This is a genomic window from Clostridium sp. DSM 17811 (assembly GCF_018861905.1).
Classification (GTDB): domain Bacteria; phylum Bacillota; class Clostridia; order Clostridiales; family Clostridiaceae; genus Clostridium_AD; species Clostridium_AD frigoriphilum.
The window spans coordinates 1-49,073 of sequence record NZ_JAHLDU010000025.1; the positions used below are offsets into that span (position 1 = coordinate 1).

General features: G+C 31.7%; 33 protein-coding genes and 1 rRNA gene. 25 read left to right on the forward strand and 9 right to left on the reverse strand.

What is annotated here, in order from left to right; translation table 11 throughout:
* Nucleotides 1-108, forward strand: a 5S ribosomal RNA gene (gene rrf / locus KPL44_RS20365); the annotation flags it as partial.
* 59 nt (nucleotides 109-167) lie between these two features.
* On the opposite strand, the gene KPL44_RS20370 is transcribed toward rrf, so the two are convergent.
* The gene (locus tag KPL44_RS20370) at nucleotides 168-3,575 is read right to left on the reverse strand and encodes an isopeptide-forming domain-containing fimbrial protein (protein ID WP_216253990.1); all 3,408 of its coding nucleotides are present in this window, start codon (nucleotides 3,573-3,575) and stop codon (nucleotides 168-170) included.
* 197 nt (nucleotides 3,576-3,772) lie between these two features.
* Here KPL44_RS20370 and KPL44_RS20375 point away from each other — a divergent pair, with 197 nt between their 5' ends.
* From KPL44_RS20375 to KPL44_RS20385, 3 genes are all read left to right on the forward strand, one after another.
* Entirely contained in the window at nucleotides 3,773-11,851 is an 8,079-nt protein-coding gene (locus KPL44_RS20375) for a DUF7507 domain-containing protein (protein WP_216253991.1), read from the forward strand.
* 142 nt (nucleotides 11,852-11,993) lie between these two features.
* A complete protein-coding gene (locus KPL44_RS20380; protein WP_216253993.1) occupies nucleotides 11,994-12,482 on the forward strand; it encodes an SPOCS domain-containing protein in 489 nt (162 codons plus the stop codon).
* A 16-nt stretch (nucleotides 12,483-12,498) separates the two neighbouring features.
* On the forward strand, nucleotides 12,499-13,404 hold the full coding sequence (locus KPL44_RS20385; RefSeq protein ID WP_216253996.1) for a DUF11 domain-containing protein: 906 nt from the start codon (nucleotides 12,499-12,501) through the stop codon (nucleotides 13,402-13,404).
* Between the two features lie 177 nt (nucleotides 13,405-13,581).
* Here the strand turns inward: KPL44_RS20385 and KPL44_RS20390 are convergent, their stop codons facing one another.
* The gene (locus tag KPL44_RS20390; protein WP_216253997.1) at nucleotides 13,582-13,749 is read right to left on the reverse strand and encodes a hypothetical protein; all 168 of its coding nucleotides are present in this window, start codon (nucleotides 13,747-13,749) and stop codon (nucleotides 13,582-13,584) included.
* A gap of 926 nt (nucleotides 13,750-14,675) precedes the next feature.
* Between KPL44_RS20390 and KPL44_RS25895 the strand changes: the two genes are divergently transcribed.
* From KPL44_RS25895 to KPL44_RS20410, 4 genes are all read left to right on the forward strand, one after another.
* A complete protein-coding gene (locus KPL44_RS25895) occupies nucleotides 14,676-15,953 on the forward strand; it encodes a hypothetical protein (RefSeq protein WP_216254001.1) in 1,278 nt (425 codons plus the stop codon).
* Nucleotides 15,954-16,127: 174 nt separating this feature from the next.
* Nucleotides 16,128-19,151, forward strand: a complete 3,024-nt coding sequence (locus KPL44_RS25900) for a collagen-like protein (RefSeq protein ID WP_216254004.1) — start codon at nucleotides 16,128-16,130, stop codon at nucleotides 19,149-19,151.
* Between the two features lie 255 nt (nucleotides 19,152-19,406).
* Nucleotides 19,407-21,881: a collagen-like triple helix repeat-containing protein gene (locus tag KPL44_RS25905; RefSeq protein WP_216254007.1), complete on the forward strand. Its 2,475-nt coding sequence runs from the start codon at nucleotides 19,407-19,409 to the stop codon at nucleotides 21,879-21,881.
* Nucleotides 21,882-21,954: 73 nt separating this feature from the next.
* Complete coding sequence (locus KPL44_RS20410; RefSeq protein ID WP_216254010.1) at nucleotides 21,955-23,163, forward strand: hypothetical protein; 1,209 nt, start codon at nucleotides 21,955-21,957, stop codon at nucleotides 23,161-23,163.
* A gap of 87 nt (nucleotides 23,164-23,250) precedes the next feature.
* Here KPL44_RS20410 and rfbA read toward each other — a convergent pair whose 3' ends face one another.
* A complete protein-coding gene (rfbA, locus tag KPL44_RS20415) occupies nucleotides 23,251-24,150 on the reverse strand; it encodes a glucose-1-phosphate thymidylyltransferase RfbA (RefSeq protein WP_216254013.1) in 900 nt (299 codons plus the stop codon).
* Between the two features lie 237 nt (nucleotides 24,151-24,387).
* On the opposite strand from rfbA, the gene rfbF reads away from it, so the two are divergent.
* The 5 genes from rfbF to rfbH are packed head-to-tail and all read left to right on the forward strand — an operon-like array spanning nucleotide 24,388 to nucleotide 30,296.
* Nucleotides 24,388-25,158, forward strand: a complete 771-nt coding sequence (gene rfbF, locus KPL44_RS20420) for a glucose-1-phosphate cytidylyltransferase (RefSeq protein ID WP_216254016.1) — start codon at nucleotides 24,388-24,390, stop codon at nucleotides 25,156-25,158.
* Entirely contained in the window at nucleotides 25,140-26,243 is a 1,104-nt protein-coding gene (rfbG, locus tag KPL44_RS20425; RefSeq protein ID WP_216254017.1) for a CDP-glucose 4,6-dehydratase, read from the forward strand. The genes rfbF and rfbG overlap by 19 nt, the downstream gene beginning before the upstream one ends.
* A gap of 1 nt (nucleotide 26,244) precedes the next feature.
* Nucleotides 26,245-27,183, forward strand: a complete 939-nt coding sequence (locus KPL44_RS20430; protein WP_216254020.1) for an NAD-dependent epimerase/dehydratase family protein — start codon at nucleotides 26,245-26,247, stop codon at nucleotides 27,181-27,183.
* An 11-nt stretch (nucleotides 27,184-27,194) separates the two neighbouring features.
* Nucleotides 27,195-28,955, forward strand: coding sequence for a thiamine pyrophosphate-binding protein (locus KPL44_RS20435; RefSeq protein WP_216254022.1), 1,761 nt, complete (start codon nucleotides 27,195-27,197; stop codon nucleotides 28,953-28,955).
* A gap of 6 nt (nucleotides 28,956-28,961) precedes the next feature.
* Nucleotides 28,962-30,296: a lipopolysaccharide biosynthesis protein RfbH gene (gene rfbH, locus KPL44_RS20440; RefSeq protein WP_216254025.1), complete on the forward strand. Its 1,335-nt coding sequence runs from the start codon at nucleotides 28,962-28,964 to the stop codon at nucleotides 30,294-30,296.
* 66 nt (nucleotides 30,297-30,362) lie between these two features.
* Here rfbH and KPL44_RS20445 read toward each other — a convergent pair whose 3' ends face one another.
* Both KPL44_RS20445 and KPL44_RS20450 read right to left on the reverse strand, forming a co-directional pair.
* A complete protein-coding gene (locus tag KPL44_RS20445) occupies nucleotides 30,363-30,971 on the reverse strand; it encodes an acyltransferase (protein ID WP_216254029.1) in 609 nt (202 codons plus the stop codon).
* A gap of 45 nt (nucleotides 30,972-31,016) precedes the next feature.
* Nucleotides 31,017-32,090 (reverse strand): tetratricopeptide repeat-containing glycosyltransferase family 2 protein, encoded by a 1,074-nt coding sequence (locus tag KPL44_RS20450; RefSeq protein ID WP_216254031.1) that lies wholly within the window; start codon nucleotides 32,088-32,090, stop codon nucleotides 31,017-31,019.
* A 214-nt stretch (nucleotides 32,091-32,304) separates the two neighbouring features.
* Between KPL44_RS20450 and KPL44_RS20455 the strand changes: the two genes are divergently transcribed.
* The 9 genes from KPL44_RS20455 to KPL44_RS20495 all read left to right on the forward strand — a co-directional run bounded on the left by KPL44_RS20455 (nucleotide 32,305) and on the right by KPL44_RS20495 (nucleotide 41,410).
* Nucleotides 32,305-33,699, forward strand: a complete 1,395-nt coding sequence (locus tag KPL44_RS20455) for a glycosyltransferase (protein WP_216254033.1) — start codon at nucleotides 32,305-32,307, stop codon at nucleotides 33,697-33,699.
* 104 nt (nucleotides 33,700-33,803) lie between these two features.
* Nucleotides 33,804-34,811 carry a UDP-glucose 4-epimerase GalE gene (gene galE / locus KPL44_RS20460; protein ID WP_216254035.1) on the forward strand — a complete coding sequence of 336 codons (1,008 nt, stop codon included), beginning with the start codon at nucleotides 33,804-33,806 and terminating at the stop codon, nucleotides 34,809-34,811.
* 16 nt (nucleotides 34,812-34,827) lie between these two features.
* Complete coding sequence (locus tag KPL44_RS20465) at nucleotides 34,828-35,910, forward strand: glycosyltransferase family 4 protein (protein WP_253201872.1); 1,083 nt, start codon at nucleotides 34,828-34,830, stop codon at nucleotides 35,908-35,910.
* A gap of 16 nt (nucleotides 35,911-35,926) precedes the next feature.
* Nucleotides 35,927-36,712 (forward strand): glycosyltransferase, encoded by a 786-nt coding sequence (locus KPL44_RS20470; RefSeq protein WP_216254041.1) that lies wholly within the window; start codon nucleotides 35,927-35,929, stop codon nucleotides 36,710-36,712.
* A gap of 46 nt (nucleotides 36,713-36,758) precedes the next feature.
* Nucleotides 36,759-37,892, forward strand: a complete 1,134-nt coding sequence (locus KPL44_RS20475) for a glycosyltransferase family 61 protein (RefSeq protein ID WP_216254044.1) — start codon at nucleotides 36,759-36,761, stop codon at nucleotides 37,890-37,892.
* The gene (locus tag KPL44_RS20480) at nucleotides 37,893-38,690 is read left to right on the forward strand and encodes an N-acetyltransferase (protein WP_216254048.1); all 798 of its coding nucleotides are present in this window, start codon (nucleotides 37,893-37,895) and stop codon (nucleotides 38,688-38,690) included.
* 57 nt (nucleotides 38,691-38,747) lie between these two features.
* Nucleotides 38,748-39,878 carry a glycosyltransferase family 61 protein gene (locus KPL44_RS20485; protein ID WP_216254051.1) on the forward strand — a complete coding sequence of 377 codons (1,131 nt, stop codon included), beginning with the start codon at nucleotides 38,748-38,750 and terminating at the stop codon, nucleotides 39,876-39,878.
* 17 nt (nucleotides 39,879-39,895) lie between these two features.
* Nucleotides 39,896-40,303: a sugar 3,4-ketoisomerase gene (locus KPL44_RS20490; RefSeq protein ID WP_216254054.1), complete on the forward strand. Its 408-nt coding sequence runs from the start codon at nucleotides 39,896-39,898 to the stop codon at nucleotides 40,301-40,303.
* Between the two features lie 12 nt (nucleotides 40,304-40,315).
* Nucleotides 40,316-41,410 (forward strand): DegT/DnrJ/EryC1/StrS family aminotransferase, encoded by a 1,095-nt coding sequence (locus KPL44_RS20495; protein WP_216254057.1) that lies wholly within the window; start codon nucleotides 40,316-40,318, stop codon nucleotides 41,408-41,410.
* A 61-nt stretch (nucleotides 41,411-41,471) separates the two neighbouring features.
* On the opposite strand, the gene KPL44_RS20500 is transcribed toward KPL44_RS20495, so the two are convergent.
* A complete protein-coding gene (locus KPL44_RS20500; protein WP_253201873.1) occupies nucleotides 41,472-42,482 on the reverse strand; it encodes a glycosyltransferase family 1 protein in 1,011 nt (336 codons plus the stop codon).
* A gap of 221 nt (nucleotides 42,483-42,703) precedes the next feature.
* Between KPL44_RS20500 and KPL44_RS20505 the strand changes: the two genes are divergently transcribed.
* Nucleotides 42,704-42,985 carry a hypothetical protein gene (locus KPL44_RS20505; RefSeq protein ID WP_216254059.1) on the forward strand — a complete coding sequence of 94 codons (282 nt, stop codon included), beginning with the start codon at nucleotides 42,704-42,706 and terminating at the stop codon, nucleotides 42,983-42,985.
* A gap of 137 nt (nucleotides 42,986-43,122) precedes the next feature.
* On the opposite strand, the gene KPL44_RS20510 is transcribed toward KPL44_RS20505, so the two are convergent.
* Together KPL44_RS20510 and KPL44_RS20515 are read right to left on the reverse strand one after the other, a co-directional pair.
* Nucleotides 43,123-44,907: a tetratricopeptide repeat-containing glycosyltransferase family 2 protein gene (locus KPL44_RS20510; RefSeq protein WP_216254062.1), complete on the reverse strand. Its 1,785-nt coding sequence runs from the start codon at nucleotides 44,905-44,907 to the stop codon at nucleotides 43,123-43,125.
* Nucleotides 44,908-45,069: 162 nt separating this feature from the next.
* The gene (locus KPL44_RS20515; RefSeq protein WP_216254080.1) at nucleotides 45,070-45,927 is read right to left on the reverse strand and encodes a DNRLRE domain-containing protein; all 858 of its coding nucleotides are present in this window, start codon (nucleotides 45,925-45,927) and stop codon (nucleotides 45,070-45,072) included.
* Nucleotides 45,928-46,182: 255 nt separating this feature from the next.
* Here KPL44_RS20515 and KPL44_RS20520 point away from each other — a divergent pair, with 255 nt between their 5' ends.
* Both KPL44_RS20520 and KPL44_RS20525 read left to right on the forward strand, forming a co-directional pair.
* On the forward strand, nucleotides 46,183-47,049 hold the full coding sequence (locus KPL44_RS20520; RefSeq protein WP_216254083.1) for an NAD-dependent epimerase/dehydratase family protein: 867 nt from the start codon (nucleotides 46,183-46,185) through the stop codon (nucleotides 47,047-47,049).
* A 1-nt stretch (nucleotide 47,050) separates the two neighbouring features.
* Nucleotides 47,051-47,575 (forward strand): acyltransferase, encoded by a 525-nt coding sequence (locus KPL44_RS20525; RefSeq protein WP_216254088.1) that lies wholly within the window; start codon nucleotides 47,051-47,053, stop codon nucleotides 47,573-47,575.
* A 98-nt stretch (nucleotides 47,576-47,673) separates the two neighbouring features.
* On the opposite strand, the gene KPL44_RS20530 is transcribed toward KPL44_RS20525, so the two are convergent.
* Nucleotides 47,674-48,636, reverse strand: a complete 963-nt coding sequence (locus tag KPL44_RS20530) for an NAD-dependent epimerase/dehydratase family protein (protein WP_216254091.1) — start codon at nucleotides 48,634-48,636, stop codon at nucleotides 47,674-47,676.
* Between the last annotated feature and the right edge of the window lie 437 nt (nucleotides 48,637-49,073).

Below are 49,073 nucleotides of genomic sequence, written 5' to 3' on the forward strand. Positions count from 1 at the left end.
TATGGCCTGAAGGTAACACCCGTTCCCATACCGAACACGAAGGTTAAGCTTCAATGCGCCGATGGTACTGCAGGGGTGACCTTGTGGAAGAGTAGGTTGTCGCCAGGTTATTAAAAAACACTAAGTTTATCTTAGTGTTTTTATTTTGCCCAAATTTAAATGAAAAATTAATTAGGGTCTATATTTAATACCGTTTTTTCTGGAAATGGAGAAGTTTTAGATCGAGCAGTTATTACAAAATCATATCTTGCCCCAAGTGGTGATGTTATGGGAATAACTGAAGTAATAGTTATGCTTCTCAAAGCAGCTGGTGGAAGGTTCTTCATTATATCTAAATCAGCAGAATAGGGAGTATTTGCGAGGATATCTGCTATTTTGATATTATCTATAGTAAGAGTATATGGAATTGATACCGCGTTAATTTTTAAAGTATAATCATCATATCCCCCACCCGTATTTTCAAATAAATTTGTTATAGTGGCTGTATATCCTGGCTGAGTTACTTGGAAGGATGTTGAATCATTTATCTTATTAGATGTTGGTAAAAGTGATGTTCCAGGAGTGAAACTAAAGGTAAGTGCATTGCTTTTCTCACCACTGTAAACTTTTGTGGAGATGTCATTATAGTATTGTACTGCCACAGCTTGCGTTGTAATTGTACTACCTGATTTAAGATTTGGTAAGGGAGATACGGTAAATGAAATCAGACCTGAAATTCCTGGGTCTAAGCGTGGTATTGATACAACTATTTTTTTATTAACGCTGTCATAAGTTGCACTACATAGCAGCGTAGTATTAATAGAATTAAAGAAAAAATTATTATTTAATGGAATGTCAACTTTACCATTTACAAGAGAAATAGCACTATTATTTAAAAATGTTAAAGTAAACTCCATTATAGAATTAGTATTTATATTTCCATTTTGAGTATATATTATTGAAGTAGTGAGATCTTTTGCACTTAAATTTAAAACTATATTAGGGTGATTTATTGTCACAGAAAGATTCTTACTTATGGTAATAAAAGCACCGCTTAAATTTTGTTTATATAGAACTTGGTAATTATTTGTCTGAACCGAGGTAGTAGCTCCAATGGTTTTATTAGAATTTGTGATTTTGCAAGTTAAAGTATAGGTTATTGTCTTTGCCTCTTTAAGTGCATCTATAAATCCTTCACTTTGAAAAGTCACAGAATTTCCTGACACAGTTGGAGTTATTACAATACCATTTCTGTAGGCTGGGCCTGTATAACTCTGCCCACCACCTGGCAAGACATCTTTCACAAAAGCATCATAAACCAAAGTTCCTTGTGGAATGGTCATAGTAATAGTATAGGTAATGCTTGAATTAACTTTGAATAAATAAGAATTATTTAATTTTGTTAGTGTGATAGTGGGTGAAAGTATAGTGACTGAAGCACTTTTATTTTGATTTGTATATTGATAACTGGTTGGGTCATCTTGCTGTGAGTATGGATTTGTATTTGTTGCTGTTGTTATAATAGTAATGCCCGGTGCAAGATTATTATTTATAGTTACATTATAATTTAATGTTAAACTTTGTCCTGGGGCTAATTTATTTATATATAGTTGAACTCCAAGTGCATCTATATAAGGAGTTTTATAGTTACCTGTCCCAGTAACATTAATAGAATTCTGGTTAATTGTAAACCACTCGGACAAACTATCTGTAAGTTGAAAGTTGAAAGCATCTGTTTCTGTTCCTAAAGTATTAGTATTTGTTATCTTAACAGTGTAGGAATAGATTTCTCCTGCTTTTATAGATGATGGGTTTGTACCAGTGACTGATTTTGTTAATTGTATATTGGGAGTTCCTATATTTATCAGTACTTGTGATCTACTACTATAAGCTGACCCCTCAGTATTACTTCCACTAAGTTTAAATAAATTATTGTTTTGGCTAGGCGATCCTAGTATCTTTATTGGAACTTTAAATGTAATTGTAATTAAAGATTTTCCTGGAATATCTCCATAATTAAAACTTACTCCATGAGGATCAGTTAACAGTGGAGTAAGTCCAAAGGGTTTATATCCAGTAAAAGAATATACAATATTATCTATAGGGTCAGCTGACAGTGGGAAAAAATCATCTAAGAATACTTGCTTTTGTATAGCTATCAAGGTGCTAGCATCGTAGGTTAATCTATATTCTGCTAAATCGCCTGGTGCTAAAGTATTAAAAGTTTTTGCAACACCGTTTTGGTAGTAGCCCTTTAAAAATATTTTTGTTATTTTACCAATACTTATACTACAACTTGCAGATGCATTATCTGTAACTACAATTAAAAGTTGAATTAGAGTTCCAGAAATGTTTGCGATGCTCCTAAAGCTATCAAATGCAACCACGGGTAATGGTATAGTGCCACTTAATTTATATCTATAATAACTATCTACTTTAGCATTTATTATTACAGTAGCTTGAGAGTTGTTTACAGCTAAGGGGAAATTATAAATCAATTCAAAACCCTTAAGAGTAGGGTTCTCTAATGCAGATGTAGGTGGCGTAGAACTAGATACATAGCTAATTCCATCTGGTAGTAGATAATTGACTACAATATTTTTAATATCATAATATTGACATACAGAATATACATAGGTATATTGTAAACTTTGTTGTACATCCGTTGTAACTTTATTTACGGAAGTTGTAATAATTAGGTCCATAGCATTAAAACTAACATCATTACTTACACTATCTTCTATAGAAAGCATGGTAATAAGAAGTTTAAATGTGGTTCCATGATATATTAAATTTCCTGTATTATCATTATATTTATTCCATACCGCATAATTAAAATTTACTATAGTATTACTACTTAATGATAATACTATTCCACCAAAGTAAACTTGAGTATATAATTTATTATTAATAAGCACAGTACTAATAGTAGGATTTCTAAAAAGACTAGCATCAGTACCAGATGTAGATATATTACCAATATACCTTATTCCATCTGGAAGAAGTATAGTTACATTTACTAGTGATGTGCTAATAGTATTATTAGTTAAATTGCAGCTAGCAGTATATACCTTAGTGTAGTCATTTAATAATATAGAAGTTCCTGCCCCTTTTAGTACTTTTGAAGGAGTTGTAATTGTGCTATAAAATCTTACTGATTTAAAGCTCATTACAACACCACTTGTAATCTTTTGATTTCCAATATCATAAATTCCCCTTGGCATAGTATCTACCTTACAATTTATAATAAATCCATTAAAAATATAGCCAAAAGGAATAGTTGTGCCATTTATAAATTTTGTTCCTGATTTTACCGTTACATTAAAAGTATAATTAACTTCTAATGGTGCTAAATCTTTTAAATTTACCCAAGAATAAGAAAATCCACCATCGGGATTTTTTACTGAGGATGTGATGCTTTGAGATGCAGTACTAACTGTTAATCCATCTGGTGTAGTTATAAATATAGTTAAATTATATAGTTTCATGCTTGTACTAAGATTTTTAATACTTATTGTAAAAGTAGTTGTCCCACCTAAAATTAGTGGAATGTTTACTGATTTATCTACAGTAACATTTAATATATCAGAGGCCATAATATCTCTCCTTAATTTTTGAATAAGTTTTGATTACAATTAATATATTCTCATTCTTAATTACTGTTCACATTTAGCTTAAATTGTAACCATATATCATAGATCTCATAACCTAATATGGAGTAAGTACGAATTACTCAATATTAGGTTATCATCACGTATAAACTCCGATGATGATATCAAGGAGGTCAATAAAATTGTCACTAATTAATCGTTTTTCAGCCATTGATAAGGCCATTATAAACGCTACTGGCAATAGTCTAGTGATTTGTGGTGATTCAACAACTATAGATGATAACACATCTGATATGATAACAGTCGCTGGCAGTACTACAAGAAATTGGGCAGCAGCTGGTAGTAATGGGACTATAAATATTCTGGGAGATAGCACAATACTTTATGCAGAATTAATATGGTATTCCACTGTTAGATCTGATGTTCCAGGGTCATTAGATGTTAGAAGTATTCAAGATAACCCTATAACATTAACTACGCCTCTGGGAATAAATCAGATTTCTCCACAAAATACTGAGAGTTATACAGATGCATCCGGTAATATTGATAGATTTAGAAGTACAGATGTAACAAATATAATTAAGGCATCTTTAGGGGGAACCTATACTGTCTCAGCTGTTCCTACTAGTTTGCCGCAAGCGGGGTTATCATCTACTAGAGCTGGGTGGACATTAACCGTAATTTATCGAAATGACGTTTTTGTTCCAAAAAAAATAATCTTTTTATCTGGAATAGGGCCTGCTACTAACACCACCCCATTTCAAACAACAATTACAGGATTTGCTACTTCTAGCGATGAAACTGATTTAAAGGGTAACATTATTTTTGCTTGTGCAAATGGACAGCCTCTTAATGGAGTAGAAACTTTAAAAACTGGTCCGTCTTTTGCAAATTTGACAGTAGAGGGAAATCCTGTAGGTGAACCGAATCCCAATCCAGGAACTTCCCCAAACAATCCTTATAATAGCTTTTTTCCTGGGCAAATTAATATCTGTAATCCAATAGATGCTAATGTAGGCCTTATTAATATTAGTGGTACAAATGGTAATAAGAATCATGATGGTTTTGTTCCTACTCAAGTTACAGGAGGAAGAAATAAGTGGGATCTAACAAATATAAACTTTAGTAATTCTTTGGTTACAAATCAGAATCAGTTAGCGGTGCAGTTAACTGAAAGTGGAACTATTGATGGTGTTATGATTGTAGAGACTGGTACTTCTGTAAATGCAATAGCTCCAGATATAATAGTAGATTTTAATATTTATGACCCAGATGGAAAAAGCACAAGTAAAGTCCAAGTTGGAGAGCAATTAATATATTCAGTGAAAATAAGTAATAGTGGTAAAAGTTCTGCGAATAACTTTATTTTATCTACTATATTAGATCCTTCTTGTTCTTATATTCCAAATTCTTTTACGGTAAATGGTGTAGTAAGTCCAGGAGCGGATATAACAAGTGGTGTTAACATTGGTACCATTGATCCAACTGGAGTTGCAAATGTTTTTTTTGCAGTAAGAGTTAACTCTCTTCCTGTGAGTAAAACTGTAAAGGGATATGTAGATTATAATTATTCATTTATATCTGGCTCAGGATCACCGACTACAACAAATTATGGAACAACAAAAGTTATAACTATAGATGTAATTTCAGCAACAATCTCCGTAGTAAAAACCTCTTCTACTCAAACTGCTTTAGTTGGAGATAGGATAAATTATACTATTGATGTAAAAAATACTGGCACGGTCCCAGTAACAAGTGTTTTATTTCAAGATATTATAAGTAAGTATAGCTCTTTTGTTACAGGGACTGTATCTATAGATGGAATATCAGAACCAACCTTAGATCCTAACAGCGGATTTTCACTTTCTGATATACCTGTTAGTGGTTCTATAAGAATAATATTTTCTGTAGATATTTTATCATTACCACCATCAACAATAGTGGATAATTCAACTAGAGTTACATTTACTACTATTAATCCTGCTTTTCCGTTCCCTATAACGAGAACTATATTCAGTAATATACTACCAATACAAATACAATTTACAGATATTGTTGCTACAAGATGTACTAGTAATGATTACCCTAAGGTAGGTGAAACTGTTACCTACAATTTAAATTTAACCAATATAGGTAATATAACGGCTACAAATGTAAATGTAATTGAACCACCTGTTTATGGTCAAATGTTTGTAACTGGAACAGTTACGATAGATGGTGTACCAAAACCTACTTTAAATCCTTTTACTGGCTTTGTTATAAATTCAATTCCGCCACAACAATCAACTGATATCCAGTATCAAATGTTAGTGAACGCTATAAATCCCAACAAAGTTATAGAAAATACTGCTAACGTGCCATTTAGATATCAAGTTCAACCAGGCTCACCAGAGATTGATTCAGAAATAAATTCTAATACAGTAACTACAATAGCAAACTTTGTAAAAGTAGACCTTATTGAAACAGTTGATAAACCTTATGCTACCATAGGGGACATTTTATATTACTCAGTGGCGATAACTAATTCAGGAAATATAGATGCTTTTAATACTATATTTTTATCTGGAATACAAAATGGAACCTCTTTTATCCCAAATAGTGTTGCTATTAATGGAGTTATACAACCTGGGTTTAACCCAAATGTTGGGTTTAGCGTGGGAACAATATGTTTTGGCAACACAAGTGTAGTAACTTATAAAGCTCTGGTTAATAGTGTTCCGATTCCTAATGTTGTTCTTAACTTTGCACAGCTTGTTTATTCCTTTAGGCCAGATCCAAATGGCGTTAGTATTACTACAACAGCAACAGGTAATACAGTACAAACTATAATTAATGCTCTGAGCTATACTTTTACAAAAACTGTAGATAAAGATTATGCAGTAGTTGGGGATTTCATGTCTTACTCTACATTTATTGTAAATACAGGCACTGTAACGTTAAGAAATGTTAAATTTGGAGATGATTTGTCTTCCTTTTTAACCTTCTATCCACAAACAGTTTTTATAAATGGAATTAATTACCCAGGTTATGACGTTAGAACCGGTTTTATTATTGGTGATCTAAATCCGGGAGATACTGCTAGAATATCATTTGGGGTAAGCGTAAATGCAGTACCGCCTTCAGGATTTATAGCAAATACAGCAGATATGGTTTACACCTATCAGTTAAGTCCGAGTGGAGAAGTTATAACAGAAAGTGCAAAATCAAATGAAGTTAGAACCAATATTGTCAACGGAAATTTAAGGATTACAAAATCGGTAAATAGAAATTTTGCTACCATTGGTGATACTTTAACTTATTCTTTTAATGTATCCAATATTGGTAATGTAACAGCTACAAATACAAACTTTTTTGATGTTATTCCTATAGGGTCTAGTTTTATACCAGGTACGGTTATAATAAATGGTTTGCCAAAACCAACCTATAATCCAGAGCTTGGATTTACTTTAGGATCACTTACAGCAGGGCAGGTAGTTTCTTTAAGCTTTAATACACTAGTAAATTTTGTACCATCACCTAATACTCTTATAAATAACGGTTCTGTAATATTTGATTATCTATTTAACCCTCTAGCACCACCAATAAGCAAAACAATAACTAGTAATAATGTTACTACAGTGGTAAATGTTGCTACAGTAACTTTCACAAAAGCAGTAGATAAATTATATGCAACGATCGGTGACGTATTAACCTACACTTTTCAAGCTACTAATACAGGTACTGTGGATTTAAATAATGTTATATTTAAAGATATAATTCCAGTTGCTGCTACATTTAATACAAACTCTGTTGTGATTGATAATGTTTCAAAACCTGGACTTGATCCCAATACTGGTTTTAGCGTAGATAGTATCCCCCCTAGTGGAGAAAGAGTTATAACCTTTAAGGTTACTGTAGTTAGTCTCCCAATTCCTAACACTATAATTAATAGTGGTACACTATCCTACAGTTATAAGATTAACCCAAGTGGAACAGAGTTTATAGGGAATATAACAAGTAATACTGTAACAACCACAATAAATAATGTTACTGTTACAAATACCAAAACTGTAGATAAACTATATGCAACGGTTGGTGATACTTTAACCTATACTTCAGTTATAAAAAACACGGGTAATATTTTTTTGATAAATACACTTTTTACAGATTTAACCAGGCTTAATACTACTTTCATATTAGGGTCTGTAAAGATTAATGGTCAAGCTCAAGCAAATTTCAATCCAAATACAGGGTTCACACTTGGAACTATAATTCCAAATCAATCAGTTTCTGTAGAATTTAATGTAACAGTTAGTAGTGTCCCACCTGCTGGTTTTGTAACAAATAATTCACTCCTAAATTACGAGTATAATATAGACCCATCAGGAGTCATAATTTTTGGTAATATAACAAGTAATACTGTAACCACCTTTATTAATTTAGGAAATTTAACTATAACTAAAGCTGCTAACAGAACATTTGCAAGAATAACAGATGTTATAAAATACAATTTCATAATAACTAATACAGGAAATACAGTGCTACAAAATATGTCTTTTATAGATATTATTCAAGCCGAATCATCATTTAATACAGGTACTGTGTTTGTAAATGGAGTTAATCAGACATTATTTAACCCCAATACTGGTTTTTTATTAAGTGATATAGGAATTGGTCAATTTACAACTATAGAATTTACAGTTACGGTAAACTCAATACCAACTAGTGGAACCCTTTTAAATACTGGTTCTGCAACATTCTCATACTACGTTGATCCTTTAGGTACCCCGACAACAAAAACAATAACTTCTAATCAAACCACAGTTAATGTTAATGATACTATTGTTTCTGCTACTAAGGCAGTAGATAAAGCTACAGCAAAAATTGGAGATATATTAAATTACTCTTTTATTCTTAGAAACGAAGGTAATACGCCTGCTCTAAGTGTATTTTTTACAGATTTACTAAATAGTAATATTTTATTTAATACAGGCTCAGTAATCATTAACGGAACTCCTAGCCCACTTGCTAATCCGAACCTAGGATTTTCATTACCCGATTTAGTGGCACTTGGAACTACTACGGTTTCTTTTAACGCAACTGTTCTAACAAGGCCAACTAATAACGTTGTACCCAATTTTGCAACTATAGATTATCAATATAGAATCGATCCACAACAACCATTAATTCCAGTAACTATAACTACTAATACCGTTTTAACCTATATTGCTACTGGTGAAATCACTGTAACAAAATCTGCAAATAAAGCATATTCAACTGTTAACGACACCATAGAATATACAGTTAGCATAAAAAATACAGGTTCTGTTAATGCAACAAATATGTCGTTCAAAGATTTAGTCCCAGGTAGTACTTCATTTATTACTGGATCGGTTATAGTAAATGGTGTAATACAAAACACTTACGATCCAAATGTAGGTTTTCCATTACCTGATTTAATTCCAAATGCAATAAACCTAGTTAGTTTTGCTATAAGGGTGGATTCATTACCAATAAGTGGAACTATCATTAACACTGCTGCAGTAACTTTTAGTTATCAGCTTACCCCAACAGATCCAACAGTAACTATAACTACTAACTCTAACAGTGTAACTACCTTTATTAATTTAGGAAAGCTTGTTATTACTAAATCTGTTGATAAAGCTTATGCTACCCTTGAAGATATATTGGCCTATACGATAACACTTCAGAATGTAGGTAGTGTAACAACTTCAAATATTTTCTTTCAAGATATTATACAGGCAAATGCATTATTTAACAGCGGATCTGTGGTTATAAATGGTGTAAGTAGTCCAACTTTAAATCCTAACACGGGATTTAGTCTTGAAGATATAGCAAAAGCTATAGTAACTACTGTTTCATTTACTGTAACAGTAAAATCTGTTCCGTTAAATTCGATTATTTATAACACTGCAAATGCGACTTATAGTTACTATGTTAATCCTAGCGACCCATTAATAAACGTATCAGCCCAAAGCAACACTGTTGCAACCCAAATAAACTTAGGCAAACTCACAGTTACTAAAGCCGTAAGTTTAGCCTATGCAACGCCAGGTGATACTTTAGATTATTCTGTTAATGTAGTAAATTCAGGAAATGTCCCGGTAGCATCAGTAAACTTCAGAGATGTTATTCCTACGGGAGCAACCTTTGTACCAGATTCTGTTACAATAAACGGTGTTATTCAACCAGGCTTAGATCCATTTAATTCTTTTACTTTAGGGACAATAAATGCTGGTGACTCTGTTATAGTTGGCTTTAAAGCTATTGTAACATCTGTTCCAGTTCCATCATTAATATCAAATATCGCAAATATAACTTTCACTTACAGAATAAATCCAGCAGGACCAGACATTATTAATCAAACGAATAGTAATGTTGCAACTACTCAGATAAATTTGGGACAATTGACACTTACTAAATCAGTAGATAAAACCTATGCCACATTAAATGATATATTAACCTATACTGTGGTCGTAGCTAATACCGGAAATGTTGATGCACTTAATGCAGTATTTTTAGATAATCTACAATCAGACGTAACATTTAATACCGGTTCAGTAACTATAAATGGGCAAAGTTATGTGGACTATGACCCTAATGTAGGTTTCAATTTAGGAACAATTCCTACTTTGGGAAGTCTAATAATAGTATTTAATGTAACGGTAACAACAGTGCCTACTCAGATTACGGTACTAAATTACTCTTTAGTAACCTTCAACTACAAGATTGATCCAAATGGTCAAGATTATACTAAATCAACACGATCAAATACAGTTTTAACCTATATAAGATTTGCAAGTTTAAAATTAGCAAAAACGGTTGATTTAACCTATGCAACAATAGGAAACACCCTAAACTATACAGTCGTTGTTACAAGTACTGGTAATACAGCTGTAAATCAACTATTTTTTATTGATATATTATCAAATGGAGCAACATTTAACACTGGTACAGTAATTGTTGATGACATTCCAGAGCCAACTTTTGATCCTATAGCTGGGTTCAATCTTCCAGATTTAGTTTCAGGAAATACTTCAACAATTAAATTTACAGCCACAGTAACATCATTACCGGTACCGCCTGTGGTTACAAACTATGCTACAGCTAATGGCGTTTATAAAATTGACCCAGCAGGGCCTAATTATCAAATAAGTGCTACTTCAAACACTGTTTCCACTCCAGTAAATGTGGGTAATATATCTGTAGTTAAATCTGTAAATAAATTATATGCGAATGTATTAGACACTTTGACTTATACGAATACAATAACTAATACTGGAAACGTCACTGCATCTAATGTAATATTTACTGATAACCTACAGCAGCAAGTATCATTTGTTGGAGGTACTGTAAGGATCAATGGTGTAGTGAATCCTCTACTTGATCCTACAGTTGGAATTCCTCTAAATAATTTAGGACCAGCTCAGGTAGTTATAGTAGAATTTGATGTAAGAATAGATTCGCTACCATTGCCACCACTAGTTTCAAATACTTCACAAGTACAGTTTAACTACAAAATTGATCCGAATGGCTCTATTATAACGAAAACTAATTTCTCTAATACTGTAACTACAAATGTTGTATTAGGTCAGCTTACAGTTACTAAACTTGTAGATAAATCTATTGCTACATTAGGAGATGTACTAACGTTTACAATTAATACAATTAATACAGGTAATGCTATTGCTAGTAATGTTATGTTTTACGATACACCTTCTGTAGGTGCAATCTTTAATACTGGATCAATATTGGTAAATGGCGTACCTCAAATTAATTTTGATCCAACTGTTGGCTTTAGCCTTGGAGATATTGGTGTAGGTAATGCTGTAAATGTTGTATTTACTGCAACTGTAACTTCTGTTCCGGTAAGCAGTAAAGTCACTAATCAAGCTACTTTAACTTTTAAGTATCTTGTTGATCCTAAACAACCTCCTTTTAGCAAAACCACATTCTCAAATATTACAACTACGAATATCGCGCTTGGTAAGTTAAGTGTAACAAAAGCAGTTGATAAGGCGTTCGCAACTATTGGTGAAAACCTCACTTATACTATTGTAATTACAAATATAGGTAATGTAGATGCAACTAATGTAATTTTCTTAGACCCTACACCTGCAAATGCCGTGTTTGTAATTGGATCAGTAACTGTAAATGGAACACCTCAACCAAACTACAATCCAGCAGCAGGATTTCCTCTTAATACAATTAAACCAGGTGAGATAGTAACAGTGGTTTATAGAGTACAAGTAATAATTTAATATAAAATCAAAATGGCTAACATCAATATACTCTGGTGTTAGTCATTTTATTAAATTACATTTACGAACAAATATATTTTTATTGAATAAAATAATATAAAATATCATTTTTAAATTACTTAAAAGAGGATGTTTGATTGGGATGATAAACAAAGATAATATTTATTTTGAGGTTATAAAACAATTAGATTATAAAGAAGAAAAAGAAAATGAAGAAGTAAAATTTTTTACAGACTTTAATGTAAAACGAAGTATTTATACTCCTACTATGAGTGGTAAACCGATTATTATCAATAAGTCTACTGCTTGTCTTGACATAAATAGCTGCAAGGTAATAGATACAATAAAAGGAACCTCCCTTGAGGGGCAACATTTATCAAGCAAAAAACTTCTGGTTTTGGGGAAGGTAATATTTACTTTATACTTTTTTATACCCTATATATGTGACCATTTATTTCACATTGATGAAATTGTTCCATTTTCAGTCTTCATAATAGTACCAGGTTGTACTAAAAAAGATGGTATATTTAAATTTAAATATATGATTGAAGATGTTACCTCCACTCTTATTAGTAATCACAAGTTATTTTTTAATGCTTCTATATTTATACAATATTTGAATGATTGTTAGATAAGGCCCAAATATTATGGAAGTAACAAATCAATGTAGAGTGGATTTTAATTATAAACTATCACCGCAAGGACCAATAATATGTAATACAATTTTTAGTAATGTTGTTAAAACAGTAATCATAGAAAAGTTAGTTGTGTCAGTAAAGAAAGTAGATAAGCCTACTGCCTGCATATTTGACATTCTTACGTACACTATCTGTTTAAAAAACAAAAGCATGTATTATGTTTCTAATATTTTTTTTCAAGATATTGTTCCAAGAGGTGCCAAATTTATATGTGGTTCTGTTAAAATAAACTGGATTAAAAATAAGAAGCTAGATCCCAATATAGGATTTTATTTAGGAACATTAAAGCCATTTTCAAAATGTTTTATTTCATTTAAAGTGGTAGTTTTACCACTAACCTTAGATTTAATTTTAAAAAATCGTGCTTTTATAACTTATGATTATTTTTATAATTTAGAAAAATCTCCAATAAGGGTTACCATAAAAACAAATATGACATGTACCACTGTTAGAAATATATTGTTTAAACAAATTAATATTTCGAATAAATTTGGAATTCAGAATCCATGTATTTGTAATAAAGATTTAATAAAAATTTCAACTAAAGTAAATATAGTTAAATCAAAGATTGTAGATACACCTACAGGTATTTCAGAAGAAGGTAGCTATTTAACGGGTTCCAAGATTTTAATTATAGGATCTATTAAATATGGTATAAGTTATCTTGATAAAGAATTTTCTAGGATTTGTTGTGAAAAATTTATTAAAGGTTTTTCAACTTCAATAATTGTGCCAAAGGTGATTTGTTGCACAATAAAACCTGAATTTAATATTATCAAAGAAAGTAAATTAACTACGCCTTTAAAAAACAAATGTTTTGAAGTAGATACTAGTATTTTAATATTCCTAATTTAGATAGAAAATATGAGCTTGCATCAGTATTATCTTCATTAATTCTAATGCAAGTATTTTATATTCCAACTACTGTTTTATTAAGTCTTTTTCTTATATTTTCTGCTGAAATAAGAGAATTTTGCTGCTTCTATGATGACATTTCTGATGATTCTTTTTTCAGTAGATTTAAAACGGATTTTAAGGTGATATTGCTGATCTGCTTAATGCTATTATTCCACAAACCATCAATGTTTGTGATGAAATTAATAAATCTCTTCCAGAGGATTCACCTTCTAAAAACCGTAATTCTGAGCTTATATATGATACTTCTGGTTTAAAACCAAGAGTTAAAGAGAATAATCCCAATACTCTTGTTTCAGAAGTAAACAGGATGAAATCTTATGCTAAAGATGCGAAAAACAAGCAACTTAACCCTTATGCTGCAGCATATAAGAACATGCCCGAATTCGATCAGGCAAACAACAGTATTAAGCTAGATTTCGTAAATTGACATTTTGGTTATTTTTATAAATTTGGTCTCATTACTAATGGCTGGGGCATCCCATTATGCCCATTAGATGAAACAACTTTTAAAGCAGAATGTCCTCGTAAAGGCAAACATAGAAGTTTAAAATTTAAGTTCACTTGTCATGAATCCCATAGGGATAAAAAAAGTGGTCGCATGACTTATGTTTATCCAGACAAAGATTTTAGGCTTTATCCAGGTGTTCAACGTAACTCTAAAGAATGGGACAATGAATATCGCAATCGTGCATGTATTGAACGAACTCTTTCATCTTTAAAATAACCCATGCATTGAATCACCAAGAACAATAAACACGGCAACTATGCGTGCTGATTTATGCCTAGCGGCTATTGCTAAAGTGATTAAATGTTATATTAGCTTATTCTATAAATAAACCATAATACATTAGAAGCATAATACATTAGAAGCATAAATAAACTGCTTAAAATCGTTGCTTAATTAAATTATCAACATAGCCACATTTAAATACCTCTTCACATGCTACGTATACCTTTTTAACAAAAGTTTTTTTGTGAGTCTTTTTTTGCACATTTTCAAGTCGAATTTTAAAAGTTATCCACAGTTTTTATTTTTGAATTCTACAAGCCCCTATTATATTCATAATAATTTGAGTTAAAATATAAAAATTATTACAATATAATATATGTGTCATAATAAAAATCGATATGATATGTAACATACTATTTTTATATGAATAACCTATAGTAGCAGTTTATATAAAATTTTACTGCTAGGAGGTTAAATTATGTATAAAGACGAAAACTATGATAGAAATTATATTGAGGGAAGAAAAAATTATTATTGGCATGCTAATGATGAGAGTGATTCTGATGAACATTACAGTAGAGAGTGCAATTCAAAGAAGTGTGACAAACATCACTGTAATTCTAAATGTGACGAGTGTGATTGGTGGAATGAGTGTGACGAATGTGACAGACATTCCTGTAAAGTGTGTGCAACAGGACCAACAGGACCAACAGGACCAACAGGACCAACAGGTGATCCTGGATCAACCGGAGCTACTGGAGCAACCGGAGCTACTGGAGCAACCGGAGCTACTGGAGCAACCGGAGCTACTGGAGCAACCGGAGCTACTGGAGCAACAGGAGTTACTGGAGCAACAGGAGTTACTGGGGTAACAGGATCAACAGGAGCGCAGGGAATTCCAGGGGGATTAACAGGAAATACCGGATCAACAGGAATTACTGGAGCAACAGGAATTACAGGAATTACTGGAGTAACCGGAGCAACAGGAGCAACCGGAGAAACAGGAACAACTGGACTAACAGGAGCAACAGGAATTACAGGAGCACCAGGAGATCCAGGAGGAGCAACTGGAAATACTGGAGCAACTGGAATAACAGGAGCAACTGGAATAGCTGGAGTCACTGGTGCAATAGGAGATACAGGGACTACGGGAGCAACAGGAGTTGCAGGAGTAGCAGGAGTGACAGGAGTGACAGGATCAACAGGAGTTGCAGGAGCCGCGGGAGCAACAGGAGTAGGAATAGCAGGAACAACCGGAGCAAACGGAGCAACTGGAACTGCTGGATCAACAGGAGCCACAGGAGGAACAGGAGCAGCCGGTTTTACAACTCAGCTAAGAGGATTGCAAGTTCAGTTACAAAATCCACAAACGGTATCTATTGCTCCTGGAGCAAATCTAATATTTGATACAATAATAAATGATTTATCATCATTTATGTCGTATAGTACTGTGACAGGTGAAGTAACAATTACGCAGAATGGAATATTTTATATTAATTGGTGGGTATCATCAGATGGTATAGTGGGTGGAACAGATGTATTTATTAGATTTGCCGTTACTACTTCAGCGGGTGACAATATACAGGCAGATAGTCCTATCTTAACGGGACAACTCAGTGGAAATGCTTTAATTCCAATTACTGCAAGTCCAGGACTTCCAGTGACTTTACAACTTATAAATGCAACGAATGGTACAATAGGATTTGGTATAACACCAGTTATAGCAGATTTAACAATTATTAATGTAACTCTCTAATTTTTAGTCCCATGGAAGAATATGTATATATCCTTCCGTGGGATTTTTCAATATTCTTGTGTAATTACCATAAGAATTTTAATTTTAAAATTTTAGATAACACATTATGCTTAAACAGCATAATATAAATCAGCAATAACGTCTAAAGTTATTGTAAGTAAGGAGGTTCAAAGTTTGGATACAATAGGTCTTCAAATTCAAAGAAAATTAGCTGGAAATGTAAATACAAATTCTAATGTAATATTTGAAACGACAGTAAATAGTTATGGAGATATAGTTTACAACTCAGTAACTGGTGAAATATCAATAAACAAAGTAGGAAGGTATTTTATTAACTGGTGGGTAGCAACTCAGTCAGCAATAGCGGTACCTGATGTAAACTTTTCAATAAAAACATCTCAAGGAGATAATTTAATTGGAAATTCACCTATTAAACAGGGTCAGGTTGTTGGTTTCGCTATTATACAAGTTGATTCTGCTCCTATAGTATTGAGGTTAGTAAATACAACTGCTACTAGCGTGGTTTACTCTAATTTGGTATCGACTAGAGCCAATTTAGTATTGGGTGAGATACAAGAAGAAATAGGAAGTATAACTGGAGCTACAGGAGAAACAGGAGCTACAGGTGAAACAGGAGCTCCTGGAATACCAGGAGGATCAACGGGAAACACTGGAGCAAATGGAACAACTGGAGTTACAGGAGCTACTGGAGCAGGAACTACAGGAACTACAGGAGCTAGAGGGATCACTGGTCCTAAGGGTGATAAAGGAACTACTGGTCCACAAGGTGTTCAAGGTATTCAAGGCCCACGAGGTTTTCAAGGTATTCAAGGGGCTACGGGTCCACAGGGGATTCAAGGAATTCAAGGTAACCAAGGTCTTCAAGGTCCTCAAGGTGTTACAGGCTCACAGGGAATTCAAGGTATTCAAGGAATTCAGGGCATTCAAGGTAATATTGGTGTAACTGGAGCTAATGGATCTACTGGAGCTGGAGATACAGGACCTACAGGGATTACAGGCGCAACAGGTAACACAGGTGCTACGGGTATAGGTTCAGGTACAACAGGTGCAACTGGAATAGGTGTAACTGGAGCTACTGGAGTAACCGGAACTACTGGTGAAACAGGAACAACTGGTGTAACTGGTGCAATTGGAATAGGAGTAACTGGAGCTACTGGTGAAACGGGAACAACTGGTGTAACCGGAGCTACTGGTGAAACGGGAACAACTGGTTTAATTGGAGTAACTGGAGTAACTGGAGTAACTGGAGTAACAGGAGTAACAGGAGTAACTGGAGTAACTGGAGCTACTGGGGAAACAGGAACAACTGGAGTAACTGGAGTAACTGGTGTAAATGGAGCCACTGGAGTAACAGGAATAACTGGAGTAACCGGAGCTACTGGTGAAACCGGAACAACTGGTTTAATTGGAGCCACTGGTGTAACCGGAGCTATTGGTGAAACGGGAACAACTGGTTTAATTGGAGTTACAGGAGCAACTGGAGTAACTGGAGCTACTGGGGAAACAGGAACAACTGGAGTAACTGGAATAACTGGTTTAATTGGAGCCACTGGAGTAACAGGAATAACTGGTGTAACCGGAGCTACTGGTGAGACAGGATCTACAGGAGTTACCGGAACAACTGGAACATCGTTCTTGACAGGAAATGGAGTGCCAACCTGTGGAATAGGTGAAGTAGGAGATAAATATATTGATTTGTCTACTGAACAGGTATATGAAAAATTTTTAATGCCTCCTGAACCGACAATAAGAACAATTCCACCACCAACTGGTGCTACTTTATTGGTTGGTACAGGACAACCATTTACAGACATTCAAACGGCTATTAATGCCTCAAGTAATGGGGATTTGTTATTGTTAAGTGCTGAAACGTTTAATATTACAGCAACTATTAATGTTAATAAATCGGTAACTATTGAAGGTGCTGGTATTGCACTAACTACAGTCATTACAACGACAACGTCTGTAGTCAATATGTTTAATGTAACTGTGCCTAATGTAGTTATTGAAAATATGAAAATTGTTCAAAACTATCCTTCCTCATTAACTATAGAAACTGTAATATCAATCAATAATTTATCAGCTACAGGCATTTATATAGATAATTGTGAGATTTCAGTATGTGAATTTGGAATAGGTTTTAAAGCTACAGAGTATCAAGTATCAAACTGTAGTTTCACCTATGCGCCACTTGGAGCTATTAATAACACTTACCGCTATATTCTTATACAATCTACAGCAGGCGAAAGTATTATTAACAACAATACCTTTGTATCTGCCTCAGGAGCAAACCGATGCATATTTATTGATATTACAAATGTTTCTGTTGCTTCAGGTACACTTCAGGGTAAGTTATTGATCAGCAACAATACGCAAATTGCTTTATTTACTTTAAGACAATTACTAGTGATTGAAGAATTTATTGGTTCGAATTTTCAATTATATATTAATAACAACACAACTACGAGTGAAGCAAACGTACCGATCCTACTATTTAACGCTATACTAGGTATATTTAAGTTTATAGAGGTGGTTGGAAACAATGTTCAAAACACGGCAGGAAAAGGTTTAATCGGAATTGATGGTAGTTCTACAGGAACCACAGATATATTTAGTTCCAACAATACTCTTGCTAACCTGTTTTTTACATCAGGATGGGCAAGTGCTACAATTCCGGTTAGTTTCATTGTAGGATATAATACAGCAGCAGTATCACCAGCACCGGTGCTTCCTTTAGCATCTTGTTATTGGCTCAATATTGGGACAATTGGACCTACAATTGCTTTCACACAAACAAATCTTACTTCACTTAACCTTCCAACAGGAGTTGCTACTACTATTCTTTCTAGAACAATAACGACTATAACTGATCAGATATTAAAATTGGATTCTATGGGAGATATTGAAATAACTACATCAGCTAGTGCTAATTCTCAATATACAATTTTATATGATCTATTATTGGATGGAGTTTCTATTGCTTTAGTTACTATTAAAAGAGATAAAAATTATGCTACTGCGGCTACCCGTGTTTTTAGTGAAATTCCTAATATGACATGGGTGAATTCACCTTCAGCAGGGGCACACATTTATAGAATTGACGTCACAGTTACTGGAACAAATATTGTGAGCCCATCTATAGCAATTACTAGAGCATTAAATATAATTAGTTTCTAAAGGATTTATTTTATAAGACAGTTTATTTTAGATATATTTTAATATCAAAAGAATACAGACTAAGAGAAGTGTTTTAGAGATAATTAACATGGTCTAATGATCTTTGTTAATTATCTTTAAAGTATTAATATTTCAAGAGAAAAGATATATTTTTATTTAATATACTGAATTTAACCAAGTGCATTTTATAAGATAACATCATAATATGCATAAGTAATAATATTTAAAGTTATTGCAATTAAGGAGGGTAAAAGTTTGGATACTATAGGTCTTCAAATTCAAAGACAATTAGCTGGAACAGTAAATACAAATTCTAATGTAATATTTGAAACGACAGTAAATAGTTATGGAGATGTAGTTTATAACTCTGTAACAGGTGAAATAGTAATAAATAAACCAGGAAGGTATTTTATTAATTGGTGGGTAGCAACTCAGTCAGTTATAGGAGCAAGTAATATAACTTTTTCAATTCAAACATCTCAAGGAGATAACTTGATAGGAAATTCACCTATTAAACAGGGTGAGGTTGTTGGTTTTGCTATAATACAAGTTGATGCTGCTCCAGTAGGAATAAGGTTAATTAATACAACTGCTAGCAATGTTGTTTATTCTACTTTGGTACCGATAAAAGCAAATTTAGTATTAGGTGAAATACAAGAAGAAACAGGAGGTATAACAGGAGCTAAAGGTGTAACTGGAGCTACAGGTGTAACTGGAGCTATAGGAAACACTGGTTCACAGGGTATTCAAGGTATTCAAGGGGCTACTGGTTCACAGGGTGTTCAAGGAATTCAAGGTATTCAAGGAATTCAAGGAATTCAAGGTATTCAAGGTGATACTGGGGCACAAGGTATTCAAGGTATTCAAGGACTTCAAGGTATTCAAGGTATTCAAGGTGAAACTGGGGAACAGGGTGTTCAAGGTATTCAAGGTATTCAAGGTGATATTGGACCTACTGGAGATACAGGCCAAATTGGAGATACGGGTGCAACTGGTGAAACAGGAACAACCGGAGTAGCAGGAGCCATAGGATTAACGGGTGTTACTGGTGCTACAGGAACTACGGGTACAACCGGAGAAACTGGAATTACAGGATTTACTGGAAACACTGGTGTAACTGGAACAATAGGAATTACTGGGGAAACAGGATCTACTGGAGCCACAGGATTAACGGGTGTCACTGGTGCTACGGGAACTACAGGTATAACAGGAACTACCGGATCTACTGGAGTAACTGGAACTATTGGAGAAACTGGAATTACAGGATTGACTGGGGCTACAGGAACAACAGGCTTAACAGGAATTACTGGAGCAACAGGATTAACCGGAACCACTGGTGCTACAGGAACTACTGGTGTAACCGGAGAAACTGGAATTACAGGATTGACTGGGGCTACAGGAACAACAGGCTTAACAGGAATTACTGGAGCAACAGGATTAACCGGAACCACCGGTGCTACAGGAACTACTGGAGCTACTGGATTAACGGGTGTAACAGGAACTACTGGGGCCACAGGTACGTTCGGTTCAACTGCAACGATAGCAAATGTAGGACCTGAAGTTAGCTCACAATTTAATGAATTAAGGACTTCTGAAAAGACTCCAATTATTGAATTAATTTCAGTTTATGGATTATCTAATCTAAGAGATGTTACTACCACAACAGGCGCAGGCTCAGTAGGAAGTAATAATACTGAGTTTCAACTAAGCACCACAGCAAATGGTGCAGATAGTGCAATATTAGATAGTTCGGAAAGAGGAAGATATGAGGCCGGATATGCTGGAGAGGCAGGAATTGGTGTACGTCTACCAGTTGCTCCAACTGGCGCTCAAGTGGCAAGATGGGGACTCTTTGATGGTCAAAACGGTGCTTTCTTTGGTCAAGATGTAGCAAATGGTATTTTTGTAGACATTAGAAGAGCAGGAATTGACACTATTATTCCGCAAACTTCATGGAATGTGGATAAATTAGATGGAACAGGACCAAGTGGAGCGACATTGACTTTATCTAAAGGAAATATATTTCAAATCTTGTTTACTTGGTATGGTTATGGTGTTATCGAATTCAGGGTAGTAGTACCTGATCCAATTACTCTAGCTCAAGAAGTTATTATAGTTAATAGATTTTCGCCTACGGGACAAACAAGTTTTGCTGATCCCAATTTACCTCTACGTGCGCAAATCTCTAATAATACAACGGCAACAGCACTCAATTTATTTGTAGGAGGAAGACAATACTCTATTATTGGTAATTATGACCCTACTTTCCGTATAACATCTGAGAGAAGACAGATTACGGCTTTAGCGACATTGACCCCTATAATTTCTTTCAGGAGAAAAACAGTTTTCCCTACAGGTTCAGGAAGGACGAACTCCGTTAGTGTAAAACTAGAAGGTATTGATCTTGTAACATCAGCAGATATCTCTTATCAGATAATATTGGGTGGTACAATTAATGGAGCATTTACAGATTATCCGACAGCAACGACTAATATTCCGCTTACTGAGACCGCTCTTCAAGTAAACAGTACGTTAACTACTATTACAGGTGGTCAAGTGTTATTACAAGGGTTAGCGGCCGGCGTTAATGGAAGCAGTCGTGTTTTAGCATCAGCTAGTTTGTTAAGTTTCCAGCTACCGGATACTGAAATTGTAACACTGGCTGTCTTAAATTTGGCAGGTGGAAGTAATTCCGTTGCAGCTACTTTCCAAGTTACAGAAGAGTGGTAAAAGGCTAAGTAAAAGATAAAAAGGGAGAAATAGAAATATAAATTTCTCCCTATTTTTAAAAGGAGGAAATTTAATGTCGGATATTATTATTTCAAATGTTGGGCCAATAGTAAGTTCGCAATTTAATGAACTAAGAGTTGCAAGAAAATTTCCAATTGTAGAATTAACGTCTGTGTATGGAATATCTGCTTTAAGAGATGTTGTTACTACAACAGGTGCTGGAACAGTAACAAATACGTCTACAGAATATAGCGTTAACACCACGGCAAGTGGAGCAGATTCTGCAGTTTTAGAAAGTGCAATGAGAGGAAGATATGAGCCTGGTTATGCAGGAGAAGCTGGAATAGGTGTTCGTATTCCAATATCGCCAACGGGGAGTCAAGTTGCTCGCTTTGGTTTATTTGATGCTCAAAATGGTGCATTTTTTGGAGTAACTAGCACAAATACTTTTGTAACTATAAGAAGAGGAGGAGTTGATACTGTAATTAACCAGTCATCCTGGAATGTGGATAAATTAGATGGTACAGGACCAAGTGGAGCAACATTGACGCTTTCTAAAGGAAATATATTTCAAATAGTGTTTACTTGGTACGGTTATGGTGTTATCGAATTTAGGGTAGTAATACCTGATCCAACTACTTTAGCTCAAGAAGTTATTACGGTTAATCGATTTTCACCTACAGGTCAAACTAGTTTTGTTGATCCCAATCAACCATTAAGAGCAGAAATTAACAATGGTGGAACAGCTAGCAGTTTTAATTTATTTGTAGGAGGAAGACAATACAGCATTATTGGCAAATATGATCCTACCTTTAGAGTTACTTCGGAGCGTAGAACCATTTCCGATGTTACCACAACTTTGACACCAGTTATATCATTTGCTAGAAAAGCAATTTTTCCAACGGGTTCAGCAAGAACCAACTCAGTTGAAGTCGATTTAGAAGAAATTAATCTTATATCAACAGCTGATTTAGCCTATCAAGTATTGCTTGGGGGCACAATTAATGGAACATTTGTGAATTATCCAACAGCTACAACCATAATTCCTGATAGTGAAACAGCACTGCTTGTAAACACATCATCTACAACCATTACGGGTGGAGAAGTAATATTCCAAGGGATTACTTCTGGAGCGGGAGAGAATTCAAGAATATTAGCTACTGCACAACTATTAAGTTTTGAACTTCCAGATAATGCCATAGTCACATTAGCTGTTGCTAGAATTGGAGGTTCGGGTACAAATACAGTCAATGCATCATTTAGTGTAACGGAAAGTTGGTAAAATGATGTAAGCATATTTAAAGAGACCTTCAATAATATTTTGAAGGTCTCTCTTAATTCTAATATAAGTTATTTAAGGATTACCATTTTATAGTGGCAGCATATTGGAATCAGTTTCGTTATTTTCATATGCTATTTTTAGTAGATATTTACCATATTGTGTTTTCATTAAAGGTTTAGAAATCTTCAATAGTTGATCCTTATCTATAAAGCCAGTTAAATAAGCTATTTCCTCTATACAAGCTACATATAATCCTTGCCTTGTTTGTATTGCTTCTACAAAATTAGCAGCATCTAAAAGTCCTCTATATGTTCCTGTATCAAGCCATGCCATACCTCGACCGAGTAACTCCACTTTTAGTTTTCTCTTTTTTAGATATTCATTATTCACAGAGGTGATTTCTATTTCACCTCTAGCTGACGGCTTAACATTTTTAGCAATGTCGATTACATCATTATCATAAAAATACAGACCACATACAGCATAATTTGATTTGGGCTTTTCAGGTTTTTCTTCAATGGATACTATATTATTGTTTCCATCGAACTCAACTATTCCAAAATCTTTCGGATTACTTACATGGTATCCAAAGATAGTAGCTCCATCTTTTCTATTCGCAGCACTTTTAAGTCGCTGCGTAAAATTATAACCATAAAATATATTATCACCAAGTATTAAAGCTACCCTATCATTTCCTATAAATTGTTCTCCTATTATAAAGGCATCTGCAAGTCCCCGGGGATTTTGTTGAACAGCATATTGCAGATTAATTCCAAGAAAACTACCGTCACCAAGTAATTCTTTAAAAGAAGTTATATCTCTAGGTGTTGAAATAATTAATATATCTTTTATACCTGTGAGCATTAATACTGATAATGGGTAATATATCATGGGTTTATCATATATAGGTAATATTTGTTTCGATATTGATTTTGTTATTGGGTAAAGTCGCGAGCCAGATCCTCCTGCTAAAATAATACCTTTCATGTTTTGCCTCCTGAAAAAGTCTATCTTTATTAATATATTATGGTTAGTACAAATTAGTGCAACACATTATTCTAGTTAACTTTTTATTTTAAGGTATAGCATTAATATTAATAAGTATAAAAGGTGAAAATAGTATAAGAACTTCATCACAGTTATGCACTTTCTATTTGCTAGTCACATAAAGTATAGAGTGAATACAAAGAAAATATATTTAATTAATTATGGTGGTGAGATTTAATGAAAGTAGTAATACTTTGTGGTGGTAAAGGAACACGTATGCGCGAAGAAACAGAATACCGACCTAAGCCTTTAGTGGAGATTGGTGGTAAACCGATTTTATGGCACATAATGAAAATATATTCAAGCTATGGATTTAATGACTTTATTTTATGCGTTGGGTACAAAGGAGAAATGATAAAGCAGTATTTCATGGATATGTACTGGAGAAATAATGATTTAACTTTACATTTAGGTGGAGATAGAGGAATAGAATATCATACGGAGGAAGAGGAAAATTGGAATATTACTATTGTTGACACAGGTATTGAAACTATGACAGGCGGAAGGTTAAAACAAGTAGAAAAATATATCGATGATGAAGAATTTATGCTTACTTATGGAGATGGGTTAAGCAATGTAAACATTTTAGAACTTTTAGAATTTCATAGGCAAAAAGGTAGAATTGGAACACTTATAGGGGTAAATCCTCTTTCAACATTTGGGGTTATGGAGGTTGAAGATGGAATTGTTAAGTCCTTTAAAGAAAAGCCTATTTTAAAAGACAAGGTCAATGGTGGTTTTATGGTATTTAATAAAGAAGTGTTTAAATATCTGCCCAGTGAGGATTGTTTTTTCGAACAAGAACCTATAAGAAATCTTGCAAAAGATAAACAACTTGCGGTTTATAATCATAAGGGCTTTTGGGTTGCTATAGATACTATCAAAGATGTTCAGGCTGTAAATAAGTTATGGGATAAAGGAGAGCATTTATGGAGCAACGCAGAGTAGATTTGTTTAATAACTTTTACAAAGATAAAAGAGTTCTAATTACTGGACATACAGGTTTTAAAGGCTCATGGCTTTCGATTTGGCTTAAAATATTAGGCGCAACAGTTATAGGATATGGACTTGATCCCTATACAGAGGACGATAATTTTGTAGTTAGTGGATTAAAGGATAGAGTTATAGATATTAGAGGAGACATTAGAGATTATAATAAGCTTTTAGGGGTTTTTAATATATATAAGCCAGAAATCGTCTTTCATTTTGCAGCGCAGGCATTAGTGAAAAAGTCTTATGAGAATCCTAAAGAGACCTATGAGACAAATGTAATTGGAACATTAAATGTACTTGAATGCATCAAAAATTCAGCGACGGTTAAAGTGTCCATTATGGTAACTACAGATAAGTGTTATAAAAATATAGAGCAGATATGGGGATATAGAGAAAATGATCCAATGGGTGGATATGATCCTTATAGTTCTAGCAAGGGATGCGTTGAAATTCTTATAGATTCATATAGAAATTCATTTATAAATCCTAAGGATTATAAAACTCATGGTAAATCCTTAGCATCTGTTCGAGCAGGAAATGTTATTGGTGGTGGTGACTGGTCAAATGATAGAATAGTTCCTGATTGCATAAGGGCATTAAAAAAGAATAAAGATATTGAGATTAGAAACCCAAATGCAGTTAGACCTTGGCAGCATGTCCTTGAGCCTTTAAGTGGGTATTTATTGCTTGCCACAATGATGTATGAGGATGGTATTAGTTATTGTAGTGGTTGGAATTTTGGGCCAAATGGAGATTCTATAGTTTCTGTAGGATACATTGTAAAAACAATAATTAAAGAATGGGGAAGTGGGAAATATTTAGACATATCGAGGAAGAATGCACTTCATGAAGCAAATTTATTAAAACTAGATTGTACTAAGTCAAAAACTTATTTGGAGTGGTTCCCAAAATTAAATGTAGATGAGGCAATAAAACTTACTGTAGATTGGTATAAAAGTTTTAAGGACAAAGATATGTTTGATTTGTGTGTTAATCAAATAAAAGATTACGTAAGTAAAAGATCAGAAGAAGTAATATGATATGGAAAAGAGTGTATTAATTACAGGGGCAAGTGGATTTGTAGGTTCTTGTTTAGTTAGAAGGTTACTTAAAGAAAATTACAAAATCCATATTATAACAAGAAATACCACTGATTTATGGAGACTAAATTGTATATTAAAGGATATAGAAATTCATAATGTAGATTTACTTAATAGTGATAAAATAGCTAAATTGGCCAATGATATTAATATAGATCAAGTATATCATTTAGCAACTTATGGAGGATATCATTATCAAAATAAAGTAGAAGATGTGATAAATACAAATCTTATTGGTACTTTTAATTTATTTAGAGAATTTTCTAAAAGGGATATAGAAATGTTTATTAATACTAGCAGTTCATCCGAGTACGGAGAAAAATCTGAGCCTATGCGTGAAGAAATGAAAGTTACACCTAGTACCATGTATGGGGCAAGTAAGGCGGCAGCGACTATATTATGCAGCACATATGCAAAAATTAATAAAATACCACTAGTTACACTAAGACTATTCTCACCATACGGATATTATGATGCTAAAACAAGATTAATCCCTACAGTTATTACATCCTGTCTTCTTGGGAAAGAGATTAAATTATCTCGCAAAGATTCAAAGAGAGATTTTGTATTTATAGATGATGTAGTTGAAGCATATATAGCTGCAAGTAAGGTGATAAACTCTCATGGCGAAATATTTAATATAGGAAGTGGCATACAATATACAAATGAAGAAATTGCAAGTAATATAATAAATCTAATTGGGGTAGATTCAAAGATTTATTGGAAAAATGATTTAAATAGGCAGTATGAGCCACTTATGTGGGTTAGTGATAATAAAAATGCCTATGAAAAGCTAAAGTGGGAGCCTAATATTGAAATAGAGAGTGGACTAAATAAGACAATAAAGTGGTTTGAAAATAATTTGCAATTTTATAGGTAGGCGGTGAATAGATGAAGTTATCGGATTACATTGTTCAGTTTTTAAAGGATAATGGAGTTACAACAGTTTTTGGATATCAAGGTGGAGCTATAACCCATTTTGTTGATTCAATATATAAAGCAGAGGGAATTAAATTTATATCTAATTATCATGAACAGGCTTCAGCCTTCGCAGCTGAGGGTTACGCAAGAGTTAGTGGAAATATAGGAGTATGCACAGCAACTAGTGGTCCAGGTGCCACAAATTTAATAACAGGAATAGGAAGTGCATTTTTTGATTCTATTCCTTGTTTGTATATAACGGGTCAAGTTAATACCTATGAATATAAAAGGTCAAAAAATATAAGGCAAGAGGGATTTCAAGAAACTGATATAGTGAGCATAATAAAGCCTATAACAAAGTATGCGGTTATGATTACAGATTCAAAAAAAATTAAATTTTATTTAGAAAAATCATTTTATCTAGCAAAAGAAGGTAGGTCAGGGCCTGTTTTATTAGACATACCTATGAATATACAAAGATCAGAGGTTAATCCTCGCGACTTAGTAAGTTTTTATGAATCAGAAGAATATAAAATAAAAATAAGACTAAAAGTGAATATAGAAGATGTCAGTAACTTAATAGAGTTAATAAAAAAGAGTAAAAGACCTGTGATACTAGCGGGCGGAGGTATTAGGCTTGCAAAGGCAGAGAAAAAACTAGAAAAACTTATAGACATAACGGGTATTCCTGTAGTTAGTACGTTAATGGGAATAGATTGTTTAAACCATGAGCATAAATGTTATGTGGGTTATATGGGGGCGTATGGAACAAGGTATTCAAATTTAGCAGTAGCTAATTGTGATTTACTAATAGTTCTAGGGTCAAGATTAACAACAAGACAGACAAGTTCTATAACTGATAGTTTTGCAAGAGAGGCTAAAATAGTTCATGTAGATATAGATAAAAACGAGCTTAATACTAAGGTGAGAGAGGATTTAAGCCTAGAATGTGATTTAAATTCATTTATTGATAAATTAAATCAATATTTAATAAATTCTCATTATGAATTTAATTTTAGCTCTTGGACAGATAAAATAAATAGCTATAAAAAAATGTACCCATCATACCAGATCCAAAAGAATATAAATGAAATAGACCCTAATGAGTTCATGAATAAAATAAGCGAAATGATACATCCAAATTCTATAATATCTTTAGATATAGGCCAAAATCAAATTTGGGCATCTCAATCTTTGAAACTGAAAAAGAACCAAAGATTATTAAACTCGGGTGGAATGGGACCAATGGGTTTTGGACTCCCGGCAGCTATAGGAGCCTGGTACGCAAGGCCTAATTATAAAGTAGTTACAATTACTGGCGATGGTGGTATTCAAATGAATATTCAAGAGCTACAAACTATTGCAAGGGAAAAGGTACCTATAAAGATTATTATTATGAACAATAAGGCTTTAGGCATGATTAGGCATTTTCAAGAAATGTATTTTGAATCAAATTATTATGGAACTATAGAGGGATATTCTGCTCCAAATTTCATGGAAATCAGTGAGGCTTATGGCATAAAATCACTTAAAATAAGTAATGAAAATCAAATTAATGAATTAAAAGAAAAGTTAAATGATGATCAAAGTTACGTTATAGAAGTGGAACTTAAAAATATAACTTATGTAGTTCCCAAATTAGGTATGGGTAGACCAATTGAAGACCAAGAACCTCTTTTAGGTAGAAAGCAACTTGAGGAAAACATGATAATTGGTATGTATAAGTCTTAATAAGGGGTGATTAATATTAAGGATGAAAACATAATAAAAGAAGAAATTTTGGAAAAGGTAAAAGAGCTATATAAGCTTCGTGAAGAGAAGAAAAGTTTTATACCAGGTAAAACAAAGGTGAATTATGCAGGGCGTGTATATGATGAAAATGAAATGGTAGCAGTTGTAGACTCAGTATTAGATTTTTGGCTAACACTGGGAGTCAAGGGGAGAGAGTTTTGTAACAACTTTTCAAGATACCTTGGGGTAAAGTATTGTATAGTAACTAATTCGGGATCATCAGCTAATTTGATTGCAGTTTCTGTACTTTGCTCTAAAACAATAAAAAATCCAATGAGGCCCGGTGATGAGATAATAACTACTGCAATGACTTTCCCAACCACACTAAATCCAATAATTCAAAACGGTTTAATACCTGTATTTGTAGACATAGAAGAAGACACATATAATATTGATGCCAGTAAAATAGAAGCGGCAATAACTGATAAAACGAGAGCTATAGTTTTTGCTCATACCTTAGGTAATCCAGCTGAGATGGATAAGATAATGGATATAGCAAAAGGGCATAATCTATACGTAGTAGAGGATACTTGTGATGCACTAGATTCAAGTTATGATGGAAAACTTTGTGGAACATTTGGTGATTTCTCAACTAACAGCTTTTATGCAGCTCATCATATTACAATGGGTGAGGGTGGCGCAATATGTACAAATTCTAATGATTTATATAAAGCAGCACTTTCTATAAGAGATTGGGGGAGGGCGTGTTTTTGTCAAACTGGAGAAGCTAGTGGTAAAGGTGCTTGCGGACATAGGTTTGATTATAAGTTTGATGGATTACCAGATGGTTATGATCATAAATATGTTTATAATAATATTGGTTATAACTTAAAACCATTAGATATACAATGTGCAATGGGAATTGAGCAACTTAAAAAACTTCCAGAGTTTACGAAGATAAGAAAAAATAATTTTAAAACATTGTATGAATGCTTTAAAAAATATGAAGATGTGTTTATATTACCAAGATCACTACCTAAAGCTGACCCATCTTGGTTTGCAATACCAATTACGATAAGAGCGGGTGTTTGGTTTTCTAAAAAAGATTTTGTTACTTATCTTGAATCAAAACTTATAGAAACAAGAATGCTATTTGCTGGGAATATTTTAAAACAACCAGGGTACAAGGATATAAATCATAGAATATCAGGAAATTTAAAATATACAGAGGGTGTTCTTGAGAGAACATTTTTCTTAGGGGTGTATCCAGGAATAACAAAGGAGAAATTAGAATATATGATAAAAAGCATAGATAACTTCTTTGAAAATAATATAAAATGAGAAAGAGCTTACCTGTAATAATTGCATGGTAAGCTTTTTTATTTAATTCATATGAGCGAAGGTTCTTTAGATTTTTCTATCCTCTAATACCTTTTTTATGTCAGTATCACTTCGAGTTCTAATCCATTTCCCAGTAATGGTATCATACATTTTAATTATTTTAGCAGGACTTCCAGCAACAACGCTGTAATCTGGAATGTTTTTTGTAAGAAAACTGTTAGCAGCAATTACGCAGCCACGTCCAATATGGACATCACCGACAATTGAGGCGTTTACACCTATCCATGAACCCTCTCCAACTACTATTTTATTTGTTATTGAAGTTATTCCTTGATGCATAATCGGAATGCCTATGCTCTCATAATTGTGACTACAGTCTGATATATATACATTAGGTGCAATTATAACATTTTTTTCAATAGTGCCTTTATTAGCAATAGAAATTGTAAACCGACTTCCTATTTGACATCCATCTTCTATAACGATTTTAGGTGAACTATTATTCTCATATGAACAAATATTAAGCCAACAATTATCTTTTATAAAGGTGTTAGTGCCAATATAAGTATAAGTAAAATTACTTATTTTATAATCTTCTAAAATTATAGAATTGTTTCCAAAACCATAGAATAACTTTGATAGTGGACTATTACTAATTATTGCAGGTTCTCCCATGAAAAGTTACCTCCCATATTTAGAATGTATTAACAATATAAAAACCTATAAAGCAGTTCTTTTATAATAATCCCTATTTGCGATTACTGCGGCCGAGTTAGGTTTAAACTGCGCAGCTTTATCATTATATTTAATTGATTCATCTCTATTACCTAATCTGTCATAGCAAACAGAGAGCTGTATATTGGGTATATAACCCCAGAAATCATGAGATATAAAACCCCAGCCATTAACTGGCTTAGTGAGCTCTGATGCAATTTTATACCAGACAATAGCGCTTTTATAATCTCCAGATTCAAAATAATAAGTTCCTATATTACAGCATATCTCAGCTCTTGGAGTATCATATTCAAAGCTTTTAAGTAATATTTTAAGCATGTTTTCTTTATCACCTACAATGTTATAACACTTAGAAAGATCAAAGCATGAGCTTATATTATCTTCTATCCAACCCTTTTTTGTATCTAAAAATTCATTGAAATATTTTATAGCATCTTCAATAAACCCATTTTGAAATAATTCCCTTGAATAGTAGAAAAGACCTCTTGGACTCAAAGATTTTCCCTCAGATAATAATTTTTTATAAATGGATAAATTTCTACCGGGTACAGCTGCATGTTCTTTTCTATGTGTTATGCAAATATCTAGGCTTTTAATATTTCCTCCCATTATAAGGCATTCGTGAACAGGTTCTGACCATTTAGAATTATTTGTTCGTTTTGATAATCGTTCTCTAAAATATGATAAAGTAACTGCTCCATTTTCATCAAAGCCTACGTTATACATTAGCATTACATTATCCACATCTAGAGTTAAGTCTTGCTTAAGTTGTTTGAATTTTTTTATATCTTCGTCCAGTATCACGTCATCTGCATCTAGCCAGAGGATAAAATCCATTTTGGCTTTAGAATAAGAGTAATTTCTAGCGGCAGAAAAATCGTTTATCCACTTAAAATCAAATACTTTATCTGTGTATTCTAAAGCAATTTCCTTTGTCTTATCAGTTGATCCAGTATCTACTATAATAATTTCGTCAACAATGTCTTTAACACATTCAAGACACCTACCTAAAACATCTTCTTCGTTTTTTACAATCATACATAAACTAATGGTTACCATATTAACCTCCTAAAAAAAATCTACACTATATAATATGCTATGGTTTAAAATAGGAAACACATATTATAGATAAAAAGGAATTAAGTAGACTCCAATTATTGCAATCATCGTTAAATTGTATTTAGAAAATAAAAAGGTACATTTTTTAATATTAAGAATAATATGTAAGTGAAGCGTATTTTGTAGCACTAAGTGTTAAGGAAGGGATATAGAAATGATTAAAAATAGAAAAACTTCTATAATAATTTTAACTTATAACAATCTCGTTTATAACCTTATATGTGTTGATAGCATAAGGAAATACACTAAAGAGAATACCTATGAAATAATTGTTGTAGATAATAATTCAACTGATGGAACAAGAGAGTGGCTTAAAGAGCAGAAGGATATAAAAGCTATTTTAAATGATGAAAATGTAGGATTCCCAAAAGGCTGTAATATTGGGATAGCAGCTGCAGAAAAAGAAAATGATATTTTGCTATTAAATAATGATACTGTAGTTACTCCAAGGTGGCTTGATAACCTTAAAACATGTATATATAGTGATGATAAAATTGGCGGAGTTGCATCTATAACTAACAATTGTTCTAATTATCAGTCGGTAAGTGTGCCTTATATTGATGTTAAAGATATGATTCCGTTTGCGGAAGCTAACAACATTTCAAATCCAAATAAATGGGAAGAAAAAGTTAGACTTGTGGCATTTTGTATGCTTATAAAAAGGGATGTCTTTAATGAAATTGGCGTTATGGATGAAAGGTTTTCACCTGGAAATTTTGAAGATGATGATTTAAGTATGAGGATTATAGAAGCAGGATATAAGATGATGCTGTGTAATGATAGTTTCATACACCATTTTGGTAGTTCATCTTTTAAAAAAGATTATAGTAAATTTAGTAATATTCTATCCATAAATCGAAAAAAACTTGAAGATAAGTGGGGTTTTAATTCTAACGTAAGTAGTACAGTGAAATTTGACATAATAGAGCGGATAAATGAGCCTAAAGAAAATGAATTTACTATACTTGAATTTGACTGTGGACTTGGGGCAACGCTACTTAAATTAAAATATAAGTACCCTAATTCTAAAATATATGGTATAGAGACAAATCAGAATATAGCAAAACTAGGTGAGAAAGTTTTAGAAACAATGATAGAGGATTTTGAAGAAAATTATAAAATGAGTTTTAAAAAAGATAAAACAAATTTTTTTGACTATATAATTCTTGGAAATAGACTACAACAAAGTAAAGATCCTTTTAGACTATTAAATGAAGTAAAAAAATTTTTAAAGCCTGGAGGATATATAATTGCAACGATTCCAAACGTAATGCATATTTCAGTTATAAAAGGGTTATTAAGTGGAAATTTTATGTATGATAATAATTCAATTTTAGATAGAAGTAACAATAAATTTTTTACTTTAACAGATATATACAAAATATTTGACGAGTGTGGATATACTAATCCATTTGTATTTCATTATTATAATGAATTAGCACCAGAAGATGATAAATTATTAGATAATATTTGTAGTATTGTAGGACCTGAAATGAAAGGATATTTCTTATCTTATGAATATGTAGCTAAGTTCCAGAAGAGTTTGTAGTGCATTGCAACTGAAATATGAATAATATGACTAGGAACTATTACTTCCCAATTTCCATATGATGAATTGTATGAAAATCATAATTCAAAAGGGGAAGATTTTTTATGGAAGTACTTGTAACAGGGGGAGCAGGTTATATTGGAAGTCATGTTTGTGTGGAACTATTAAATTCAGGATGTGAAGTTATAGTTGTGGATAATTTTGCTAATAGCAAACCGGAAGCATTAAAGAGAGTTCAAGAAATAACAGGGAAATATTTGAAGTTTTATGAGGCAGATATTTTAGATAAACTTGCTTTAGAAAAAATTTTTTCTGAAAATAATATAGAAGCTGTAATACATTTCGCTGGATTTAAGGCTGTAGGGGAATCTATAAAAATACCAATTTTATATTATAATAATAATATTACAGGAACGCTTGTACTTTGTGAAGTAATGAAAATGTATAATGTGAAAAAATTAGTTTTCAGTTCTTCTGCAACTGTATACGGGATGCCAAAGAGAGTTCCTATAAGTGAACACTTTCCTCTAAGTGCCACTAATCCTTATGGTAGAACTAAGTTAATGATAGAAGAGATACTTCAAGATATTTATGCATCAGATAAACAGTGGAGTGTAGCTATATTAAGATATTTTAATCCTATAGGTGCTCATGAAAGTGGAAGAATAGGTGAAGATCCAAGAGGCATACCAAATAATTTGATGCCGTTTATAACTCAAGTTGCAATGGGTAAAAGAGAGAAATTAAGTATATTTGGTAGTAATTATGCTACACATGATGGCACAGGAGTTAGAGACTATATTCATGTTGTAGACATTGCTAAGGGACATTTAAAAGCTTTAGAAAAAATTATGAAAACTAGAGGAATCGAGACTTATAATCTTGGAACTGGAGTAGGATATAGTGTTTTAGATTTGGTTAAAAACTTTGAAAAGGCTACTAATAAAAAGATACCATATGTAATATCAGAACCTAGATTGGGAGATATAGCAGAGTGTTATGCAAATCCTATAAAAGCAAAAACTATTTTAAATTGGAGTGCAGAAAAAAATATTCAAGATATGTGTATTGATGCCTGGCGTTTTCAAGTTAACAATCCAGAGGGATATTGAAAGCTGAGAGAAAGGAATGATAATTAAAATGAGAAAAAACTTTACCTTATACTGGCCTAGTTTTGTAGATGTGGAATTATGTAAAGATTTGGGTATAATTACTATGATATTTAGCAAATATTTAAACTACAATAGTTCAATTTTATGTAATAAAAATCAAGAAAATTATGATGAAGTAACAAAGGAAAATATCACAATGATTTATGCGGTTGATGATGTCATAATTAATAACGCTTTGGAAAATACGGATGTACTCTTGCTTATAGGGTATTATGATTTTAATTTAAGAATGATAGAAAAATATAAATCCATTAATCCAAAAGGGAAAATTTATTTGAAACTTGACTTAAATATACATTGGTTAAGAAGAATAGTGCTTGGTAAGGAGAACACTGATTTGCTGAATCAATGTACTCTTATTTCTGTGGAATGTAAAAATCTTAAAAAAACACTCCATGAAAATTGGCCAGTAAAAATTGAATATATACCAAATGGGTATTATAACGCGGGTATTACTAGAAATATAGAATACAAAGAGAAAGAAAATACAATAATTACAGTAGGAAGACTAGGAACTTATGAAAAAGCTACAGAAGTTTTACTTGAGGCATTTAAATTAGCAGCCCCAAAGCTTCTAAATTGGAAGTTAAAACTTATAGGAAGTATAGAACCATATTTTCAAGCATATATTGATAATTTTATAGAAACTAATCCAGAATTAAAAGATCAAATTATTTTCACAGGAAGAATTAATGATAGAAAATTAATTGAGGAAGAATATAAAAAAGCAAAGATTTTCTGCCTTACTTCAAGATGTGAGGGATTTCCAAATGTATTTGGAGAAGCAGCTAACAAAGGGTGTTATATAATTTCGTCAGATATAGATCCGGCATGGGATATCACAGATGACAAAAAATATGGAAGCGTGTTTCCTATAAATGATCATGTAGCTCTTGCAAATGAACTGATAACAGTTTGTTTAAATGAATCAAGACTGGAATCGGTATGCAAGGATATTCAAATTTATACAAAAGAGAATTTTGAATGGATAAAACTTTGTGAAAAGATAGAATCTTTCTTAAACGAAAATAATGAATAAGATAGGAGAGTGATTTATGGATAATAGCAATCTAGTAAGTGTTCTGGTACTATCTTATAATAATTTTAAATATATGAAAGAGTGTCTAAATTCAATTTTAGAGCAGAATTATCAGCATATTGAAATTATTATTAGCGATGACTTTTCAAGCGACTTTAAGAAAGATGAAATAGAACAATTTATAATGGATAATAGAAAAGAAAATATAGTTAATTATGTAATAAATCAAAATTCATGCAATTTGGGAACAGTTAAAAATTTAAATAAGTCAATTAGTTTAGCTACTGGTAATTATTTTATTAACCTTGCTTGTGATGATGTACTCTTTGATGGTGAGGTTATAAGTAATATTGTAAAATATTTTTTAGAATCAAATTATCTGGTATTAGCCGGATATGTAGCTGAGTATGATGAACAATTAAAGGAATGTTTATTAACAACACCTATATGGCAATATATTAAGCATATCTACGGGAATCCTATTGATTGTTATAGACTTTTGTGTGAGGGTAATTTTATACCTGCGCCTGGGATGTCTTACAAAAGAGAACTTATAGATAGATATGGTATGTATGATGAGGAATATAAGTTGCTAGAGGATTATCCCAGATGGCTATACTTATCAAGAAATGGATGCAGTATTGGCTTTTTACCACGATATATCGCTAAATACAGAAAGGGTGGTATCTCATTCAATAGGGATGATAAGAATGATAAAATCTATAACGATGATTTAGCTCTAGCTAAAGAAAAGGAAATATTACCTTATGTGAATACAATCAAGGATGTCAACTACAAATAGAAGGGAATATATTAGACATCTTATAGCTAAAAGGAGGTTTTAATTTGTGAGCATCGAAAAAAAATTAAAAACTATTTCATGTAAAGAATACTGCAATATTCATAATTTTAAATATTCGTTGCAACAAAAGGAAGATTATCAGAAAATCTATCTACCAGATTACAGGGAAAATACTAAAGATAATAATTATATAGAGGTTAAGTATCCTGAAGTTTATATAGCTGAATTAAATAATGTTAATATTATTGGTGAGAATTATATTATTTTTGATGATAAAAATTATTGTATTTATGATATGCCATTCAATGATGATGAAAATAAATTTGATTTAAAATGTAATAACACAACATATGTAGATAAAAATATAACCTGTATTAATTATAATGGACCAATTGAAAATATTGATGAAGGAATAATGCTTATAGGAGCTTGTTCTTATAATTTTTCTCATTTTCATACAGAAGTAGTATCTAAATTGTGTTTTATTAATGGAATAAATGAATATGATAATGTTCCAATATTGATAGATGAGATTTGTATTAAAACATCGCGATTTCTGGAAGAGTTAGAAATGTTAAATAAGAATGTAAGAAAAATTGTTATTTTAAAAAAAGGGTCTGTTTACAACATAAAAAAATTAATATATATTTCAGATTTAGGGATTTATCCATTTCAGATTAAAGAAGGATATTTGCTTAAAAATAAAGATTGTGTATTTAATAGCCTAGGTATCAAATTAATAAATGAAAATTTATCAATTAAAAGTAATATATTTAGAAAATTATTTATTTCTAGGAGAACATCAGGTAACCCTAGGTTAGAAAACCAGAATAATGTAGAACAAATTTTTGCAGACAATGGTTATGAAATAATTTTTCCAGAACTTATGTCTTTTGTTGAGAAGTTAAAATTGTTTTCTGAAGCTAAAATTATAGCAGGGGTATATGGTGCAGGATTCACCAATATCTTATTTGCTAATAATAATGTAAAAATTATATGTATACAACCCAAAGCTATAGAATGGCCTTGGATTTCCAATATAGCAGGAATACTAAGGCAACAGTGTTATTTTTTAGATGCTTTGCTTTCTAAAGAAACACCATTTAGGTATTATCAGAACAGTTTTAAATTAGATGAAGAATATCTAAGAAAGTTTTTAAATCAATTTGAGGGTGATTGAATGAATAATTGTATGATTTCAGATAGTGCAATGATCAAAGAAAATGTAATTATTGGTGATAATGTAATAGTAGAAGACAATTGTTATATAGATTACGGGGTAATATTAAGAGATAATGTTCATATAAAAAAGGGGAGTTATATTGGAGCACGATGTATCTTAGGAGAATATTTAATGGATTTCTATTCTGATAGAATAAACAAGGTTCATCCTTTAATAATTGGAGAAAATGCATTAATTAGGAGCGACACAATTATTTATGGGGAAACAATTATAGGAAGTAATTTTCAAACTGGGCACAGGGTAACCATAAGAGAAAGGTCAATGATAGGAAATAACGTTAGAATTGGAACTTTGTGTGATGTGCAAGAAGATTGTAGCATAGGTAATTATGTTAGCCTGCATAGTAATGTATTTGTGGGAGAAAAAAGTGTAATAAAAGATTATGTGTGGATTTTTCCACATGTTATATTAACTAATGATCCAACACCTCCGTCTAAAACTTTAATAGGAGTTACTGTAGAAGCTTATGCAGCGATTGCTGCTGGAGGTATAATTTTACCTGGAGTAAATATAGGTGAGGATTCATTAGTTGGAGCAGGAAGTGTTGTAAGTAAAAATGTAGAAAAAGAAACATTGGTAGTTGGTAATCCAGCAAAGAAGAAATCTCAAATACAAGAGATAGAAAATAAGCAGACGGGGCAGCAAGTTTATCCCTGGAAGTATACTTTTTCTAGGGGAATGCCTTGGGAGGAGCTAGGATATAACCAGTGGTTAAAAAGTGAAAGTTCAAAATAAATGGATAAACTAAGCACTATTAAATATTAATACATGATAAAAAGGAGGGACTACCGCATGAACATTGAAAAGAGATTAAAGAATATTTCATGTAAGGAATATTGTAATATCCATAATTTTGAATATTCTATTCAACAAAAAGAATATACTCAGAAGGTTTATATACCAGATTACAGAGATAGCCTTGAAGTCAATAATTATGTATATGCTAAATATCCCGAAACTTATATAGCTGAGTTATATAATGTAAACTTGATTGGGGGAAATAGTTTAATTTTTGATAAAAATGACAATTGTATTTATGATTTGCCACTGATGGATGATGAAAATAGATTTGAACTAAGATGTGGCAACGCACTTTTTGTAGATAAGAATGTTACTATAGTTTATTATGATAATTCGACTGAGATAATTGAAGAGGGAATTATGCTTATAGCAAATGCTTCTTTTAATTATTTTCATTTTAATTTGGAATCATTATCTAAATTATGTTTTTTTGATGAAATAGGAGAATACGATAAAGTACCAATATTAGTGGATGAAAGATGTCTTAGAATTCAATCCTTCAAAGATGAATTAGATATGTTAAATTCACATGGTAGGGAAATTGTTTATTTAAAACAAGGATGTTCTTATAATGTTAAAAAATTAGTATATTTATCAGACCTAATTATTTCACCTATGAATTTTAAAAAAGATGTATTGATAAGATATGATGATTATATAATGAATGAAGTAGCGGTCAAACTACTTCATGATAAGTTATCTATTAATAGTAATATAACTAAAAAATTATTTATCTCTAGGAGAAATTGTAGTCTTATTAGATTAACGAATCAAAATGAAATAGAACAAATCTTTAAAGAGTATGGTTATGAAGTAATATATCCAGAAGAAATGTCATTTCAGGATCAATTAAAGACTTTTTCTGAAGCTGAATTCATAGCTGGTGCAAGTGGCGCTGGATTTACAAATATTTTATTTGCTAATAAAAATGCAAAAATAATATGTATTTTACCTAAAGAAATAAAACTTACCTGTTATTCAAATATTGCTGGTGTATTAGGACAAGAGTGTTATTACTTAGACGCAAAAATTCATTATAATACAAGTACAGTTTATTATCAGGATAGTTTTGAATTAGAAGAAGACTATTTAAGAAAATTTTTAGAAGGGTTTAAATATTAATATTAAGGAGAGGCAACATGTATAATTGTTCACTGCTTAAATTTATGAATATAAATAGTAAATATGGCGACTTAACACCTATAGAAGAAATGGTGGATATCCCTTTTGATATAAAACGTATATATTATATTACCAAAGTACCTCAGGGAATTGAAAGAGGTTTCCATGCACATAGAAAACTTCATCAAGTGCTCATATGTCTTAATGGTTCTGTAAAAATAAAGGTTAAAAACCCAAAGGAAGAGAGTGAATTTGTATTAGAAGATACATCAGTTGGTCTATATCTTGGACCATATATTTGGAGAGAAATGTATGATTTTAGTGAGGGCGCTGTTCTTTTAGTACTTGCCTCCGATTACTATAGCGAAAGTGATTATATAAGAAATATGGACTTTTATATGCAAGAAGCAGTCAAAAGATATTAGGGAGTGATTAGGGTGGATGTGCCATTTATAAATTTTGAACCAATGCATAGTGAAATAAGAGATAAAATTATAGAAGCTTTTAAAAGAGTATACGATAGAAATTGGTTTATCTTAGGACAAAGTGTAGATGATTTTGAAAAGGATTTTTCAAAGTATTGTAATACTGAATATTGTATAAGTTGTGGGTGTGGCTTAGATGCACTTTGTCTTATATTAAGGGGCTATGATATAGGGGTGGGTGATGAAGTAATTGTACCTTCTAATACGTATATAGCTACTGCATTAGCAGTTTCAAGTGTTGGAGCCAAGGTTGTTCTAGTTGAGCCTAATATTAAAACATTTAATATTGATGTAAATAAAATTGAAGAGGCTATTACTAAAAGAACAAAAGCAATTATTGCTGTTCATTTATATGGTAGACCAATAGACGCTTATAAAGTAAGAATCCTATGTGAAAAATACAATCTCAAATTTATAGAAGATGCAGCGCAAGCTCATGGAGCAATGCATAAGGGTGAAAAAATAGGAAGTATTGGCGATGCAGCTGGGTTCAGTTTTTATCCGGGAAAAAATTTGGGAGCATTAGGCGATGGCGGAGCTATTCTCACTAATGATATTATTTTGGCACAAAAGGTGCGAGCATTAAGAAACTATGGTTCAGACATTAAATATCACAATGAATATAGGGGGGTAAATTCAAGACTTGATGAAATACAAGCAGAATTTTTAATAGTAAAGCTAAGGTATCTTTATAAATGGAACAATGATAGACAAAGAATCGCAAGGCTATATATTGAAAGAATAAATAATAGTAAATTAATTCTTCCAGATATAAATCTAGTTAAGGATTCAGTATGGCATATATTTCCTGTGAGGACAGAGTATAGAAATGAATTACAGCAGTATTTGAAAGAGAAAGGAATAGGAACTTTAATTCATTATCCAATTCCAATACATCTTCAAAATGCGTATAAGGAATTAGGGTATAAGCTGGGTGATTTTCCAATATCCGAAGAAATCTCAAGGACTGTACTAAGTTTACCAATGTGGTATGGAATGAGTGAGGAAGAGATTAATTATGTTATAGATGTTTTAAATCAGTGGTAAAGAGGTAGAAATTTGACAAAGGGTGCGAATGCTATTCAGCAGTTAAGCTGGGTTAATATAATTAGCACCCTTTATATAGTTCTAAGAGATTTTTGGCTATTAGGTTTGAATCATGATACTTTTCTACAAAAAGTCTACCATCTTCTCCCTTTTTCTCTAGCATATCTTTATTTATAATTAAATATTCAAGAGTATCCTTTAAGCTATCTGGATTTGCTGAAATAATAGGTAATTCCTTAGGATATTTATCCTTCATAGGATCACTAATAAAGGTTATGACTGTCTTAGCCATTGCCATAGCCTCAATGGCTAGTAAACCATAAGATCCGATTCGCAATTGATCGATTATTATATCTGCTTCTTCGTATATTTTTCTCGCCTCTGAATGAGACATTCCCTGTACTAATTTAAAATTAAAAGAATACTTATCCTTTAATTCTTCTATGACTTTAAGTACTGAATCAGTGCCCTTTATCTCTGGTGAGGTAGGAGCATGCACAATGCATAATTCATGATTAATTTTTTTGCTCTTTATGGTATATTCTTTAATGTCTATAGCTTGTTTTACATAATGTACATTTTTATAAAAGTCTTTAACATACTCATATAATTCAGCATCAGAAACGATGCAGTTATCAATATATTTTCCTAAAAACTCAAGTTTGTTTATCATTTCTTTTTCATCTGTAACTTTTACCTTTACATAAGGGTTGTATTTTGATGCTACAGAATAAAGCCTTACATCTGAACCCCAATGTTGCATAAATATTTTTTTGTTTAAATTTTTTAGTATAGGCAAATCAGAATAATCCAAAGTAAGACTTGTTCCAAAATGAAAATGAAAGATATTATTTTCATTTATTAATTTCACAGCTAATTCTTTACTCAATCTGTCAGCTTCATTAATATCTATCGAAAATAGATTTAGATTATAATCTGATTTGTAATCTAAGTAACTAGGATAGTAATTAACAGATTTTGCTTCTATGTTGCATCCTTGTAATGCTTTTGTAATAGTATGCATTTGATTGGCAATTTCCATGGTTCCATGGATAACTTTTAAATTCTCCATTATGACGCCTCCCCTTAAAAGATAGTAAAAAGTTCTATAATTACATTTAACTGTTGTAATATAATATGTTCTTTTTTTAGAAATGTTCTTATTCAGAAACAATTTATGACTTTTATTAAAAGATTACTTTTAATGAGAATTATTGACACAATAAAGTAATAATTACATATATTATAGAGGGATGAGAAATCCCGAAAATCAAATCCAGGGAGATGTTTTGATTGGCAGCAAATTTTGATACACCATCATCTAGTACTCATTATGACGTAGCAACTACAGGAACCGTTGCTGGGTGGTCTACCGCTCGTGTTATGGTTACACTCACAGTTAGTGGTACTAATGCGGCAAGAACTGCAACTCAACAAGTTTTTTATAGAGAAATGAATTATAATAATACAGCAACATCAACAGCATTAGGAATTTCAACTACAGTTCGTATGGCTATCTCACCTAAATTGCATGGTAATGAAACCGTAGCGACTGTTGTAAACTTTGGTTACTAAAATTAAAAATTAAGACTGAAAAATAAAGAAACATGGGGTCATTGACTCCATGTTTTGTTATTAAAAAGCTAAATATTAATCTATATGAGATAGAAAAAAGTGGGGCACAGAAGTGTACCTCACAATTTTTATTAAATCTATTTTTTTAGTATATCTAGTCCAACTGAATCATATATATCAAATTCCTTTATGGAACGTATTATTTCTTTTTTAGCGATATCAATATATCCATAATTATTATAAAGTTTCCCAAGGTAAAGAAGCGCAAAGTTATTATTTATTAAATTAAGCAAGTTAACGGCTATCTTTAATTCATCAAACTTATTGTTTATAAGCAGTATTTCACAAATTTCTAGTATAATAATAATATAATCTTTTTCATTTTCATCTTCAGATAACATAGCGGTTGGTTCATTTGTGAATAATTTTACTAACTCAGAATATACATTCAGTAGCTTTTTATTGTATTCGGATAAAGTGTTTTCTTTAAAACTACCTACTGTGGATGATGCAAGATCATAGTTGTTGTTTAATATGCTACTTAAAGCCTTATACATTGATAGATGCACGTGAGTAGGAGAATTTTGATCTATAGTATCTATATTAATGCATTCATCAAAGGCATTAGTTCTAACAAAACATTTAGCTTTTAACATTGTAAGATTTTCAGTAACAATTCCTGATTTTGCGCATTTCTCAATATATTCTAATGATATTTTATAGAATCCTTCATTATAAAATATATCTGCAATAGTGGCATAAGAGGTCGGAAAATCTAAAAACAGACTTTCCATAATAGACTTAAATTTATCAAGAGATGTGCGTTTTTCCTTTAATATATGACAAATACAATAGAAAGGGTCTATAAAATCAGGATTTGATTTTGTAGCTTCAATATAATAATCATATGCAGCATCATAATCATTAAGGCCCATATAGCTATTACCTAATTCATAATAAGCTTTGAAGCTTCCACTTCCATGAAAAAACTTCAATTCAGAGGATGGTTCACCAAGTTCAATGCATTTCTTTAGGGCTTTTATTTGAAGTGTAGGTTTGCCTAAATCTTTATAGACAAGAGCTTTAAAAAAATACAAGTCGGTAAACTTTGGATAATATCCACATGCAATATCTATAAAGTTTAGTGCTTCATTGTATTCTTGTATATTATAATTTGAAATAATTATTCGTAAAAGTAATATTGAACTGAATCCGGTATTAGGATCAAAATTTTCATAGGCTTTATAATAATATTTAAGAGCCTTTTTTACATCACCTAAGGATGTATACTCATTGCCTAGATTAAAGTAATTAAATTTATTAGTGGGCTCTTTTTTTATTTGTTCATTTAAAATGGCAATATTCCTATCTCTTTTGTTTTTAGAGATTATGCTTTTATTCAAATATCCATAATGGTGTATTTTTATAGAACTACAGATTGTATCATATTTGCCTTGTTTATATACTAACTGATTATGGATTCTCCCCTCATAATAAATTTCACGGTTGTTTTTAAACATTCTTGGGTTTAAATTAACGGTGATACAATTATTATCAACAATATCTCCGTAGTAGCTTAATGTTTCAAAAAAATAAAGTGTATCTTCATCTAATTGAGTATTTAACAATAACTTGAAATTTTCTTTATAGTCATCATGTAATTCATCATCTGCATCTAATATTAATATCCAGTCTTTGGTAGCATATTTTAATGATTCATTTCTAGCTTCACTAAAATTATTATTCCACTTAAAGTAATAAACTTTAGCACCATAACTTTTAGCGATTTCTATAGTTCTATCTGTAGATCCTGTGTCAACGATAATTATCTCATCAACAATATCTTTAATACTTTCAAGACACCTAGGCAAGTAATTTTCTTCGTTTTTTACAATCATGCATAGACTTATTTCATTCTTCATTGTATTTCCCCCTAATTTCAGTTAATAATTATGAGTACTAAAACTGGTACTTCTCTATTAATTATTAATTGAAAACATTGCTATTTCAGTATACTAAGCAAAGTTTAAATTTTTACTCGGTACATAGTATGCATAATTAAATAAGGGTGTACCTAATTATAATTATCCTTTATAAGATCCAGAAAGACTTATATTTTCAGTATCTCCTGGATTTTCTTGTGGAATAACTGCAATATTATAAAATTTGTCGATTGCAAGTGGAGTGCTACTTGCAGAATTATCATACTGATCAGTAACATAATAATTATCAATATGACCAGTATTACTTCTAGTTACTGATAGAGTTAAAATTATTACATATATTGAAAAAGAAGCTACTATTCCTGTAACTTCAACTTTTCTTATTGTTGGTATTGGGGGTGGCGGAGGATTTGGATAAGATGGGCAATTACAGGGACAAGGATAATATATTACCTTCATAGGGCTGCTATTTTCATGTATTATAATAGCGTTTTTAGTGTTATAAGTTACTTTTATAAATGGTGTTAGATATTTATCACTACATATTGCTGAACCAAAGCTAGTGATAAAATCATTGTTTTTTTTACACAGAATTATCCCCTTATTTGATAATGCATTCCTAAACCATAGTGAAACAATCTTCGTGAGATTGGCCGTAACTGATATTTTAGATGTTAGTGGATACAGACTGCCTTGAATAATATGGTTAACTTCAGGAGGATTATTGTAAGTGCTGAAGGTACTAAAGTAGTCAAACAATGGATATATATAAATGCATTTTTTGTTGTCCTTATAGAAATTATCAGTTTTAAATAATACAAGTTCTGCATTGGATATTTCAGCGTTACTTGGTACTTTTGAAATATCAAAAAATAAAAAGCTTGAATAAGTATATAATCCATCACTTCCTACAGTTATGTTTTTTTCATTAATATTTCCATCAGAAATTTTGGTTGTTACTGTAAGACTTCTAGTTGATGGTATTATAATACTTGGCATTTTAGCACATCCTTATACTTATTAACTTAACTTAACATATAATATTCTATTGATAGTATTTTGTGATTATTTTTTATACATAATTTATATCAGAATGAGTTAGTGTATGTTTTCAATCAAATACTAAATGATTTAAGGAATATTCTATAATTGAAAGTAATAAAATATTATTAACAGATGATTCTAAGTTTGTATATTACAAATAATATAAATTTAGAATTATCTGAATATATTTTGAAGGGATTTTTAATAATTATGTCTAAAAGAATATTAATAACCGGAGGAACAGGATTTATAGGGAAAAATATAATAAGGTCTATAAATAACGAAAATCACATTATAAATATTGGAAGAAATAAAAATTTAATGTGTGATAATATATTTTGGAATTTACAGGATAATTTAGATGATTTATTCATCGATAATGTAGATGTTATTATTCATTGTGCGTCAATAGTAGGCAATGATAATATAAACAAATCTGACTATATAGATATTAATGTAAAATCGACTTTGGAATTATTAGAATTTGGCGTGAGAAATAAAATAAAGAAATTTATTCTAATATCAACTGGAGGTATATATGGATTTAGAAAGAATATATTGGATGAAAATGATATTTGTAATGCAAAAGAAATATATTCATTAAGTAAATATTTTTCTGAAAAAATATGTGAATTATATAAAGGTAAATTATCTATTGTAATTTTAAGATTGTTTTTTCCATATGGTGACGGACAAAAGGGTAGATTAATCGGTAACTTATTTAATGATATTTTAGAGAAAAATAAGATTATGTTGAACAAAAATGGGATGCCAATAATTAATCCAATTCATATTTTTGATGTTGTAAATATAGTGGAAAATATTATTGAAAATGATTTGGAGGGGATATTTAATATTTGTGGTAATGAGTTTATTTCTATAGAAGAGATTTGTAGAAAAATTGCATTTATAATAAACGTTCATGAGCCTAAGTTTATATATTGTGACAATGATATAGATAATTTAATGGGAAGTGGTAAAAAAATATGTAGGTCATTGAATTATAATATGCAGATGAATTTAAATGAGGGACTTGAATTATTTTTCATGTCATTAAAGAAAGAGGGACAAATTTGAGATGAAGTACAAATTATGGAAGAGCGAAGGAGCAGGAATCCCAGACAAGAATAAGCTTAAAAAGTGTGGGGAAAATGTTATAATTGAGGATGGTGTGAGAATAATTTTTCCGGAAAATATTGAAATAGGCGATAATGTTTATGTAGGTCATGATACCATATTAAAAGGATATTATAACTCTATTCTAAAGATTGGGTCTAACACATGGATTGGTCAACAATGTTTTATTCATGGCGCAGCAGGTGTTACTATTGGTAAAAATGTAGGGATTGGACCAATGGTAAAGATTCATGGAGCAAAGCATAAAGAAACAAAAGGTGATGCTATAATTTTATTTTCAGAATTAGAATATTTACCAATAAATATAAAAGATAATTGTAATGTTGGAATAGGATCTGTAATTCTTCCTGGGGTAACAATTGGAGAGGGAAGTATAATAGGTGCAAATGCAGTAGTAAATCAAAATATACCAGCATTATCTATTGCAGTAGGTGTACCTGCAAAAGTAATAAAAACAAGAGAATAAAAAATAATTATGTTAATTGTATGCATAGGGAAATATAGTATAGTAATGATTAACATTGCTATACTACATATGAAATAATCATGTGTATCAGGGCCAGGCTATTTTTCTAAATTCCTATACCATTCAATAGTTTTTGTTAAGCCTGAAGTTAAATCATACTTGGGACTATAACCTAATAAGTCTACAGCTTTGTCTATATTTGGTACTCTTAATTCAACATCTACATAATTTTTGGGAACATAAGCAATTTCTGATTTAGAGCCCGCAATTTGTTTTATTAATTGTGCTAGCATTCCAATAGTTATAGTTCCTCTAGGATTTCCAATGTTAAAGGAATTACCTATGGCTTCTTCCTTCTCAAGACACAATGATATTCCATTAACAAAATCCTCAATATAACACCAGGATCTAATCTGATCACCATCACCATGTATTTGTATCTGTTCATTTCTAATTGCTCTCATTATAAATTGATGGACAGCACCTTCACCAACTTGACCTGGACCATATATATTAAATGGTCTAATGGTAACAACCTTAAGGCCATATTCTTTATAATAGCTGTGTGTTAAATGTTCCGCTGCAAGTTTACTTACTGAATAAGTCCATCTAGCCTCACCAACGGGAGCCAGGTTTGTTGTACATTTCTCATCTACTTTATAGGCATAAGTACCAAAAACCTCACTTGTAGAAAAATCAATAAATTTATCTATATAGTTTGCATAGTCCTTTAATGCCTCTAAAATATTCGCAGTTCCTATCATATTAACTTTCATAGTGTTTACTGGACTTTTAATAACGGTCTCTATACCGGCTATTGCTGCAAGATGAATTACAACATTGGGTTTAAAATCATCTATAGCTTTTTTTAGAGAGAAATAATCTAAAATATCTCCTTTTATTAAATTTATATTTTTATTGTCTAGAAGTGATGTGTATTTAATAGAATTTCTTGTTAAATTATCATAAATTAAGATTTCGTTATTATTGCGAAGCATTTCAATTATGCGAGAGCCAATAAAACCTGCTCCACCAGTTAAAAATATTTTTTTGCTTTCCATTTAAGTATCTCCTCCATTAGAGAATATGATTAATAACACTATTTTAATTGGATATTATAAAAGTCTCTATATATAGTATATTTAATTATGTTTTTTGTGATACTTTTGAAAATGGGATTAAGTGAGAATATGATATCAGGTACAGGAGTAAGTTCAAATATATTTTTTATGATATAACTTATCCATGCGTATCGTAATGCGAAATAGCGAACTATATGGAGATATGTGTAGACATATGAATATAATTCATGTATAAGGTATATATGATAGAATTGCTTTTTTATTAATGTGATAGAATATTCCTTGTCGTCACATACGAGTGGCGCATTGGTCTTTGAAAATTAAACAGAGAAATAGGTAAAGAAATGAAATAATATTTTATTTTAACCAGTCAATTACTTTAGTAAAAGTAATATTTTAGTCGTAAGGCTAAAAAG

Excerpts from the sequence above, each read along its gene's own strand:
- KPL44_RS20370 (WP_216253990.1), bottom strand. The coding sequence starts at position 3,575 with ATGGCCTCTGATATATTAAATGTTACTGTAGATAAATCAGTAAACATT.
- KPL44_RS20380 (WP_216253993.1), top strand. The coding sequence starts at position 11,994 with ATGATAAACAAAGATAATATTTATTTTGAGGTTATAAAACAATTAGAT.
- KPL44_RS20385 (WP_216253996.1), top strand. The coding sequence starts at position 12,499 with ATGGAAGTAACAAATCAATGTAGAGTGGATTTTAATTATAAACTATCA.
- KPL44_RS25895 (WP_216254001.1), top strand. The coding sequence starts at position 14,676 with ATGTATAAAGACGAAAACTATGATAGAAATTATATTGAGGGAAGAAAA.
- KPL44_RS20410 (WP_216254010.1), top strand. The coding sequence starts at position 21,955 with ATGTCGGATATTATTATTTCAAATGTTGGGCCAATAGTAAGTTCGCAA.
- rfbA (WP_216254013.1), bottom strand. The coding sequence starts at position 24,150 with ATGAAAGGTATTATTTTAGCAGGAGGATCTGGCTCGCGACTTTACCCA.
- rfbF (WP_216254016.1), top strand. The coding sequence starts at position 24,388 with ATGAAAGTAGTAATACTTTGTGGTGGTAAAGGAACACGTATGCGCGAA.
- rfbG (WP_216254017.1), top strand. The coding sequence starts at position 25,140 with ATGGAGCAACGCAGAGTAGATTTGTTTAATAACTTTTACAAAGATAAA.
- KPL44_RS20430 (WP_216254020.1), top strand. The coding sequence starts at position 26,245 with ATGGAAAAGAGTGTATTAATTACAGGGGCAAGTGGATTTGTAGGTTCT.
- KPL44_RS20435 (WP_216254022.1), top strand. The coding sequence starts at position 27,195 with ATGAAGTTATCGGATTACATTGTTCAGTTTTTAAAGGATAATGGAGTT.
- KPL44_RS20445 (WP_216254029.1), bottom strand. The coding sequence starts at position 30,971 with ATGGGAGAACCTGCAATAATTAGTAATAGTCCACTATCAAAGTTATTC.
- KPL44_RS20450 (WP_216254031.1), bottom strand. The coding sequence starts at position 32,090 with ATGGTAACCATTAGTTTATGTATGATTGTAAAAAACGAAGAAGATGTT.
- KPL44_RS20455 (WP_216254033.1), top strand. The coding sequence starts at position 32,305 with ATGATTAAAAATAGAAAAACTTCTATAATAATTTTAACTTATAACAAT.
- galE (WP_216254035.1), top strand. The coding sequence starts at position 33,804 with ATGGAAGTACTTGTAACAGGGGGAGCAGGTTATATTGGAAGTCATGTT.
- KPL44_RS20465 (WP_253201872.1), top strand. The coding sequence starts at position 34,828 with ATGATAATTAAAATGAGAAAAAACTTTACCTTATACTGGCCTAGTTTT.
- KPL44_RS20470 (WP_216254041.1), top strand. The coding sequence starts at position 35,927 with ATGGATAATAGCAATCTAGTAAGTGTTCTGGTACTATCTTATAATAAT.
- KPL44_RS20480 (WP_216254048.1), top strand. The coding sequence starts at position 37,893 with ATGAATAATTGTATGATTTCAGATAGTGCAATGATCAAAGAAAATGTA.
- KPL44_RS20485 (WP_216254051.1), top strand. The coding sequence starts at position 38,748 with ATGAACATTGAAAAGAGATTAAAGAATATTTCATGTAAGGAATATTGT.
- KPL44_RS20490 (WP_216254054.1), top strand. The coding sequence starts at position 39,896 with ATGTATAATTGTTCACTGCTTAAATTTATGAATATAAATAGTAAATAT.
- KPL44_RS20500 (WP_253201873.1), bottom strand. The coding sequence starts at position 42,482 with ATGGAGAATTTAAAAGTTATCCATGGAACCATGGAAATTGCCAATCAA.
- KPL44_RS20510 (WP_216254062.1), bottom strand. The coding sequence starts at position 44,907 with ATGAAGAATGAAATAAGTCTATGCATGATTGTAAAAAACGAAGAAAAT.
- KPL44_RS20515 (WP_216254080.1), bottom strand. The coding sequence starts at position 45,927 with ATGCCAAGTATTATAATACCATCAACTAGAAGTCTTACAGTAACAACC.
- KPL44_RS20520 (WP_216254083.1), top strand. The coding sequence starts at position 46,183 with ATGTCTAAAAGAATATTAATAACCGGAGGAACAGGATTTATAGGGAAA.
- KPL44_RS20525 (WP_216254088.1), top strand. The coding sequence starts at position 47,051 with ATGAAGTACAAATTATGGAAGAGCGAAGGAGCAGGAATCCCAGACAAG.
- KPL44_RS20530 (WP_216254091.1), bottom strand. The coding sequence starts at position 48,636 with ATGGAAAGCAAAAAAATATTTTTAACTGGTGGAGCAGGTTTTATTGGC.